Below are 57671 nucleotides of genomic sequence, written 5' to 3'. Positions count from 1 at the left end.
CGCTTCACCGGTGAGGTGCGGGCGATGGTCGGCGGCGCGGAGACGCAGTTCGCCGGGTTTAACCGCGCCATGCAGGCACGCCGCCAGGTCGGCTCGCTGGCGAAACCGGCCACCTACCTGACGGCGCTGGCGCAGCCGGACAAATACCGCCTTAACACCCTGCTGGCAGACCAGCCGCTGGCGCTGAAGCTCTCCAACGGCCAGACCTGGAAACCGCAGAACGACGATCACCAGTTCCGCGGCCAGATGCTGCTGGTGGATGCGCTGGCGCGTTCCATGAACGTGCCGACGGTCAACCTCGGCATGGCGGTCGGGCTGGATGAGATAACCAAAACGCTGGTGGCGCTGGGCGTGCCGGAAAACGTGCTGAACCCGGTGCCGTCAATGCTGCTCGGCGCGATTGCGCTGACGCCGATGGAAGTGGCGCAGGAGTTCCAGACCATCGCCAGCGGCGGCAACAAAGCGCCGCTGTCGGCGGTGCGCTCGGTGATCGCTGAAGATGGTTCGGTGCTCTACCAGAGCTTCCCGCAGGCGGAACGCGCCGTCCCGGCACAGGCCGCGTACCTGACGCTCTACGCGATGCAGCAGGTGGTTAACGAAGGGACGTCACGGGCGCTGGCGGTGAAATTCCCCAACCTGCACCTGGCGGCGAAAACCGGCACCTCCAACGACCTGCGTGACAGCTGGTTTGCCGGGGTGGACGGCGATCAGGTGGCGATCACCTGGGTCGGCCGCGACAATAACGGCCCGTCCAAACTCTGGGGCTCTACCGGTGCGATGGCGCTCTACAGCCGCTACCTGGCCAACGAAACGCCGCAGCCGCTGGACTTGCAGGCGCCGGAAGACATCACCGAAATGCGTGTGGATTCCGCGGGCAACTTCGTCTGTGGCGGCGGCCTGACCGGTGGGCTGACCGGCGGCGTGGTGCGCAGTATGCCGGTCTGGACCAGTGACCCGGACAGCCTCTGCCAGGCCAGCCTGGCGGCGCAGCAACAGCAGATGCAATTGCAACAGCAGCAGATGCAGCAGCAACAGCAACAGCAGCAAGCGCCGCAGGATGAGCAGAAAGAGGGCAACGGCATGGCCGGCTGGCTGAAAGAGATGTTCGGCCAGTAACGGACTGCGCCGTCACTGATAAACGGGTGTGATGCGTGATAACCACGCATCGCACCCTTTTTTTATCAGCCTTATCAATGACGGACGATGTGAGTTGATGATTGGCTGACGCGCCCGTGGCGTGGGTATTTCTGTCTGTGCGATTCCCAACAGCACAATAAGGAGTTCCCTATGCGCCCCTTTTTTCCCTGTACCCTCCTTGGCCTCGCCGCGCTGGTGCCGTTTCACAGCCAGGCACTCAACGGGCAGACCAACGTCGAGTGTGACTACAGCCATACCCTGCCGGACGATGCCATCATGATGCCGGGGATGCCCGGCATGGCGATGTCGCATGATTTCTTCGGCAACACCCATGCCAACGCCTACACCACCAATGAACAACTGTTGACGGATTTCTCCACCACCTGCAACAACAGTTCTGATCACTCCGCCTACTGGGCGCCGTCGCTGCGGCTGCCTGACGGCACGGTGGTACGCCCGGCGTACCAGAAAACCTACTACCAGGCGAGCCAGATAGAGAAGTACCCGATCCAGCCGTTCCCGGCCGGGCTGCAACTGCTGGCCGGCACCCACAACGGCACCAGCCCGAACAAGCTCGCGGTGGACTATTTCTGCCAGGGGCTGGGCTACTCGGACATTCCCAAAAGCAGCTGCCCCCCGCAGCCCAACGGCACGGTGCAGATGAACATTGCGCTGAAGTTCCCCAACTGCTGGGACGGCGTCAACCTTCACCCCGCCATCGGGGTAAAAAATGCCGATTATGCGGTAAATGATGTCTGCCCGGCGGCGTACCCGGTCAAGATCCCGATGGTGAACATGAACATCGCTTACCTGATCCCCAACTCGACGCCGATAGACATGACCAAAGTCGAGCTGTCGCTGGACCCGGTGATCGTGAACGGCAAGGTGGTTGAACAGTGGGGCTCTATCTACAGCGCCCACGGCGATTTTATGAATGGCTGGACGACGCAGGGCGCGGATTTTATGGCGAACCACTGCATGAACCTCGGCCTCTCCTGCGACACCAACATCCCGTTTGCCTACGAGATGGCGTTGCAGGACGTCACAATCAGCAACCTTGATCAGGCAGACAAAAATTTTGCCGGGGAAGAGACGCTGCACGTGCAGGATAACTGGCAGGGCACCCGCAGCCGGAACAAAGAGGAGATTGGGCTTATCCAGTTCACGATCCCGGCCTGGCCGCCGGAGCTGGATATCAATAACAACACGGAGTTCACGTATAAAATCCGGCTGTTTGGCGGCAATGTCTCTGATGCCAATGCCCGTACTATTTATCTTTACGGCACCACCAATGAATGGGACGAGCACACCACCACCTGGAACAGCCGCCCGGCCTGTAATGGCAATGCCGCCGGATCGCTGTATGCCAATAACAAACAGTCTTACCGTTATATTCCGGTGGATGCCGCCGTCAAAGAGGCGATTAAAAACAAACAAACCACGATCTCTTTCTGCATTGGCGGCGAACGTAAGGGCCATGCGTACGCCTTCAGTTCAGCCGAAAGCCCCAACCCGCCGATATTAATGTTGCAGGGATTTAAAAAATAATACGCACGCTATTTATTAATCGTGAAACCCGTAACCATAAAGTTACGGGTTTTTATTTATGTGCGACAAATAGGTTAATAAAAAATAGCCTCGTATTTCATGAGGCCATTTCTTCAGCATATCCGCCGGGGACACTCTATTTCTGCTTGAGTTTAAAATTTCATCCGAATATGATTCTGCCTTCATAATAATAATTCTCGTTTACATTCCTGTTTACCATCATCAGAGAAGCGACCATGCGCACACACTCAGGCACCATGATCCCGGCGGCCTTTCCTCTTGGGAAAGTGACCCTTGCCATTGCGGTTACGTTAGGCACGTTCGTATTACCCGCTACGGCGGCAGAGGGCGACCCGGCGCAAACGGGTGATACCATTACCGTCGTCGGCAGCGGGCCGGATGTGGCGCAGGAAAGCGCATGGGGGCCGGCCGCGACCGTGGCGGCCAAGCGGAGTGCTACCGGCACCAAAACCGATACACCGCTGGTGAAAACACCGCAGTCCGTCTCTGTCGTGACCAGTGACGAGCTGGAAATGCGCCAGCCGGACACGGTAAAAGAGGCGCTGAGCTACACGCCGGGCGTGTTCGCCAGCCGCGGCAGCTCCGACATTCTTGATGCGGTGTCCATCCGCGGCTTTACCAATACCAACACCAACCAGTACCTGGACGGCATTAAACTCCAGGGCGATAACTATTCCGAAGTGTCGATGGACCCGTACTTCCTTGAGCGGGTGGAAGTGCTGCGCGGCCCGTCCTCCGTGCTGTACGGCAAAAGCAACCCCGGCGGCCTGGTCTCTATGGTCAGCAAACGCCCGACCACCGAAACCCTGCGTGAAGTGCAGTTCTCGATGGGCACTGACAACCTCTACCAGACCGGGTTTGATTTCGGCGGCGCCATCGATGACAACGGCGTTTACAGCTACCGCCTGACCGGGCTGGCGCGCAGCCAGGATGCCCAGCAGGAGATGTCCCAGGAGAAGCGTTACGCCATCGCGCCGTCCTTTACCTGGCACCCGGATGACAACACCACCTTCACCTTCCTGAGCAACTTCCAGAACGATCCGGAAGCGGGCTACTACGGCTGGCTGCCGCTGCAAGGCACCGTGGTGCCGTACACCGATGCCAACGGCAACCAGCGCAAACTGCCGGTGAACTACACCGAAGGCGAGCAGGAGGACAAGTTCTCCCGCAACCAGAAGATGGTGGGTTACAGCGCCGAGCACGCGTTCAACGACACCTGGACGGTGCGCCAGAACCTGCGCTACACCATGCTGAGCACCCACTACATCGGCCACTACGGTAACGGCTATGTCGCCCCGGCGACCATCCAGCGTGCCTTTGTCGACTCCAGCGAGAAGCTGAGTAACTTCGACGTGGACACCCAGGCGCAGGCCAAATTCGGCACCGGCCAGGTTGACCACACCCTGCTGATGGGCGTGGACTACATGCGGATGCGTAACGACATCAACGCGGACTACGCGTCCACCAGCAGCATCAATATGACCGCACCGCAGTACGGCAATGATGACTACGATGTCTACTTCCGTTACAACATCCTGAACCGCCAGGAGCAGACCGGCCTCTACGTGCAGGATCAGGCAGAGTGGAACCACTGGCTGCTGACCCTGGGCGGCCGTTATGACTTCGCCAAAAGCACGGTGCTGACCCGCAGCAGCGGTGCCACCGACAAAGACCGCGATGAGCAGTTCACCTGGCGCGGCGGCCTGAACTACCTGTTCGACAACGGGATTTCGCCGTACTTCAGCTACAGCGAATCCTTTGAGCCGGTCAGCGGTGCCACCCAAAGCGGTAAATCGTTCGACCCGTCCCACGGCAAGCAGTATGAAGCCGGGGTGAAATATATCCCGCAAGACCAGCCGATCAGCCTGACGGCGGCGGTTTACCAGCTGACCAAAGACAACAACCTGACGGCCGACCCGACTAACAGCAGCTTCAGCGTGCAGTCCGGCGAAATCCGCTCACGCGGCATCGAGCTGGAAGCGAAAGCCGCAGTCAATGCCAACGTCAACCTGACGGCGTCTTACACCTTCACCGACGCGGAATACACCAAAGACACCAACCTGAAGGGCCAGCGCCCGGTGGAAGTGCCGCGTAACATGGCGTCGCTGTGGGCGGATTACACCTTCCATGAGACGGCGCTCAGCGGCCTGACCCTCGGCAGCGGTGTGCGCTATGTGGGCGCGACCAACACCATTGACGCCGCTAACCAGCAATACAACGTGGCGGCCTATACCCTGGTGGATGCCACCGTGAAATACGATCTGGCGCGCGTCGGCCTGCCGGGTTCCACGGTAGGGCTGAACATCAACAACCTGTTTGACCGCGAATATGTCTCCAGTTGCTACCGCGACTACGCCTGCTACTGGGGCAGCGATCGCCAGGTGGTGGCGACGGCCACCTTCCGCTTCTAACTAAAGGACAGCCTTGCGTTCATGATGAACCCGGTGCCGCCCTGACATATCACACTGACCTTCGGGCACGGCATGCCGTGCCCGTTTTCAAGACAGGGAATTATGCAGGATAACAACACTCACCCCGTCGGCGGCCCGTCCGCTGAAGCTCCCCATGCCACGCTGTGCCTGCAACAGGTCAGCTTCTCCGTTCCCGGCCGTACGCTGCTTGCCCCTCTGACGTTGACCTTTCCCCAGGGAAAATTCTGCGGCCTGATTGGCCACAACGGCTCGGGTAAATCCACCCTGCTGAAAATGCTCGGCCGTCACCAGCCGCCCTCCGGTGGCGCACTGCTGCTGAACGACAAACCGCTGGAAAACTGGGACAGCAAAGCGTTCGCGCGGGAAGTGGCCTATATGCCGCAGCAACTGCCGCCCGCCGAAGGGATGACGGTACAGGAGCTGGTGGCGATTGGCCGCTACCCGTGGCACGGCGCGCTGGGGCGTTTCCGCCATCATGACCGCGAGGCGGTAGACCGGGCAATTGCGCTGGTCGGCCTCAACGCGTTCGCCCACCGGCTGGTGGACAGCCTCTCCGGCGGCGAGCGCCAGCGCGCCTGGCTGGCGATGATGATGGCGCAGGAGACGCGCTGCCTGCTGCTGGATGAGCCGACTTCCGCGCTCGACATCGCGCATCAGGTCGAGGTGCTGGCGCTGATCAAACGGCTGACCGCCGAACGCGGGCTGACGGTGATCGCGGTACTGCATGACATCAACGTGGCGGCGCGCTACTGCGATCACCTGATCGCCCTGCGTGAAGGGCAGATGATCGCCGAAGGCAGCCCGCTGGACATCATGCAGGGGCCGGTGCTGGAGAAAATTTACGGTATCCCGATGGGCGTGCTGCCGCACCCCGGCGGCGGTGCCCCGGTGAGCTTTGTCTGCTGATGAAATGTAATCAACCTGACACCACCCGCCGCCGCCTGTTGCAGGCGATGGCGCTTTCGCCGCTGCTCCCGGCCTGGCCGTCACTGGCGGCCGCCCGGCCGGACCTCACCCGGATCGTGACGCTGGAGTGGTCGCCGACCGAGCTGCTGCTCGCGCTGGGTGTCGCGCCGCTGGGCGTGGCAGATGTCTACAACTACCGCCTGTGGGTGAAAGAACCGGCGCTGCCGCCAAACGTCGTGGACGTCGGCACCCGCACCGAGCCAAACCTGGAGATGCTGCAACAGTTGCGGCCGTCGCTGCTGATGCTCTCCGCCGGGTATGGTCCGTCACCGGAGGCGTTGCAACGCATTGCGCCGTCGATGGGCTTCGCCTTTTACGACGGCCAACAGCCGCCGCTGCAACTGGCGCGCCGTGCGTTGCACCAACTGGCGGAACGGCTCGATTTGCGGCCTGCCGCTGACCGCCACCTGGCGCAGTTTGATGCGCTGATGGCGCAGACGCGCGCGCAGCTGCCCGCCGCCGCCCGCCGGCCGGTACTGTTATTCTCATTCCTTGACGCCCGCCATGTGCTGGTGTTCGGCAAAGGCAGCCTGTTTATGAATGTTCTGGATGAACTGGGGATCCCCAATGCCTGGCCCGGCGAAACCAACTTCTGGGGCAGCGCCATCGTGGGGATTGAACAACTTGCCGCGGTGAAACCGGCCCATGCGCTCTGTTTTGACCACGGCGACCACCGCCTGCGTGATGAGATCACCGCCACGCCGCTCTGGCAGTCACTGCCGCTGGCGCGTGACGGCGTGGTCACTGAGATGCCGGCCATCTGGTTCTACGGCTCCACCTACTCGGCCATGCGCTTCTGCCGTATGTTGCCGCAGGTGCTGGGAGGCCGCCCATGAGCCGCCGTTTCCCTGCCGTGGCCCTGCTGACCTTCGGCCTGCTGATCGCGGCCTGCCTGGCGCTCAGCGGCTATAACCTGCGCTGGCAACTGCCGCTCCCGCTCTGGCCGGAGGGCTTCCTGCACCCGGATGTGGATGACGTCCGCCAGATGGTGTTCCATTACAGCCTGCTGCCGCGCATCGCGGTGGCGTTGCTGGCCGGGGCCGGGCTGGCGCTGGCCGGGGTGCTGTTCCAGCAGGTGCTGCGTAACCCGCTGGCGGAACCGGCGACGCTGGGCGTCTCCGCCGGGGCGCAGCTCGGGCTGGCAATCGTCACCCTGTGGCCGATGCCGGGCGGTACCCTGACGCAGCAATTCGCGGCGATGGCCGGGGCGCTGCTGGTCGGCGTGCTGGTGTTCGGCGTCGCCTGGGGCAAACGCATGTCGCCGGTGACGCTGATCCTCGCCGGGCTGGTGCTCAGCCTCTACTGCGGGGCGGTCAACGGCCTGCTGGCGCTGTTCAATTACGACCAGTTGCAGAGCCTGTTCCTCTGGAGCAGCGGCGCGCTCAACCAACAGGACTGGCATATCGCCGGTTTCCTGTGGCCGCGGCTGGTGCTGGCTTTGGTGCTGGCGCTGCTGCTGTTGCGGCCGATGACGCTGCTGGGGCTGGATGACGGCATCGCCCGTAACCTCGGGCTGGGGCTGTCTGCCGCGCGGCTCGGCGCGCTTGGCGTGGCGATTGTGCTCAGCGCGCAGATCGTCAATGCCGTCGGCGTGATCGGTTTTGTCGGGCTGTTCTCGCCGCTGCTGGCGACACTGCTCGGCGCCCGCCGCCTGGTGAGCCGTGTGCTGCTGGCCCCGCTGCTGGGGGCGCTGCTGCTGTGGCTGACCGACCAGATTATGCTGTGGCTCAGCCACGTCTGGCAGGATGTGCCGACCGGGGCCGCGACGGCGCTGGTGGGCGCGCCGCTGCTGTTATGGCTGCTGCCGCGCCTGCGCCACCGCGCCGCGCCGCCGCCGATGGCCCAGGGCGGCAGCGTGCCGGCAGAGCGCCACCACCTGTCGCGCTGGATAGCCGGCGGGCTGCTTTGCCTGCTGGCCGGGCTGTGGGTGGCGCTGGCCTTTGGCCGCGACATGAACGGCTGGGTCTGGGCGCACGGCGACCTCTTCACACAACTCCTGCCGTGGCGGATGCCGCGGGTGATGGCGGCACTGGCGGCCGGCGTGATGCTGGGCGCGGCAGGCACCCTGATGCAGAAGCTCACCGGCAACCCGATGGCCAGCCCGGAAGTGCTGGGCATCAGTTCCGGCGCGGCATTCGGCGTGGTGCTGATGCTGTTCCTGGTGCCGGGTGACGCGTTCGGCTGGCTGCTGCCGGCGGGCAGCCTCGGCGCAGCAGGGACGCTGCTGATCATTATGCTGGTGGCGGCGCGCGGCAATTTCTCCCCGGCGCGGATGCTGCTGGCAGGGATTGGCCTCAGCACCGCGTTCACCACGCTGATTACCCTGCTGATGGCGAGCGGCGACCCGCGCATGGGCCGCCTGCTGACCTGGATTTCCGGCTCGACCTACTCGGTGACGCCGGAGCAGGCGTGGCACAGCGCGCTGATGGGCGTGCTCCTGCTGGCGCTGGCACCGTTCTGCCGCCGCTGGCTGGTGATCCTGCCGCTCGGCAGTGCCACCTCGCGCTCGGTGGGGCTGGCGCTGGCCCCGACACGGCTGGTGATTTTGCTGCTGGCCGCGGTCATGACGGCAGTGGCGACGCTGACCATCGGGCCGTTGAGCTTCGTTGGGCTGATGGCGCCGCACATGGCGCGCATGATGGGCTTCCGACGGGCGCTGCCGCAACTGGTGATGGCTTCGCTGCTGGGCGGGATGCTGATGATGCTGGCGGACTGGGGCGGGCGGATGCTGCTGTTCCCGAACCAGATCCCGGCCGGGCTGCTGGCGACCTTTATCGGCGCGCCGTACTTTATCTACCTGCTGCGCAAGCAGGCCGCGTAGGGCAGGGTAGCCGGACAGCAGGACACAAAAACAAAAAGGGGCCAGATGGCCCCTTTTTTACAGGAGTGGCATTCAGAGCTGCGCGAAGCAGCGGCGCGCGGCATCAATGGTGCGCTGGATGTCTTCCTGGGTGTGCGCCAGGGACATAAACCCGGCCTCGAAGGCAGACGGTGCCAGGTAGACGCCCTCTTCCAGCATCAGGTGGAAGAAGCGTTTAAAGCGTTCCACGTCGCAGCCCATCACATCCTGATAGCAGGTGATGCGCTCCGCATCGGTGAAGAAGATGCCGAACATGCCGCCGACACGGTTCACCACCAGCGGGATGTTCTCCTCTTTTGCCGCTGCCAGCAGGCCGGTGGCGAGGTTTTCGGTGAGCTCGGTCAGCGTTTCATGGGTGCCCGGCTGGGCGATCTGCGTCAGGCAGGCGTAGCCGGCGGCCATCGCGATCGGGTTGCCGGAGAGCGTCCCGGCCTGGTATACCGGCCCGGTCGGTGCCAGTGCGGACATCACATCACTGCGGCCGCCAAACGCACCTACCGGCATCCCGCCGCCGATGATTTTGCCGAGGCAGGTGAGGTCAGGCACCACGCCGTAGTGCGCCTGCGCACCGGCCAGCGCCACCCGGAAGCCGGTCATCACTTCATCGATGATCAGCAGCGCGCCGAACTCATCACACAGCGCGCGCAGCCCCGGCAGGAACTCCGGCAGCGGCGGCACGCAGTTCATGTTACCGGCCACCGGCTCCACGATGATGCAGGCGATGTCGTCCGGGTACTGTTCGAACGCGGTGCGCACTGAGGCCAGATCGTTATAGGTGCAGGTCAGGGTGTGTTTGGCGAAATCAGCCGGGACGCCCGGCGAGTTCGGCTGGCCGAGGGTCAGCGCGCCGGAACCGGCTTTCACCAGCAGGTGGTCGGCATGGCCGTGGTAGCAGCCTTCAAACTTGATGATTTTGTCGCGGTGGGTGAAGCCGCGCGCCAGACGGATGGCGCTCATGGTCGCCTCGGTGCCGGAGTTCACCATCCGCACCATGTCCATGGTCGGCACCAGCTCAGTGACCAGCTCCGCCATGGTCACTTCCATTTCGGTAGGCGCGCCGAAGCTCAGGCCACGGGATGCGGCTTCAATCACCGCCTCGCGGATGGCGGCGTTATTGTGGCCGAGCACCATCGGCCCCCAGGAGCCGACATAATCGATATAGGCTTTGCCGTCGGCATCAAACAGGTAAGCCCCGTCCGCATGTTCGACGAACAGCGGCACGCCGCCGACGCCGGTAAAGGCACGTACCGGCGAGTTGACGCCGCCGGGGATCAGTTTCTGCGCCTTGGTGAACAGGCTTTCGGACTTGCTGTGTTGGCTCATGAATCGGCTCCTGAAAAGGTTCGCATCACAGGGATGCAGAGGATAACCCCGTTATTCTAGTGAAGTGGGGCGCGTTATGAAATCGTTGCCGGGCGGTGAACGGCCTCTGGCCGCGAGAAAAACGTGCCATTTTGTTGCAGGCGCGGCGCGGCAGGGTAGGATAACCGGCGCTGCTGTGTGGGACGTGCCGCCGCGGCGCGTTGTTTTCCTTAATCCTTATTGGAAGAATCCGGATGATAACCCAAGACCAGACCCGCCCGCTTTCCCCCCTCCGCCTGCGGCGCAGTGACCTGTTGCGGCACTTCCTGCGGCGTGACAAAACCCCGGTGGCTATCCTGGTGGTGGCGGCGCTGGTGGGCGGCGTGACCGGCCTGCTCGGCGTGGGGTTTGAGCGGGCGGTCGGCTGGGTGACGCAGCAACGGCTTGGTGCGCTGCAAACGGTGGCGGGGCAGGCGTGGCTGCTGTGGCCGCTGGCGTTTGTGCTCTCCGCCTTGCTGGCGATGGTCGGCTACCTGCTGGTGCGCCACTATGCGCCGGAAGCGGGCGGCTCCGGCATCCCGGAGATTGAGGGCGCGCTGGAGGAGCTGCGGCCGGTGCGCTGGTGGCGGGTGATCCCGGTGAAATTCATCGGCGGCATGGGCACGCTGGGGGCCGGGATGGTGCTGGGGCGCGAGGGGCCGACGGTGCAGATTGGCGGCAACGTCGGCAAAATGCTGGTGGATCTGTTCCGCCTGAAAAGTGCGGAGGCGCGCCACTCGCTGCTGGCCACCGGCGCGGCGGCCGGGCTGTCTGCCGCGTTCAACGCGCCGCTGGCCGGTATCCTGTTTATTATCGAGGAGATGCGGTTACAGTTCCGCTACAGCCTGATCTCCATTAAGGCCGTGTTCATCGGCGTTATCGCCTCCAGTGTGGTGTACCAGGCGTTCAACGGCAGCGCGACGGTGATTCAGATAGGCAAATTGCAGGCAGCGGCCATGAACACGCTGTGGCTCTATCTGCTGCTGGGGATGCTGTTCGGGCTGGTCGGTGTGGTGTTCAACGCGCTGATCTTCCGCACCCAGGATCTGTTCCTGCGGCTGCATGGCGGCCGGTTACGCAAGATCCTGCTGACAGGCGGGCTGCTGGGCGGGCTGTGCGGTGTGCTGGGGCTGGTGATGCCGGCGGCCGCGGGCGGCGGCTTTGGGCTGATTCCGCAGGCGGCGCTCGGGCACTACTCGCTGGGGATGCTGCTGGCCCTCTTTTTCAGCCGTATTGTCACCACGCTGCTCTGTTTCTGTTCCGGTGCGCCGGGGGGGATTTTCGCGCCAATGCTGGCGCTGGGCACGCTGGGCGGCACCGCGTTCGGCCTGGCCTGCGGTACGCTGTTCCCGCATTACGGCTTGCAGGCAGGCACCTTCGCCATTGCCGGGATGGGCGCGCTGTTCGCCGCCACGGTGCGCGCGCCGTTGACCGGCATCGTGCTGGTGCTGGAGATGACGGACAACTACCAGCTGATTCTGCCGATGATCATCACCTGCCTGGGCGCGACGCTGGTGGCGCAATTTCTCGGCGGCAAGCCCTTGTATTCCACCCTGCTGGCCCGCACGTTAGAACGTCAGGGTCGTGAACAGGCGGCGAACGCGCCGCACACGGCTGACAATCCTCAGGGAAACCGCCCCCCTGCGGCGAATACTTGAACAGACTACTCAGGTATTAGATAATCAGGGTATTATTCAGGCGGCTATTGGTGCACCCTGAAGTAAAACCGGTTGGAGTATAAAAATGAGTGATGACGTCGTAGCACTGCCCCTGCAATTTACTGAAGCAGCCGCACACAAAGTGAAAAACCTGATTGCGGACGAAGAGAATCCGAACCTGAAACTGCGGGTCTATATTACCGGCGGCGGTTGCAGCGGTTTCCAGTATGGCTTCACCTTTGACGATCAGATCAACGACGGTGACATGACCATTGAAAAAGCCGGCGTGGCGCTGGTGGTAGACCCGATGAGCCTGCAATACCTGGTGGGCGGCTCCGTGGACTACACCGAAGGGCTGGAAGGGTCGCGCTTTATCGTGACCAACCCGAATGCCAAAACCACCTGCGGGTGCGGGTCGTCCTTCAGTATCTGACGCAGCAAACGCCAGGCAGAAAAAAACCCGTGTGCCGGTGGCAGACGGGTTTTTTATTAGGATTATTTTTTTATTGCAGTGATAACACTGATTTTGGGTAAAACGCATAGCTGTGTGTAGTGTGGAACCCCGCCGCAGCCTCACCATTCAACGGTAATAAGCTGCGTCTGTTGTGCCACGTTGCCCGCCAGATGGGCCTCTTGGCTCAGTGCCTGGGTGCGGATAACCGGCTGATAGCGTGCATCGCTGCCGCATTCTGCCGTGGGTGTGGCGTTGGTCACGGTCACTGCGCACGTCGGCACAATCACCATGCGAACATTTATCACGCCCTGGGCACCCACGCCCTGACTTCCGATGGCCGCCGCCGGCAATACCCACAACGCAAACAGCGCGCTGAAAAGGTGTTGTCGCATAGGTCATGATCCTGGTGTTGAAAAGGTGCTCAACGCATCAGTTACCTTACTATCGGCACGGGACGGTGCCGGCTTTAGCCGATCTGGGCATCCCTCAAGTAAACCGGTTTACTGATGCATCGTTTTCTGCGCCGTCATGAGTCACAAAAAGGGAATCAGGAGGGCGACAGAAGGGGTATTGAGAAGCGAAACAGTGAAGGGCCGCTTCTCAATGCAAATGAATATAACAGAATCGATCAGTTTGGTGAATGCTTTTTAATCGATATCGGGTTAAATATCAGTTAAGCAAATAAGAACTGTTAATGGATAATTATCCGCCATTATTTTCCAGCACAAAGGTCGGCAGTTTCAGATGCCAGCGGATCGCCGCCAGCCGGATCACCAGCGTGATCGCCATGCCCAGCAGCGTCGCCTGCGACAGCGGCATCCCTAAGGCGTAAGCGACGGTATGCACAATGCCGCCGGCAATACAGGCCGTGGCGTAGATCTCGGTACGCAGGATCATCGGGATTTCGCGCGCCAGAATATCGCGGATAATGCCGCCACCTACGCCGGTGATCACCCCCATGCAGACCGCCACCAGCGGGCCGGTGCCGGCGGCCAGCGCCTTGTTGACGCCGATGCCGACAAACACCGCCAGCCCGACGGCGTCCAGCACCGGCAGCACCCATTTCGGCAGCCGCCGCGGCTGGCGCACCAGCCCGATGGTCAGCATACAGGTCACCATGGCCACCACCAGATCGGTCGGGTCACGCACCCAGAATACCGGGCCGTGGTCCAGCGCCATATCGCGGATGGTGCCGCCGCCAATCGCCGTGACCACGCCCAGCACCAACACGCCAAACGGGTCCATGCGCAATTTGCCCGCCAGCAAGACGCCGGAAATGGCAAACACCGCCGTGCCTAAAATATCCAGAATGTAGAGCAGCATATCAACGATCGTTCCGTGCCGGGGAAGGGGAGGCGGGCAGCGCCGCCAACTGCGGGCAGAGTTGCCGCGCGGCCAGCATAATACGCGGCCCGGCCCGGCTGAACCAGTCTGAATTAAGGGCGATCACCGGCACGTTTAACTGCGGCTGCCACCACGCCGCCACCGCCTGTTGCGCCGCGCGATCGCCGGGGGTGACAATCGCCGCCGGGCGGCGCATCAGCACCTGTTCGCGGCTCACCTGCGGCCACGGCACGCGGCTGTCAGCAAACAGGTTCTGCGCGCCGCAAAGCCGCAGCACTTCGCTTTGCAGCGTCTGCCCCGAGGCGGTGAACAGTGGCCGGGTGCCGAACTGCAACAGCACCGGCAGCGGCGCGGCGCGCGCATACTGCTGTTGTAAGGCATCGCGATCCGCGCGCAACTGTTGTGCCGCCTGGTGCGCGGTGTCCGGGGCGGCGCTGTAGCCCGCCAGCTGATCCAACGCTGCCGCCACCTGATCAATACTCTGCGGATCGAGGGTGATCACCGGCACCCCGAGCGCGCGCAGTTGATCCAGCGACCGCTGCGGGTTGCCGCCGCGCCACGCCAGCACCAGGTCCGGCTTCAGCGCCACGATCCGCTCCAGGTTGATCCCCTGCCAGTTGGCGACCCGCTCCAGCTTTTCTGCGGCGGGCGGGTAGTCAGCATACTCACTGGCGGCCACCATCTGCGGCCCCAGCCCGGCGGCATAGGCCAGCTCCGTGAGGTTCGGTGCCAGGGCGATGACCCGCTGGGCAGGCTGGGCTGCCGCCACACCCACGACAAAAAAAGGCACTGCCAACAGCAGTGCCTTCAGGGTACGCAACAGGTGCATCATCAGCCGCGCTGCGCCAGCGCCTGCACCATCGCATCCACCATGCGGGTGGATTGCTCGGCCGCCACCACCAGGAACTCCTCAAAGCTCAGGTGGGAAGCCTGGTCTGCCACGTCAGAAATGGCGCGCACCACCACAAACGGGGTGCCGAACAGGTGGCAGACATGGCCGACAGCCGCCGCTTCCATCTCCACCGCCGCCACCTGCGGGAAGGTGGCGCGGATACGGGCCAGCGGCTCGGCACCATTAATGAAGGCATCGCCGCTGCACACCAGCCCGCGCACGGCATTGAGGCCGAGGTCGCTGATGCAGCGTGCCGCCAGGTCGATCAGCGCGGCGTCTGCCGTGAATGCGGCCGGGCAACCGGCCATCTGGCCCGGTGCATAGCCAAAGGCGGTGACATCGGCGTCGTGGTAGCGCACTTCATCGGAGACCACAATGTCACCGACGTTCAGGGTGGCGGCCAGCCCACCGGCGGAACCGGTGTTGATCACCACGTCCGGGCGGCAGTGCTCCAGCAGCAGGGTGGTGCCCATCGCCGCGGAGACTTTACCAATCCCGGATTTCAGCAACGCCACCTCGACGCCGTGCAGCGTGCCGGTATAAATTTCACACCCGGCGCGTTGCAGGGTTTCACGGTTTTCAATCTTGTCGCGCAGCAGGGTGACTTCCTGCTCCATTGCGCCAATGATGCCAACTTTCATAGGGAGACTCGCAGATGAGGATGCGTGGCCCGCAGGTTGATGCGGACGGGCATGTTTATTAAAGACAACGTGTTTATAAAGACAACATGTTTATAAAGGCGACATGTTTATAAAGGCGAATAGTCTATCATGGCTACTGGCGAGCGCTAACGGTAATAGACTGCGACCGGCGGAGGATGCAGCATGTCGGAAATCGATTTCAGAAAAAAATTCAGCATAGAACGCCCTTTCAGCCCGCCGCGCGATGATCTGGCCGGGCTCGATGCCTATGACATTGTGCGCCAGTTTGAGAGCGATCGCGGGCGCATTATCAACTCTGCGGCCATCCGCCGCCTGCAACAGAAAACCCAGGTGTTCCCGCTGGAGCGCAACGCCGCGGTGCGCAGCCGCCTGACCCACTCGCTGGAGGTGCAGCAGGTGGGGCGGCATATTGCCAAGGAGATCCTGCACAAGCTCGGCCGGCAGGGGCAACTGGAGGCGCTCGGCCTGGCGGCGCTGCTGGCCCCGTTTGAGAGCGTGGTGGAGATGGCCTGCCTGATGCATGACATCGGCAACCCGCCTTTTGGCCACTTTGGCGAATCCGCGATCAATGACTGGTTCGGGCGGCGCATGGCGAGGAGGGATGCCGGGGAGCCGCTGCCGGAACAGGATGCGTGCCGGGTGCCGCTGCTGCAACTGCGCGCCGGGGAGGAGAAGCTGAACGCCCTGCGTTGCCGCATCCGCCACGATCTCAGCCATTTTGAAGGCAATGCGCAGGCGATCCGGCTGGTGTTCAACCTGTTGCGCCTCAACCTGACCCATACCCAGGTAGCCTGCATTTTGAAATATACCCGCCCGGCGTACTGGGCCGGGCCGGTGCCGCCGGCGTACAGCTACCTGATGAAAAAGCCGGGTTACTACCTGGCGGAGGAGCCGCTGATCGCCCAGTTGCGCGAAAAATTACAGCTCGGCGAATTCCAGCGCTTCCCGCTGACTTACATCATGGAGGCGGCCGACGACATCTCTTACTGTATCGCCGATCTGGAAGACGCGGTGGAGAAGAAAATTTTCACCGTTGAGCAGCTTTACCACCATCTGCAACAGGAGTGGGGCAGTGCGCAGCCCGGCGATCTGTTTGATCTGGTGGTAGGCACCGCCTATAAAAAAATGATGGCGGCGCAGAGTTACCGCCACCCGATCGACTATTTCTTTATGGAACTGCGGGTGCAGACGGTGAAACGGCTGGTGCCCCATGCGGCGCAACGCTTTATTGATAACCTGCCGCAGATTTACGAGGGCACGCTGAACCAGGCGTTGCTGGAGGATCAGAGCCAGGCCAACCGGCTGCTGGAGATCTTCAAGAATGTCGCGTTCCGGCGGGTGTTCAACCACCATGAGGTCGAGGAGCTGGAGTTGCAGGGCTACCGGGTGATCAGCGGGTTGCTGGACATTTACAGCCCGCTTCTGGAGATGCCGCCGGAGGATTTCCAGAAGCTTAATGAGCAGGATACCCACCGGCGCTACCCGATCGAGACGCGGTTGTTCCATAAGCTTTCCGGCAAATACCGGCTCGCCTACACCCAGGCGGTCAGCGACATCGCGACCTTACCGGCGGCCGAGCAGCCGATCTGGGAATACTACTTCCGCGCCCGGCTGATTCAGGATTACATCAGCGGCATGACCGATCTGCACGCCTATGATGAGTACCGGCGGCTGGCGGCGGCGGAGTAGGGCGGCAGGGCCGGGGGCCGCCGTCCGGGGGTGATGAGAAAATGGCCTTTTGTAAAGACATCGCACACTTTTTTACCATTGCTGAATCGACGCCGGTGAACTTAAGGTGATTTAGTACATCTTATTCAGCACGGCTACACCGTCAGTATTGTTCTTGTCGCATCAATAAATTAAAGAGATACAGACAAATGAAAAAATCATCTTTGTTCCTGAGCGCCCTGGCGCTAAGTATTGGAATGGCTCTTGGCCCGGTTTCGACGGCTAACGCGGCGGAAACCGCCTCCTCCAGCAGCGCCCAGCTGCCCAGCCTGGCCCCGATGCTGGAAAAAGTCATGCCTTCGGTGGTCAGCATTAACGTGGAAGGCAGCGCCGCCATCAATACCCCGCGCATGGGGCAGAACTTCCAGCAATTCTTCGGGGACAACTCGCCTTTCTGCCAGGACGGTTCCCCGTTCCAGCAATCCCCGCTGTGCCAGGGCGGTGGTGACGGCAGTGACGGCGGCAACGTTGCGCCACAGCCGAAACAGGCCTTCCAGGCACTCGGCTCCGGCGTGATCATCGACGCAGGCAAAGGTTATGTGGTGACGAACAACCACGTGGTCGACAACGCCACCAAAATCGTGGTGCAGCTCAACGACGGCCGTAAATTTGAGGCCAAAGTGATCGGCAAAGATCCGCGTTCTGACATCGCCCTGTTGCAGATCAAAGACGCGAAAAACCTGACCGCGGTGAAAATGGCGGATTCCGAATCCCTGCGCGTCGGTGACTACACCGTGGCGATCGGCAACCCATACGGCCTGGGTGAAACCGCCACCTCCGGTATCGTCTCCGCACTTGGCCGCAGCGGCCTGAACATCGAGAACTACGAGAACTTTATTCAGACCGACGCCGCGATCAACCGGGGTAACTCCGGCGGCGCGCTGGTGAACCTGAACGGTGAACTGATCGGTATTAACACCGCGATCCTGGCACCGGACGGCGGCAACATCGGCATCGGCTTCGCCATCCCAAGCAACATGGTGAAAAACCTGACCGCGCAGATGATCGAATTCGGCCAGGTGAAACGCGGCGAACTGGGCATTATGGGTACCGAACTGAACTCTGAGCTGGCGAAAGCGATGAAAGTCGACGCCCAGCGCGGGGCGTTCGTCAGCCAGGTGATGCCGAAGTCTGCCGCAGCCAAAGCCGGGATCAAGGCCGGGGATGTGATCCTGACCATGAACGGCAAAGCGATCTCCAGCTTCGCCGCGTTCCGGGCAGAGATCGGCACCCTGCCGATCGGCTCCAAACTGACGCTGGGCCTGCAACGTGACGGCAAACCGGTCACCGTTGAGGTCACGCTGGAGCAGAGCCAGCAGGCGCAGGTGGATTCCGGCACCATTTACACCGGCATTGAGGGGGCGGAGCTGAGCAACACCGACCTGAACGGCCACAAAGGGGTGAAAGTGGACAATGTGAAACCCGGCTCAGCCGCGGCGCGCATTGGCCTGAAAAAAGGCGACGTGATCCTGGGCGTCAACCAGCAGCCGGTGGCCAACCTCGGCGAGCTGCGCAAGATCCTCGACACCAAACCGTCGGTGCTGGCGCTGTCGATCCAGCGCGGCGACAGCTCACTCTATCTGTTGATGCAGTAATAGTCTCTTCTGCCGGGATCGCTTTCCCGGCAATACGCTGGAAGGCACGGGAAACCGTGCCTTTTTTTATGGCCGCGATCCGCCCGTTTCCGCCCCGGCCACTATTTTTACCACCCCTTCCAGGCCGGGCAGGCGTTCTTTCATTCTGTTGCGTTGCAAAAAATCTGTGATAGCTGCCACAGCTTTTGGGCATATCCCGGTGCTTTGTGCGTTTGCACAATGCAGGAGTAGGGCGCGCTCAGTATGCTGAGGAAGAGAGGGTCAACCGTCAGGCGGAGAAGGAAAGGAATGGCAGCATATCATCTGGATGCCAGACTGGCACAGGATATCGTGGCCCGTACCATGCGCATTATTGACAGCAATGTCAACGTGATGGATGGGCGCGGCAGGATTATCGGCAGCGGTGACCGTGAGCGGCTGGGGGAGTTGCACGAAGGGGCGCTGCTGGCGATCTCCCAGGGCCGGGTGGTGGACATCGATGACGCGGTGGCGCGCCATCTGCACGGCGTGCGGCCCGGTGTGAACCTGCCGTTGCGGCTCGACGGCGATATCGTCGGCGTCATCGGCCTGACCGGCAACCCCACCGATTTGCGCCAGTATGGGCAGTTGGTGGGGATGACCGCCGAAATGATGCTGGAGCAGGCGCGGCTGCTGCATATGCTGGCGCAGGACAGCCGCCTGCGTGAGGAGCTGGTGCTGAACCTGATCCGCGCGGAGAGCCTCTCCCCGGCGCTGGGCGAATGGGCGCAGCGGCTCGGCATCGATCTCAGCCTGCCGCGCGTGGTGGCGGTGGTGGAAGTGGACAGCGGCCAGTTGGGGGTGGACAGCGCGATGGCGGAGTTGCAGCAGCTACAGACGCTGCTCACCTCGCCGGAGCGTGACAACCTGATCGCCATTGTCTCGCTGACGGAAATGGTGGTGCTGAAACCGGCGCTCAATAACCACGGCCGCTGGGACGCCGACGCACACCGCACGCGCATTGATAACCTGCTGGCGCGGATGACGGAGCGCGGCCGTTTGCGCATCCGGCTGGCGCTGGGCAACTATTTTCCGGGGCCGGGCGGCATTGCCCGATCCTACCGTACCGCCCGCACCACCATGAGCGTCGGCAAACAGCGGATGCCCGATCAGCGCAGCTATTTTTACCAGGATCTGATGCTGCCGGTGCTGCTCGACAGCCTGCGCGGCGGCTGGCAGGCCAACGAGCTGGTGCGCCCGCTGGCGCGGCTGAAAACCATGGACAACAACGGCCTGTTGCGCCGCACATTGACCGCCTGGTTTGCCCATAATGTGCAGCCCACCGCCACCGCCAGGGCGCTCTATATCCACCGCAATACGCTGGAATACCGGCTGAACCGGATTTCAGAGCTGACCGGCCTTAACCTTGGGAATTTTGACGATCGTTTGCTGCTCTATGTGGCGCTGCAACTGGATGACGATCGTTAAACAACGGGGCGATCAGCCGCCCCGCAGGTGGATCTTCGCCGCATTGGTGACATTTTCAATCTCGTCCAGCAGCTCCAGCCACTCCGGCTCCAGCGCATGGAGGCTGACATTCTGCCGCAACTGGTGTTCCAGATAGCCACAGAGCTGCTTCAGGCGCGGCACGCCGCTGTAACTGCAACTGCCGTGCAGCTTGTGGATAAGCGCGAGGATCGCGTCGTCATTGGCCCCGTCAACGATCGCCTGCACCCGCTCGCTGACCTGCGGCAGGAAGTCGATCAGCATCTGTAACAGGTCGCCGGCCAGATCCTCTTTGTTGGCCGACTGGCGCAACGCCAGTGACCAGTCCAGCGAAGGCAGCGGCTCCCCGGACGCCGGGCTGACCATCGGCGGCGGCACGTCCGGCTCGGCGCTGGCCGGGGCGTGGTGGCGCGTCAGCACCCGTTTCAGCATCGCCTCATCAATCGGTTTTGCCAGATAATCGTCCATGCCGGCTTTCAGCAGGTGTTCACGTTCGCCGGAAAGCGAATGGGCCGTCACCGCGATGATCGGCGTGCGGGCATGGTGCGGCAACTGGTGAATCAGCTCGGCGGCGCGGATGCCGTCAATGTGCGGCATCTGAATGTCCATCAGGATCACATCCAGGTCCTGTTCGCGTGCCAGCGCCAGGGCATCCGCACCGCTTTCGCACAGCAGCGTGTGCTCGACCAGCTCCTCCAGCAGGGTGCCGATAAGTTTCAGGTTGGCCGGGTTGTCATCCACCGCCATCACCGTCAGCGGCAGGCGCGGCGGGCGGTGGGGCTTGTGGCCCAGCAGCCCGGCCTGGCTGTCATCCAGCAGCAGCGGCAGCAAACGCACGCTGGAGATAGGCTTGATCAGGCAGCCCTGGACCCCGAGCTTTTTCAGCGCTTCGGCGTCAATCTGCAACTGGGAAGGCACCGCCATAATGACGCGGTCTGCCAACGCCAGAATGCCCGGCATCCGCGTTTTGTACTCTTCGAGCATATGGCGTTTGTTCAGCGGCACGCCAATCAGCAGGATGTCAAAATGCTCCTCCGGCAGTTGCGCAAGCTGGGTGCCGTGCGTCACCTGCAACGGCGTGGTGGCCAGAATTTCCAGCGTGGCCTTGGCGGCCGCGTCGTTGGCTTCGATATAGGCCAGGCGTTTGCCCTGGAGCGCGTCCATCGGCTGGGCGCTCGGCAGGAAATGATCGTTGAGTTCAATATTGATGTGGAACCAGAAGGTCGAGCCGCGGTTGAGCTGGCTGTAGAAGCTGATGTCGCCGCCCATCTCCTTGACCAGCTTCTGGGTGATCACCAGCCCCAGCCCGGTGCCGCCGTGGCGGCGCGAAATGCTGGCGTCCGCCTGGCGGAATGCCTGGAACAGCTGCGACTGCTGGCGCTCGGAAATGCCGATGCCGGTATCGTGGATCTGCACCTCCAGCTCCGCTTTCATGTTGTCGTGCGAGCGCAGCTCCACATTGATGTCGATATTGCCGCTTTCGGTGAATTTCACGGCGTTGCCGAGCAGGTTGGTGACCACCTGTTGCAGGCGCAGCGGGTCGCCGATGACCTGTTCCGGCACGTTGTTCTGCACATTCAGCGTCAGCTCCAGCCCCTTCTCATGGGCGGTATGCGCCAGCAACACCACCACTTCATCCAGGGTTTCCCGCAGGGCGAACGGGATATGCTCCAGCACCAGTTTGCCCGCCTCCAGCTTGGAGAAGTCGAGCACGTCATTGATGATGGTCAGCAGGTTGTTGGCGGAGCGCTCAATGGTTTGCAGGTAGTCGCTCTGGGTCGGCGTCAGCGGGGTTTTCAGCGTCTGGCGGGTAAAGCCGATCACGCCGTTAAGCGGGGTGCGCAGCTCGTGGGACATATTCGCCAGGAATTCCGACTTGATGCGCGCCGCCTCCTGCGCCCGCTTCTTCGCCAGATCCAGCTCAACGTTCTGGATCTCCATCTGCTCCAGCGTTTCGCGCAGGTCAGAGGTCGCCTGGTCGATGTTCTGCTGCATCTCCTCATGGTAGGCGGTCAGTGACATCGCCATCGAGTTGATGCCGTTTTTCAGCATGTCCAGCTCGCCGAGCATATAGCCCTCCACCCGGCTGTCGAGCTGGCCGCGGCGGATGCGGTCCACGGTATTCACCATGTTGCGGATAGGCCCGGTGACGTCACGCATCAGCCGGTAGGCGAACAGGATGGCGATGCAGAGGCTCAGCACCAGCAGCAGGGTTGCCACAAACACCTCTTTGTATTGCTGGAGGCGCACGGAATTGAGGTCAAGCTCAATGGCGATGTAGCCGAGGTTGTCGGGTTTCAGCGCCGGGATGCTGTCGGTTTCATCCGGGGCGTTCTCTTCCGAGGTGATAGGCGTACGCAGGATCAGCTCATTGCCGTAGCGGCTCAGCATCAGCTCGGTGGGCATCGGCTCACCCTGGCTGATTTGCAGCTGGCTGTAGTTGCGGTGGTAATTGGAGGTGACGAACAGCCGGTTATCGCGGTCAAACACCGTGATGGATCGCACAATATCGGAATGGCGGCGGTGCAGCAGGCTCACCAGCTGGCGCACCGACTCGCGGTGGTGGAAGGTCATGCCGTATTCACTGGCGATCGCCAGCGGCTCAATGATGCTGGCACCGGAATCCACCAGCTGATCCTGCAATTCGTTGTAGCGGTGCACCACAAAAAATGTGCTGAGCAACAGGCCGATCAACAATGTGGGGGCCAGGATTAACACCATCATCCGGGCGCGAAGGCTATATTTGGTCATGAGATTCCACTGTGGGAGAATTGGCCGCAGAACCGCGTGGTCAACATCAGTGACCCCGGCAACAAGCCCTGATTCTACCTTGCAAAGCGCCGTGTGACGACCCGGCAAAACCCGCGTTGCAGGCAGACGCGGCGCGGGCGTGGAAGGTATTGCCACGCTGGTGGCGAATGGGCAATATAATGCACCTATAAATTCACTGAATATTTCCCGGTTTTTACCGGGGCCGGCGCGGCACAAGGAATCACAGGGTGCCGCCCGGCGCGCGGGCAGGGGGTGGTGCCTCATCACGCCAAACTTTCCCCGCCGTGAAGTGTCTATCTGTGCTGTAGCCGCCCGCTGGGGCGGGACACCAGGTTTGCTGGAAACAGGCAATCCGCCGGCAGAGGCGAAAAGGCCGGGCATCCGGCACTGAGGGTCTGTTTATCAACCGGTCTGCGCGAGCGGACAAGTAGGGAGTCGATATGGTTGCGGTAAGAAGTGCGCATTTGAATACGGCGGGCGAATTTGCGCTGGATGCGTGGATCGAAAGTTTAGGCTTGTCCAGCCCCCAGTCAGGTGAGCGTCTGGCCGAAACCTGGCGATATTGCGAACAGCAAACCCAGGGCCACCCGCAGGCGTCGCTGCTGTTATGGCGCGGCCTGGAGATGGTGGAGATCCTGTCGACCCTCAGCATGGACAACGACAGTATGCGCGCCGCGCTGCTGTTCCCGCTGGTCAATGAGGGCATCGTTGACGAAGCGACCCTGACCGCCGCGTTCGGCCAGGGCATCACCTCGCTGGTGCACGGCGTGATCGACATGGATGCCATCCGCCAGCTGAAAGCCACGCAAAATGATTCGATGGCCTCAGAGCAGGTCGATAACGTGCGCCGGATGCTGCTGGCGATGGTGGAAGATTTCCGCTGCGTGGTGCTGAAACTGGCAGAGCGCATCGCCCACCTGCGTGAAGTCAAAGACGCGCCGGAAGATGAGCGCGTGCTGGCGGCCAAAGAGTGTACCAATATCTATGCGCCGCTCGCCAACCGCCTCGGTATCGGCCAGCTGAAGTGGGAGCTGGAGGATTTCTGCTTCCGCTACCTGCACCCGGACGAATACAAACGCATCGCCAAACTGCTGCATGAACGCCGCATCGACCGCGAGCAGTACATCGACGATTTCGTCGGGAACCTGCGCCGGGCCATGCAGGGTGAAAACATCAAAGCGGATATCTACGGCCGGCCGAAACACATCTACAGCATCTGGCGCAAAATGCAGAAAAAATCGCTCGCGTTCGATGAGCTGTTTGATGTGCGCGCCGTGCGGATCGTGGTGGATCGCCTGCAGGATTGCTATGCGGCGCTGGGGATCGTGCATACCCACTACCGCCACCTGCCGGATGAGTTTGATGATTACGTCGCCAACCCGAAACCCAACGGCTACCAGTCGATCCATACCGTGGTGCTCGGCCCGCGCGGCCTGCCGCTGGAGATCCAGATCCGTACCCGGCAGATGCACGAAGACGCCGAACTTGGCGTGGCCGCGCACTGGAAATATAAAGAGGGCGCACCGGTGGTGGGCGCCCGTACCGGCTACGAGGAGCGCATCGCCTGGCTGCGTAAGCTGATTGCCTGGCAGGAAGAGATGGCGGACTCCGGCGAAATGCTCGACGAAGTGCGCAGCCAGGTATTCGACGACCGGGTCTACGTCTTTACGCCGAAAGGCGACGTGGTCGACCTGCCGACCGGCTCCACGCCGCTCGATTTCGCCTACCACATCCACAGCGATGTCGGGCACCGCTGCATCGGGGCGAAAATCGGCGGGCGCATTGTGCCGTTCACCTATCAGTTACAGATGGGCGACCAGATTGAGATCATCACCCAGAAGCACCCGAACCCCAGCCGTGACTGGCTGAACCCGAACCTCGGCTACATCACCACCAGCCGCGGCCGGTCGAAGGTGCAGAACTGGTTCCGCAAACTCGATCGCGATAAAAATATCATTGCCGGGCGGCAGATCCTGGATGATGAGCTGGCACGGCTCGGCATCAGCCTGAAAGAGGCGGAGAAGGTGCTGATCCCGCGTTATAACGTCAACTCGCTGGACGAAGTGCTGGCCGCGATTGGCGGCGGCGACATCCGCCTTAACCAGATGGTGAACTTCCTCCAGTCGCAGCTGAACAAGCCCACGGCCGAGGAGCTGGACCGCGAAGCGCTGCGCCAGCTGACGCAGAAAAGCGCGCCGTCACACCAGCGCACCGCCAATAAAGACAACGGCCGCGTGGTGGTGGAGGGCGTCGGTAACCTGATGCACCACATCGCGCGCTGCTGCCAGCCGATTCCGGGCGACGAGATCGTCGGCTTTATCACCCAGGGGCGCGGCATCTCGATCCACCGCGCTGACTGTGACCAATTGGCCGATCTGCGCTCCCATGCGCCCGAACGGCTGGTGGACGCGGTCTGGGGCGAAAGCTACTCCAGCGGCTATTCGCTGGTGGTGCGTGTCACCGCCAACGATCGCAGCGGCCTGCTGCGTGACATCACCACCATTCTGGCGAATGAGAAGGTGAACGTGCTGGGCGTTGCCAGCCGCAGCGACACCAAAGAGCAGCTCGCCACCATCGACATGGAGATTGAGATTTACAACCTCCAGGTGCTGGGCCGGGTGATCGCCAAGCTGAACCAGTTGCCGGATGTGCTTGAGGCGCGGCGGCTGCACGGCAGCTGATCCCCTTTACAGCGGCCCGGTTCTCCGGGCCGTCTGCATTTTTTCCCGGAACCGTGCCGGTTCCGCTGACCATTGAGACGTACCATGACTGAACACTCCCCGCTTGACCGCCTGCTCACCATCATGAAAACCCTGCGCGACCCGCAACAGGGCTGCCCGTGGGACCGTGAACAGACCTTTGACACCATCGCGCCGTACACCCTGGAAGAGACGTACGAAGTGCTGGACGCGATTACGCGCCGCGACTACACCGACCTGCGGGATGAGCTGGGCGACCTGCTGTTCCAGGTGGTGTTCCATGCCCAGATGGGCAGCGAGCAGGGGCTGTTTACCTTTGATGATGTCTGCAACGCCATCAGCGACAAACTGACACGCCGCCACCCGCATGTGTTTGGTGAGACGGGTGGGGAGCAAAACGGTGAGGCGGCCGGCGGGCATCCGGCGCCGTCGGCGGCGCGCTGGGAAGGGCTGAAAGCCCAGGAGCGGGCGGAAAAGGCGCTGCACTCCGCGATGGATGACATCCCGGAGGCACTGCCGGCGCTGATGCGGGCGCATAAAATCCAGAAACGCTGTGCTGCGGTGGGCTTCGACTGGGAGACGCTGGGGCCGGTGGTGGACAAAGTGCATGAAGAGATCGATGAGGTCATGCACGAGGCGCAACAGGCGGTTATCGATCAGGATAAATTGGGTGAGGAGATCGGTGACTTATTGTTTGCTACCGTCAATTTGTCGCGTCACCTCGGCCATAAGGCAGAAAATGCCCTGCAAGCCGCCAACCGCAAATTTGCCCGCCGCTTCCGCGCGGTGGAAACGATTATCCGGGCGCAGGGGCTGACGCCGGAACAGGCGACGCTGGAACAGATGGAAGCCGCCTGGCAGCAGGTGAAGCGCGATGAAACGGCCGGTGCAGCCGGCAAGAAAAGTGCCGGGTAAGGCGGTATAACCGGGTGAAAAGGGTGCGGAAAAAGATGCGGCAGCGTGCTTTCCGTACCCAGAGCCATAAAACGAGCAATTGTGGCATCCCCAAGGTTCCGGTATACTACTTTCCCGTCCTGGTTCTTCCATCGTCTTTAAACCTAAACTCTCAGGTTCAGCATGACAACTAATTATATTTTTGTGACCGGCGGGGTCGTCTCCTCTCTGGGTAAAGGCATTGCCGCAGCCTCCCTGGCGGCTATTCTTGAAGCCCGTGGCCTCAACGTTACCATCATGAAACTGGACCCGTACATCAACGTGGACCCGGGCACCATGAGCCCGACGCAGCATGGTGAGGTTTTCGTCACCGAAGACGGCGCAGAAACTGACCTCGATTTGGGTCACTACGAACGTTTCATCCGTACCAAAATGTCCCGCCGCAACAACTTCACCACCGGCCGCATCTACTCCGATGTGCTGCGCAAAGAGCGCCGTGGTGACTATCTGGGCGCGACCATCCAGGTTATCCCGCACATCACCAATGCCATCAAAGAGCGCATCATCGAAGGCGGCGAAGGCCACGATGTGGTGCTGGTTGAAATCGGCGGCACCGTAGGTGACATCGAGTCCCTGCCGTTCCTGGAGGCGATCCGCCAGATGGCGGTAGACGTGGGCCGTGAACACACCCTCTACATGCACCTGACGCTGGTGCCGTACATGGCGGCGGCCGGTGAGGTGAAAACCAAGCCGACCCAGCACTCGGTGAAAGAACTGCTCTCCATCGGTATCCAGCCGGATGTGCTGATCTGCCGCTCCGACCGTGCGGTGCCTGCCAACGAACGTGCGAAAATCGCCCTGTTCTGTAACGTGCCGGAAAAAGCGGTTATCTCCTTAAAAGACGTTGATTCAATTTATAAAATCCCGGCGCTATTGAAATCACAGGGCCTGGACGATTATATTTGTAAACGATTCAGCTTAAACGCGCCGGAAGCGAACCTGGCCGAGTGGGAACAGGTTATCTATGAAGAGGCCAACCCAGGCGGTGAAGTGACCATCGGGATGATCGGCAAATACGTCGAACTGCCGGATGCGTACAAGTCAGTGATTGAGGCGCTGAAACATGGCGGCCTGAAAAATCGCCTGACGGTTAACATCAAGCTGATTGACTCGCAGGACGTCGAAACCCGCGGTGAAGAGGTGCTGAAAGACCTCGACGCGATCCTGATCCCAGGTGGCTTTGGCTACCGTGGTGTGGAAGGGAAGGTGTTCGCCGCCCGTTATGCGCGTGAAAACAACATTCCTTATCTGGGCATTTGCCTGGGTATGCAGGTGGCACTGATGGAGTTCGCCCGCCACGTGGCCGGCATGGACAACGCAAACTCCACAGAATTTGTGCCAGACTGTAAGTACCCGGTGGTCGCATTGATCACTGAATGGCGCGATGAAAACGGCAACGTTGAAGTGCGCGATGAGAAGAGTGATTTGGGCGGGACCATGCGTGTGGGTGGGCAGCAGTGCCACCTGACCGAAGGCAGTCTGGTCCGGCAGATGTATGGCGAACCGACCATCGTAGAACGTCATCGTCACCGTTATGAAGTCAACAACATGTTGTTGAAGCAGATCGAAGCGGCGGGTTTGCGTGTTGCCGGTCTCTCTGCAGACAAGCAGTTGGTGGAAATTATTGAGATCCCGAACCACCCGTGGTTCGTGGCGTGTCAGTTCCACCCGGAATTTACGTCAACGCCGCGTGATGGTCACCCGTTGTTTGCAGGCTTCGTCAAGGCTGCCGGTGAGTATCAGAAGCGTCAGGTAAAATAAAATATCGATGAGCAGTGCGCACCCCGGTGCGCACTGTTTGTCTGGAGTTTTAGTTTAACTTGTACTGAGGAAAACCTAATGTCCAAAATCGTTAAAGTCATCGGTCGCGAAATCATCGACTCCCGTGGTAACCCGACGGTAGAAGCTGAAGTGCATCTGGAAGGTGGTTTCGTTGGTCTGGCGGCGGCACCATCAGGTGCGTCTACCGGTTCCCGTGAAGCACTGGAACTGCGTGACGGTGACAAATCCCGTTTCCTGGGTAAAGGCGTGACCAAAGCCGTTGACGCGGTAAACGGCCCGATTGCACAAGCTGTGACCGGTAAAGATGCGAAAGACCAGGCGAACATCGATAAGATCATGATCGAGCTGGACGGCACCGAGAACAAATCCCAGTTCGGCGCCAACGCCATTCTGGCGGTTTCTCTGGCGGCCGCTAAAGCCGCTGCAGCAGCAAAAGGTATGCCGCTGTACGAGCACATTGCTGAACTGAACGGCACCCCAGGCAAATTCTCCATGCCGCTGCCGATGATGAACATCATCAACGGTGGTGAGCACGCTGACAACAACGTCGACATCCAGGAATTCATGATTCAGCCGGTTGGCGCGAAAACCGTGAAAGAAGCCATCCGTATGGGTTCTGAAGTTTTCCATAACCTGGCCAAAGTGCTGAAATCCAAAGGCATGAGCACCGCGGTAGGCGACGAAGGCGGCTACGCGCCAAACCTGGGTTCCAACGCCGAAGCTCTGGCTGTTATCGCTGAAGCGGTAAAAGCGGCCGGTTACGAGCTGGGCAAAGACATCACCCTGGCGATGGACTGCGCAGCGTCTGAGTTCTACAAAGACGGCAAATACGTGCTGGCCGGCGAAGGCAATAAAGCCTTCACCTCTGAAGAGTTCACCCACTTCCTGGAAGACCTGACCAAACAGTACCCGATCGTCTCCATCGAAGATGGCCTGGACGAATCTGACTGGGACGGTTTCGCGTACCAGACCAAAGTGCTGGGCGACAAAATCCAGCTGGTGGGTGACGACCTGTTCGTGACCAACACCAAGATCCTGAAAGAAGGGATCGAAAAAGGCATCGCTAACTCCATCCTGATCAAATTCAACCAGATCGGTTCCCTGACCGAAACCCTGGCTGCTATCAAGATGGCAAAAGACGCCGGTTACACCGCGGTCATCTCTCACCGTTCCGGTGAAACCGAAGACGCCACCATTGCTGACCTGGCAGTGGGTACCGCAGCAGGCCAGATCAAAACCGGTTCTATGAGCCGTTCTGACCGCGTTGCCAAGTACAACCAACTGATCCGTATCGAAGAAGCGCTGGGCAACCGTGCGCCGTTCAACGGTCTGAAAGAAGTGAAAGGCCAGTAATTACTGCGCCGGAAGCTTCTGATAAAACCCGCTTCGGCGGGTTTTTTTATGGGCGTTTTCCGGCGCGGTAACGGCCCGACACAGTTAAGGTTGCGCTATATTTGGTCAGAGCAGCGTTATCTGCCATAATCACGCCCCTTCAAAACCATTACTAATGAGAATGTCATGCAGTACCCGATTAATGAGATGTTCCAGACCCTGCAAGGGGAAGGCTATTTTACCGGCGTGCCGGCCATTTTTATTCGCCTGCAAGGATGCCCGGTAGGGTGCAGCTGGTGCGACACCAAACACACCTGGGACAAATTGGCCGATCGGGAAGTCGCGCTGGATGAGATTCTGGTCAAGACCACAGAAACGGATGCCTGGGGCGCGGCCAGTACCGAAGACCTGCTGGCGGTGATTGAGCGTAACGGCTATACCGCGCGCCATATTGTGATCACCGGCGGTGAGCCATGCATCCACGATCTCGGCCCGCTGACGCTGCTGATGGAAAAAAGCGGCTTCACCTGCCAGATCGAAACCAGCGGCACCCATGAGGTACGCTGTTCGCCGAACACCTGGGTGACGGTGTCGCCGAAGGTGAACATGCGCGGCGGCATGGAAGTGCTGGATCAGGCGCTGAAACGTGCCGATGAGATCAAACACCCGGTGGCGCGTGAGCGTGACATCGAGGCGCTGGACGCCCTGCTGGCCAGGCTGCACGACGATAAATACCGTGTGGTGGCGCTGCAACCGATCAGCCAGAAAGAGGACGCGACCCGCCTCTGCATTGAAACCTGTATCGCCCGCAACTGGCGATTATCGATGCAGACGCACAAATACCTCAATATCGCCTGATCCTGCTGTTATCTCTAAAACGAACCCGCTCCGGCGGGTTTTTTATGGCCTGGTTTAAGGCACCTCACAACTCATCATAATCCTCACTACGCCGCTATGGCGCCTGCAACGATTACTATACTTAACCATTAACCAGCCGGTTCAGCGTTTATCGCGCTTTGCCGTGCACGGGCATTCTATAAGGGGACATCTCTCTGAGACCTGCGTGGGGGTTCACCATGAGCAAGAACATTGTGTTTTGTGCGGACGGGACCTGGAACGGGATTGCCAACGATGACAATGATGATAATGAGTTTGAATGCAGTAATGTGCTCAAACTGTTTAAAAGCCTGAAAGGTGTGCCGGAATCCTTGAACCATTTTCAGCCTGACGAGCAGGAAAAAGTGTTTACTGAAAACGGGCAGGTGAAACAGGTCGCGAAATATATTCATGGCGTCGGTGACAGCAATAACTGGCTGATTAAAAACCTGGAGGGCGTGTTCGGCAGCGGCACTATCCAGCGCATTGTCCGGGGCTATACCTTTATCAGCCGCCACTATCGCCCCGGCGACAAGATATTTATCATCGGTTTCAGCCGGGGGGCCTACACCGCACGGGCGCTGGCGGGCATGATCACCTCCCAGGGGCTGCTGGATGCAGAGAAACTGAATCTGGCTGACGAGAGTGAAGCGCATAAAGCGCAGGCTTACCGCTGGGGCACCGCCGTCTGGGCGGATTTCCGCCGTGACGCAAAAGCAGATGATTCCTGGCAGGCAAAATTAGTCGCTTTTAAAAATACGCTGCTGGGCCGGACGTCCGAGCCGGTTGACCCGCATTCAATGATCTTTTTTGTGCCGGTTGAGATGGTGGCGGTATGGGACACCGTCGGGGCGCTGGGTATTCCACGTTATAACGATAAAGACGAACGGATCGATTTATTCCGCTTTGCTGATACCAGCCTGCACAAAAATGTGAAATTGGGCCGCCATGCCATTTCGCTCGACGAACAGCGCGTTGATTTTACCCCGGTATTATGGGACGCCCGCCAGGGCATCCAGCAGGTATTATTCCCCGGCGCCCATTCAGACGTCGGCGGCGGTTACCCGGAAAAAGAGAGCGGCCTGTCAAATGGGGCCTATCACTGGATGCATGAAGAGTTAGCGGAAGCAGGGGTATTATTGAACCCGCACCCTTACCAAAGCGATCACCGCGCGCTGTGCCATTGCCCGTGGTTTGATAAAACGATCTATGAAACCACTGAGCGCCGGTTAATGTCGCCGCTTAAAAAAAGCCTGCCCTATCTTTTTGACGGGAATTACACGCTGGCTGTCCATGAATCCGTGCGTAAACGGTGCGCCGAAGAGCAGGTTTCTATTCAGGACCCGAAAACCGGGCAGATTACCCGCATCCCTTATCGCACCCGGTATCTGGAGAGCTTTATGGATGACCCGGACGTCATGATTGTCCCGATGAAATAGCGGGGTACGGCAGGGTAAAAGAGCGCCGCAGCATGAACCACCGGGCGGTGGTTCATGCCGACAGCGTTACTCGCCTTTGTAGATGCAGCCGGCGGTGCAGGTTTCTTTCACCAGCACGGCGCTCAGGATCGGCAGTTGCGGCTTCAGCTCATCCCAAATCCATTTTGCCAGCACTTCGCTGGTCGGGTTCTCCAGGCCGGGGATGTCATTCAGGTAGAAGTGATCCAGACGTTCCCAGGTCGGCTTGAACAGCGCCTTAAGTTCGGAAAAGTCCATCACCCAACCGGTATGCGGGTCAACTTCGCCGGTGATCTCCAGGCGTACCATAAAGGAGTGGCCGTGCAGCCGGCCGCATTTATGGCCTTCCGGAACGTGGGGAAGCCGGTGGGCGGCTTCAAATTGAAAATCTTTAAACAGCGTGGTTACCATTGCTACCGTCTCATTGCCTCAAAAACCGGCGAATACTACCGGAAAGCCGCCCCCCACGCCATGAAATCTCATCCCCTCCGGCACCCCGCTGAAAACTTTTTTTCCGCGCCCGGCCGGGCCTGCTCTGTTGCCTTTTCAATGCCTTAGGGAGGGAGTGACAGTAAAAACTGAACGAATTCAACGTTATGAAAAGCCGCATTTACCACTTTTTCCGGTAACAGCCATCACTAAATCAGCTTAGGCATTTTAGTTATTTGTTATGTCCATCGCTTATTTAAGTGTTGCCAGGCCACTGGGTAACCTTACAAACTCTCTACTTTCTCTCTTTTTCCTCGTCTCACCCGACGTGACGAAACAGACACAGGCTTACGCACAGGAACCGGTACTGCAATGACGACTCAGGCACCACCCACTTCGCTGCTCCCGCTTACGCCCGAGCAACTGGCACGCTTGCAAGGCGCAATCGGTGAATTTTCACCGACCCAGATGGCCTGGCTCTCCGGCTATTTCTGGGGCATGGTCAACCAGCAACCGGGCGCTACCGTGCCTGCTGCCCCGGCCGCCCCGGCTGCCAGCAGCATCACGCTGATTTCGGCGTCCCAAACCGGCAATGCCCGGCGCCTGGCGGAGCAACTGCGTGATGACCTGCTGGCGGCCAAACTGACCGTGAACCTGGTCAACGCCGGTGACTACAAATTCAAGCAGATTGCCCAGGAAAAACTGCTGGTGATGGTGGCCTCCACCCAGGGTGAAGGCGAACCGGCAGAAGAGGCGGTGGCGCTGCATAAGTTCCTGTTCTCCAAGAAAGCCCCGAAACTCACCGATACCGCCTTTGCGGTGTTTGGCCTCGGCGATACCTCTTATGAGCATTTCTGCCAGGCGGGCAAAGATTTTGACAGCAAGCTGGCCGAGTTGGGCGGTGAGCGCCTGCTCGACCGCGTAGACGCCGATGTGGAGTATCAGGCGCAGGCGGAGCAGTGGCGTAAGCAGGTGGTAGAGGTGCTGAAAGCGCGCGCCCCGGCGCAGCCTGCCGCCACCTTACAGGCCGCCCAGAGCGGCACCGTGAATGAAGTGGATTCCAGCCCTTACACCAAAGAGCAGCCGCTGGCCGCCACGCTGCTGCTGAACCAGAAAATCACCGGCCGCAACTCGGATAAAGATGTGCGCCATATTGAGATCGACCTCGGCGACTCCGGCCTGCGTTATCAGGCCGGGGATGCGCTGGGCGTCTGGTTCGACAACGATCCGGCGCTGGTGGATGAACTGCTGGGCCTGCTGTGGCTCAAGGGCGATGAGAGCGTCACCCTCGACGGCAAACCGCTGACGCTGCGCGAGGCGCTGATCCACCACTATGAGCTGACGCAGAACACCCCGGTGATCGTCAGCAACTACGCTGCGCTGGCGCGCAATGAGCAGCTGACCGAGCTGCTCACTGACAAGGCGCGTTTGCAGCAGTATGCGCAGACCACGCCGATTGTGGACATGGTGCGCCAGGCACCGATGGAGCTGAACGCCGAGCAGCTGACCGGCCTGCTGCGCCCGCTGACGCCGCGCCTCTACTCCATCGCCTCATCCCCGGCGGAGAATGAGGGCGAAGTGCATATCACCGTGGGCGCGGTGCGCTACGAGATTGACGGCCGCCCCCGTACCGGCGGCGCGTCCGGCTATCTGGCTGACCGGCTGGAAGAGGAGGGCGAAGTGCGGGTGTTCATCGAGCACAACGACAACTTCCGCCTGCCCGCTGACCCGGATGCCCCGGTGATCATGATCGGCCCCGGCACCGGTATCGCGCCGTTCCGCGCCTTTATGCAACAGCGTGACAACGACGGTGCCGGCGGCAAAAACTGGCTGTTCTTCGGCAACCCGCACTTCACCGAGGATTTCCTCTATCAGGTGGAGTGGCAGCGTTACGTCAAAGATGGCCTGCTGACCCATATCGACCTGGCCTGGTCACGCGATCAGGCCAACAAAGTCTACGTACAGGACAAACTGCGCGAGAAGGGCGCAGAAGTGTGGCAGTGGATCCAGGAAGGCGCGCACATCTATGTCTGTGGCGATGCCAACCGGATGGCCAAAGATGTGGATCGGGCACTGGTGGAACTGGTGGCAGAACACGGTGCAATGGACGCCGAGTCAGCCGATGAATTTTTAAGTGAGCTGCGCCTTGCGCGCCGTTATCAGCGAGATGTGTACTAATGAGCGATAAACACCCCGGCCCTCTGGTTGTGGAAGGCAAACTCAGCGATGCCGAGCGCATGAAGCGCGAGAGCAACTACCTGCGCGGCACCATTAAAGAAGACCTGAACGACGGCCTGACCGGCGGTTTCAACGGCGATAACTTCCTGTTGATCCGTTTCCACGGCATGTACCAGCAGGATGACCGCGACATCCGCGCTGAGCGCGCCGCGCAGAAACTGGAGCCGCGCCACGCAATGATGCTGCGTTGCCGCCTGCCGGGCGGCGTGATGACGCCGGAGCAGTGGCTGGGCATCGACAAATTCGCCGCCGACAGCACGCTCTACGGCAGCATCCGTATTACCAACCGCCAGACGTTCCAGTTCCACGGCATCCTGAAGCCGAACGTGAAGCCGGTACACCAGTTGCTGAACAAGCTGGGGCTGGACGCGCTGGCCACCGCCAATGACGTGAACCGTAACGTGCTCTGCACCTCCAACCCGGTGGAGTCGGAGCTGCATCAGGAGGCGTACCAGTGGGCGAAGAAAATTTCCGAGCACCTGCTGCCGCGCACCCGTGCCTACGCCGAAGTCTGGCTGGATCAGGAGAAGGTTGAAACCACCGATGAGGAGCCGATCCTCGGTGCGACCTACCTGCCGCGTAAATTCAAAACCACGGTGGTGATCCCACCGCAGAACGATGTCGACCTGCACGCCAATGACCTGAACTTTGTGGCCATCGCAGACAACGGCAAACTGATTGGCTTCAACGTGCTGGTGGGCGGCGGGCTTTCCATCGCCCACGGCGACAAGAAAACCTATGCACGCACCGCCAGCGAACTGGGCTTTATCCCGCTGGAAAATACCCTGGCGGTGGCGGAAGCGGTGGTCACGACCCAGCGCGACTGGGGTAACCGTACCGACCGTAAAAACGCCAAGACCAAATACACCCTGGAGCGCGTCGGCGTTGACACCTTCAAGGCAGAAGTAGAAAAGCGGGCCGGCATCGCCTTTGCCCCGGTTCGCCCGTATGCCTTCACCGGCCGCGGCGACCGCATCGGCTGGGTGAAAGGCATCGACAACCAGTGGCACCTGACGCTGTTTATTGAGAACGGCCGCATCCTGGACTATCCGGGCCGCCCGCTGAAAACCGGCCTGGCGGAGATTGCGAAAATCCACAAAGGGGATTTCCGCCTCACCGCCAACCAGAACCTGATTGTGGCCGGTGTGCCGGAACAGGAAAAAGCGCGTATTGAAGCGCTGGCGCGCGACCACGGCCTGATCGATGACCAGCTCACCGAACAGCGCAAAAACTCGATGGCCTGCGTCTCCTACCCGACCTGCCCGCTGGCGATGGCCGAAGCCGAACGCTTCCTGCCGGAATTCGTCACGCAGGTGGAGGAGATCATGTACCGCCACGGCGTCGGCAATGAGCATATCGTGTTGCGCGTGACCGGCTGCCCGAACGGCTGCGGCCGGGCATTGCTGGCGGAAATCGGGCTGGTGGGCAAGGCGCTCAACCGCTACAACCTGCACCTGGGCGGCAACCTGGCCGGCACCCGCATCCCGCGGATGTACCGTGAGAACATCAGTTCAGAAGAGATCCTGACGATTATTGATGAACTGGTCGGGCGCTGGGCAACGGAACGCACGCCGGGCGAAGGCTTCGGTGACTTTACTGTCCGTACCGGCATCATCCGCCCGGTGCTGGACCCGGCCCGTGATTTCTGGGAGTGAGCCTGCGCTCCCCCAACCATGCCTATTTATGCTGAGGAGCACTGATGTCCCACTTTAATCTGGCAGAACTGAACGCCTTGCCGAAATCCGGCCAGGCACTGGCATTGGCAGAAACCAACGCCGCGCTGGAGGCACTGAGCGCCGAACAGCGCGTGGCCTGGGCGCTGGAGCACCTGCCGGGGGAGTTTGTGCTCTCCTCCAGCTTCGGTATTCAGGCGGCGGTCTGTTTGCATCTGGTGACGCGCCAGCGCCCGGATATTCCGGTTATCCTGACTGATACCGGCTACCTGTTCCCGGAGACGTACCAGTTCATCGACGCGCTCACGGAGCAACTCGGCCTGAACCTGAAAGTCTACCGGGCTGAGCACTCGCCTGCCTGGCAGGAGGCGCGCTACGGCAAACTCTGGGAGCAGGGCGTGGAAGGGATTGAGCGCTATAACCAGATTAATAAAGTCGAGCCGATGAACCGGGCGATGGAAACGCTGGGCGCTGGCACCTGGTTCGCCGGGTTGCGCCGTGAGCAGTCCGGCAGCCGCGCGCACCTGCCGGTGCTGGCGGTACAGCGCGGGGTGTTCAAGGTGCTGCCGATCATCGACTGGGATAACCGGCAGGTGCACCAGTACCTGAAACAGCATGGCCTGAGCTACCACCCGCTGTGGGATCAGGGCTACCTTTCGGTGGGCGATACCCATACCACCAAAAAGTGGGAGCCGGGCATGAAAGAGGAAGAGACCCGTTTCTTCGGCCTGAAACGCGAGTGCGGCCTGCACGAGTGATCCCCCTGATGTGAAAAAAGCGCGGCGTTGTGATGATGCCGCGCTTTTTTATTGCCGTGTTATTGCCCCGGCCGCCACGGCATTTCCCGCCTCGCGGGGTTTCCCTATATTCCATAAAGGAACTAATCATTCCATTTCGTCATTTCATAAGGCGGAAGGGCACGCCGTATAGTCACGTTATCAATTTTTTAGCTAAGTAAAGGCTGTTGTGGACTATCTCCCCCTTTTTGCCGACCTGAAACAGCGTCCGGTCCTGGTCGTGGGTGGCGGTGAAGTCGCCTCGCGCAAAATCGATTTGCTGCTGCGCGCCGGTGCAGACGTGCAGATAGTGGCACAGGCACTTCACCCCGAACTCCAGCATCGCTATGAACAACACCAGGTAACCTGGCTGGCAGAGGCCTTTGAGCCTGCCCAGCTTGATAACGTGTTTCTGGTGATCGCCGCGACCGATGACAACGTGCTGAATGCCACGGTGTTCGACGAAGCCGATCGCCGCCGGGTGCTGGCGAACGTGGTGGATGACCAGCCGAAGTGCTCCTTTATCTTTCCGTCGATTGTTGACCGCTCGCCGCTGGTGGTGGCGATCTCTTCCAGCGGCAAAGCCCCGGTGCTGGCGCGCCTGCTGCGTGAGAAACTGGAAGCCTTGCTGCCTGCCAGCCTCGGCACCATGGCGGAGATCGCCGGCAACTGGCGCGGCCGGGTGAAAGACCAGCTGCGCTCAATGACGGAACGCCGCCGCTTCTGGGAAAAAGCCTTCAGCGGGCGCTTTGCCGCGCTGGTGGAGAGCGGCCAGCCGGAACAGGCGGAGCAGGCGCTGCACGACACCCTGACCCAGCACCAGAAAGAGGGCGGGCAGGTGACGCTGGTGGGCGCGGGGCCGGGCGATGCCGGGCTGCTGACGCTGCGCGGCCTGCAGGTGATGCAACAGGCTGACGTGGTGCTGTATGACCACCTGGTCAGCGATGAAATTCTCGATCTGGTGCGCCGCGACGCCGATCGCATCTGCGTCGGCAAACGTGCCGGGGCGCATTCCGTGGCGCAGGAAGAGACGAACCGCCTGCTGGTGGAGCTGGCGCTGAAGGGCAAACGGGTGGTGCGGCTCAAAGGCGGCGACCCGTTTATCTTCGGGCGCGGCGGTGAGGAGTTACAGGCGGCGAAAGCAGCCGGTATTCCGTTCCAGGTGGTGCCGGGCGTCACGGCTGCCGCCGGGGCCACCGCCTATGCCGGTATCCCGCTGACCCACCGTGACCATGCGCAGAGCGTACTGTTTATTACCGGCCACTGCCGCCCGGACGGCGACGCCTTTGACTGGGCGACGCTGGCCCGCAGCCGCCAGACGCTGGCGATTTATATGGGCACCGTCAAAGCGGCGGAAATCAGCGCACAGCTGATCGCCCACGGCCGCGCCGCCGACACCCCGGCAGCGGTGATTGGCCGCGGCACCCGTGCCGACCAGCAGGTGCTGACCGGCACCCTGGCGCAACTCGATATTCTGGCTCAACAGGCACCGACACCGGCGCTGCTGGTGATTGGCGAAGTGGTTTCACTCCATTCGCAACTCGCCTGGTTTGGGCATCAACCGCAGGCAGACGGCTTCCAACGCCCGTCCGTCGTGAATTTGGCTTAAGGATCTGTTATGGACGAAAAACGACTCACACATTTGCGGCAACTGGAGGCGGAGAGCATCCATATCATCCGTGAGGTCGCCGCTGAATTCGGTAACCCGGTGATGCTCTACTCCATCGGGAAAGACTCGTCGGTGATGCTGCACCTGGCGCGCAAAGCCTTCTACCCCGGCACGCTGCCGTTCCCGCTGCTGCATGTGGACACCGGCTGGAAATTCCGCGAAATGTACGACTTCCGCGACCGCACCGCCAAAAATTATGGCTGCGAGCTGCTGGTGCACAAAAACCCGGAAGGGGTGGCGATGGGCATTAACCCGTTCGTCCACGGCAGCGCCAAACACACCGACATCATGAAAACCGAAGGGCTGAAGCAGGCGCTGAACAAATACGGCTTTGATGCCGCGTTCGGCGGCGCCCGCCGTGATGAGGAAAAATCGCGCGCCAAGGAGCGTATCTACTCCTTCCGTGACCGCTTCCACCGCTGGGACCCGAAAAACCAGCGCCCGGAGCTGTGGCATAACTACAACGGCCAGATCAACAAAGGGGAGAGCATCCGCGTCTTCCCGCTGTCGAACTGGACGGAGCTGGACATCTGGCAATATATCTACCTTGAAAATATTGAGATTGTGCCGCTCTACCTGGCCGCGCCGCGCCCGGTGCTTGAGCGCGACGGCATGTTGCTGATGGTGGACGATGACCGTATCGACCTGCAACCGGGCGAAGTGATTGAGCAGAAGATGGTGCGCTTCCGTACCCTCGGCTGCTGGCCGCTGACCGGCGCGGTGGAATCCGGGGCGCAAACGCTGCCGGAGATCATCGAGGAGATGCTGGTCTCCACCACCAGTGAGCGCCAGGGGCGCGCCATCGACCGCGATCAGGCCGGGTCGATGGAATTGAAAAAGCGTCAGGGATATTTCTAAGGAGCCGCCAGATGAATAATGCAATTGCACAACAGATCGCCGAACAGGGTGGCGTCGAAGGCTACCTGAAGAGCCAGCAGCACAAAAGCCTGCTGCGTTTCCTGACCTGCGGCAGTGTCGATGACGGCAAATCCACGCTGATTGGCCGCCTGCTGCATGACACCCGCCAGATCTATGAAGACCAGCTCTCTTCGCTGCACAACGACAGCAAACGCCACGGCACCCAGGGCGAGAAACTCGATCTGGCGCTGCTGGTGGACGGCCTCCAGGCGGAGCGCGAGCAGGGCATCACCATTGATGTGGCTTACCGCTACTTCTCCACTGAGAAGCGCAAATTTATCATCGCCGACACGCCGGGGCATGAGCAGTACACCCGCAACATGGCGACCGGTGCCTCGACCTGTGACCTGGCGATTTTGCTGATCGACGCCCGTAAAGGGGTGCTGGACCAGACCCGCCGCCACAGCTTTATCGCCACGCTGCTGGGCATCCGTCACCTGGTGGTGGCGGTGAACAAAATGGACCTGGTGGACTACAGCGAAACCGTCTACGAGCAGTTCAAGCAGGATTACCTCGATTTCGCCCAGCAACTGCCGGCCGATCTCGACATCAAATTTGTGCCGATGTCCGCCCTGGAAGGGGACAACGTCGCAACCCAGAGCAGCAAAATGGGCTGGTACACCGGCCCGACGCTGCTGGAGATGCTGGAGACCGTCAACGTCATCAACATCAGTGAGCAACAGCCGCTGCGTTTCCCGGTGCAGTATGTCAACCGCCCGAACCTCGACTTCCGCGGTTACGCCGGCACGCTGGCGGCCGGTGTGGTGCGCGTCGGCCAACGGGTGAAAGTGCTGCCGTCCGGCGTCGAGTCCACGGTGGCGCGCATTGTCACCTTTGACGGTGATTTGCAGGAAGCCTGGGCCGGTGAGGCGATCACGCTGGTGCTGAAAGATGAGATCGACATCAGCCGTGGTGACCTGCTGGTGGATGCGGCCGATAGCCTGAAGCCGGTGCACCATGCGCTGGTGGACGTGGTGTGGATGGCCGAGCAGCCGCTGGTGCCGGGGCAGAGTTACGACATCAAAATTGCCGGGAAGAAATCCCGTGCGCGGGTGGAGAACATCCAGTATCAGGTGGAGATTAACTCCCTGACCCAGCGCGTGGTGGAAAACCTGCCGCTGAACGGCATCGGGCTGGTGGAGCTGACCTTTGATGAGCCGCTGATGCTGGACAACTACCAGGCCAACGCGGTGACCGGCGGCATGATCTTTATCGATCGCCTGACCAACGTCACCGTGGGCGCAGGCATGGTGCGCGAAGCGCTGGACACCGTGTTTGAAGAGCCGGGCGCCTTCAGCGCGTTCGAGCTGGAGTTGAACGCGCTGGTGCGCCGCCACTTCCCGCACTGGGGTGCGCGTGATTTGCTGGGTGGTAAATAAACGTGTCTGAACGCGATGAAAACATCGTCTGGCACCCGCACGCCATTGCGCGTGCGGACCGCGAGGCGCTGCACCGCCACCAGGGCGCGGTGCTGTGGTTTACCGGGCTGTCCGGCTCCGGCAAGTCCACGGTGGCCGGGGCGCTGGAGCAGGCGCTGCACGCCCACGGGGTCAGCACCTATCTGCTGGACGGCGACAATGTCCGCCACGGGCTGTGCCGCGATCTGGGCTTTTCCGACGATGACCGGCGCGAAAATATCCGCCGGGTCGGCGAAGTCGCCAAACTGATGGTGGACGCCGGGCTGGTGGTGCTCACCGCCTTTATTTCACCGCACCGGGCCGAACGGCAGATGGTGCGTGATCTGCTCGGCGACCGCTTTATCGAGGTGTTTGTCGACACGCCATTGGAATTGTGCGAAGCCCGTGATCCCAAAGGGTTATACAAAAAAGCGCGGGCAGGGGAGCTGAAAAACTTCACCGGCATTGACTCGGTTTACGAAGCCCCTGAGGCTCCGGATATCCACTTGAAAGGTGAACAATTAGTAACAAATTTGGTCGAGCAAATGTTAGACGTTCTGCGTCGCCGCGTTATTATCGAACCCTGAACCGGCTGCGGAAACGCGTGTAAAAACGTGCTGCCGCACTGAGACCACAGGGATCACCGTATGCAGAATATCAGCCCCTATTCCACTGCCGGCCGCCCGGCCACTGAGCCGTCGCGGCCCCTGCGTCCGGCGGCTGACCGGCGTGAGGGTGAGGAGCCGTCTTACTCTTTTCTGGGCGGCTGCTCGGGGTTTATCTTCTATTGGCTGGCGTTTGCCATTCCCTTTGTGGTGTATGGCGCAAACACGCTGTTTTTCCTGATTTATACCTGGCCCTTTTTCCTGACGCTGATGCCGGTGTCAGTACTGGTCGGCATCGCCGTCAGTATGTTGCTGCGCGGCCATGTGCTGCTGACGCTGCTGATCAGCGGCGCAATGGTTGTCTGCCTGTTCTGGATGGTGTTCTCCTTTCTGACCGGCTGGTAAGCCCGGCCGCCTTTCTGCCCTGTTTTCCCCTTTTTTCTGCCGGCCTGCCGCCGGGGGAGCCTGTTATCCCGGTATACTTCGTTGCCTAATCGCCCGGCCAATGCATTGCGCATGTGGAGTCGGACGTAAAGTTATGGGATGATTGCCGGGTTTTTCAGGGGGCGGGCATGGGTAAATTAACGCTGCTGTTATTGGTTTTACTTGGCTGGCTCCAGTATTCGCTGTGGCTGGGCAAGAATGGTATTCACGATTATATCCGGGTGGATGATGACGTTGCGGTCCAGAAGGCCAACAACGCCAAGCTGAAATCACGGAACGATCAGCTTTTTGCTGAAATAGATGATTTGAATGGCGGTCAGGAAGCGATCGAGGAGCGCGCGCGCAACGAACTCGGGATGATTAAACCGGGCGAAACCTTCTACCGGCTGGTGCCTGACCAATCCAAACGCAGCGCAACCACTGCGTCTGCTCAAAACAACGCACACTAATCAGATGAACAACGCAGGTTCCCTTCCAGAGATCATTGCCGTTGTGCCGGCCGCCGGAATCGGCAGCCGTATGCAGGCACAATGCCCGAAGCAGTACCTCACCATCGGCCACCAGACCCTGATTGAACATGCCATCACGGCGTTGCTGCGCCACCCGCGCATCAACCGCGTGATTGTGGCCGTCAGCCCACAGGACACGCATTTCAGGCAATTGCCGATTGCCGCTGACCGCCGGATTAACGTAGTGTCAGGCGGTTCAGAGCGTGCTGACTCGGTGCTGGCCGGCCTTGAATGCGCCGGTGACGCGCAGTGGGTGCTGGTGCATGACGCCGCGCGCCCCTGCCTGCATCAGGACGATCTGGCGCGCCTGCTGGCGATCACCGCGACCAGCAAGGTCGGCGGCATTCTGGCCGCCCCGGTGCGGGATACCATGAAGCGGGCCGAGGCGGGCGTGGCGGCGGTGGCGCACACCGTTGACCGCCAGAACCTGTGGCATGCCCTGACGCCGCAGCTCTTTCCGCTGGCGCTGCTGAAAGCGTGCCTCAGCCGGGCGCTGCGCGAAGGGGCAACCATCACGGACGAAGCGTCGGCACTGGAGTATTGCGGTTACCATCCGCAACTGGTGACCGGGCGCGCTGACAATATCAAAGTGACGCAGCCGGAAGATTTGGCGCTGGCGGCATTTTATTTATCTCATTTTTCAACACAGGAGAGCGCATGATGCGTATCGGTCACGGATTTGATGTACATAAATTTGGTGGAGAAGGTCCGTTGGTGATCGGTGGCGTGCGCATTCCGTACCCGCAAGGGCTGCTGGCGCACTCCGACGGTGACGTGGCGCTGCATGCGGCCACCGATGCACTGCTGGGTGCTGCGGCGCTGGGCGACATCGGCAAACTCTTCCCGGATACCGACCCGGCGTACAAAGGCGCAGACAGCCGCGCCCTGTTGCGTGAGGCTTACCGCCGCATTCAGGCCAAAGGCTACCGCCTCGGTAACCTCGACATCACCCTGATTGCGCAGGCGCCGAAAATGGCTCCGCACATTCCGCAGATGCGGGTCAATCTGGCCGAAGATTTGCAGTGCCATATGGATGACGTCAACGTGAAGGCGACCACCACTGAGCAGCTCGGTTTTACCGGACGTGGCGAAGGCATTGCCTGTGCCGCCGTCGCCCTGCTGATTAAGGCCTGATGTGATGGACATGACTACGCTGACCTGGCTGCATGGCGAGCCGCGCTCCGGCGGCCTGCTGAAAGCCAACCCGGAAGATTTCCAGGTACGCGAAGATCTGGGCTTTGAGCCGGATGGCGAAGGCGAACACCTGCTGGTGCGTATCCGTAAAAACGGCTGCAATACCCAGTTTGTTGCCGATGCGCTGGCGCGTTTTGCCGGTATCCCGGCCCGTGCCGTGAGCTATGCCGGGCTGAAAGATCGCCATGCAGTCACCGAACAGTGGTTCTGCCTGCATCTGCCCGGCAAAGAATCGCCCGATCTCGCGGCGTTCCAGCTGGAAGGGTGCGAGGTGCTGGCCAGCGCCCGCCAGCGCCGTAAGCTGCGCATCGGCGCGCTGAAGGGCAACGCCTTTACGCTGATTCTGCGTCAGGTCACTGACCGGGCAGACGTCGAGCAGCGGCTGGCACGCATTGCTGAGCAGGGCGTGCCGAACTACTTCGGCGTGCAGCGTTTTGGGCATGGCGGCAATAATCTGGTGCAGGCGGCGCGCTGGGCGCGTGATGAGATCCGCGTGAAAGAGCGCAGCAAGCGCAGTTTTTACCTGTCGGCCAGCCGCAGCGCCCTGTTTAACCTGATCGCCGCGGAGCGTCTGGCGCAGGGGCTGCACCGCACTGTGCTGGCGGGCGATGCCCTGCAACTCAGCGGGCGCGGCAGCTGGTTTGTCGCGAAAGAGGACGAACTGGAGACGCTCCAGGCGCGCCTCGACGCGGGTGAACTGCAAATCACCGCCCCATTGCCGGGCGACGGTGACCTCGGCACCCAGGCCGCCGCAGAGGCGCTGGAGCTGGCCTGCCTGGCCGATCAGGGCGATCTGCTGGGCTTAGTGAAGCGTGAGCGGGTTGAGCCGGCGCGGCGCGCGCTGTTGCTCTACCCGCAACAGATGCAGTGGAACTGGTGGGATGACGTCACGCTTGAACTGAATTTCTGGCTGCCGGCCGGCAGCTTCGCCACCAGTGTGGTACGTGAAATCCTGCGGCAGGGCAACGATAATGCGGATCTTACTGAGTAATGATGATGGCGTCAGCGCGCCGGGGATTCAGACCCTGGCCGCTGCGCTCAGGGAGTTTGCGGAGGTGCAGGTGGTGGCACCCGACCGCAACCGCAGCGGGGCGTCGAACGCACTGACGCTGGATGCCCCGTTGCGCACCCTGGCGCTGCCCAACGGCGATATCGCCGTACAGCAGGGCACGCCGACCGATTGCGTCTATCTGGGCGTTAACCAGCTGATGCGGCCGCGGCCGGATATCGTGGTCTCCGGGATTAATGCCGGGGCGAACCTGGGGGATGATGTGATCTACTCCGGGACTGTCGCCGCGGCCACCGAAGGGCGTCATCTTGGTTATCCGGCGCTGGCGGTGTCACTGGACGGGCACCGGCATTATGACACGGCGGCCGCGGTAACCTGTGCGATCCTGCGGGCATTGCAGCGCGAACCGCTGCGAACCGGCAAGATCCTGAACATCAACGTCCCGGATTTGCCGCTGTCCGCCATCAAAGGCATCAAGGTCACCCGTTGCGGCAGCCGCCACCCGGCTGACCAGGTGATTCACCAGCAGGACCCACGCGGGCAGGATTTATGGTGGATCGGCCCGCCCGGCGCAAAATTTGATTACGCGCCGGGCACCGATTTTGCCGCACTTGAAGAGGGATATGTTTCCGTCACACCGCTTCAGGTCGATTTAACGGCCTACGCGGCACAGGATGTCGTGGAGAGATGGTTAACCAACGCCGAGGTCAACGGGGAATGGTGAACAGTCGTATGCGAATCCTGCTGGACCAGCTCCGCCAGCAGGGCATTCAGGAGGAGCGGTTGCTGCAGGCCATCGAGGCAGTGCCGCGGGAGCGTTTCGTGGATGAGGCGTTTGAGCACAGCGCCTATGACAACACCGCTTTGCCGATTGGCTCCGGCCAGACGATCTCACAGCCTTATGTGGTCGCGCGGATGACGGCGCTGTTGCAGCTGTCACCCGGTTCACGGGTGCTGGAGATCGGCACCGGCTCCGGCTACCAGACAGCGATTCTGGCGCATCTGGTTGACCATGTCTGCTCGGTGGAACGCATCAAAGGATTGCAGTGGCAGGCTAAACGCCGGTTTAAGCAACTGGATTTGCACAATATCTCGACCCGCCACGGCGACGGCTGGCTCGGCTGGCCGGCCCGTGCGCCGTTTGACGCCATCATTGTGACCGCCGCGCCGCCTGAAGTGCCGCAGGCGCTGCTGGAACAGCTCGATGAGGGCGGCATTCTGGTGCTGCCGGTTGGCGAGCACGCCCAACTTCTGCAACGCATCCAACGCAAAAACAACGAATTCAAGGTCGAAACCATTGAGGCGGTGCGCTTTGTGCCGCTGGTGAAAGGGGATTTGGCCTGATTCGTTGCCGCCGCCTTATGCCGCCGGGGTTTCTGCCCGGCCGGCAAGAGTAAATTCCGTGTCACTCTCCTATGGTGCTGCACCGGCGATGTTGATAGCATCCGTGGCAGCGTTTTTCTCTCTTGCTGCCTGCAATCCGTAGGGGCAAGGGAACCTTACCTCGCGCAGGGCGGGAAAGTTGCCTTTTTGCGGCGGATTGATAAGGTTTTTTGGATAGTTCACTGATATTGCTGTTATGGGGGAATGATGAGCACGGGAAGCCCAGTTATTACATTGCGTCGTATTGCGGCATGTACAGTAGTGAGTTTATGGTTGGCCGGCTGTTCCAACAACGCCACCACCTCCGCCCCTATCTCTGACGTCAGCGGCGGTGGCGGCAGCCGGGGCGGTATGATGAATACCCCGTCAGCACAAGGCGGCGGGCAGACCGCGCCGGGCGGGCGGATTGTTTATAATCGCAGCTATAATTCCATTCCCAAAGGCAGCTACACCGGCAGCACCTACACGGTAAAACGTGGTGACACCCTGTTTTATATCGCCTGGATAACAGGCAATGACTTCCGTGATCTTGCGGCGCGCAACAGCATTTCTGCCCCTTATAGCTTAAATGTTGGGCAAACGATCCAGATCAATAACGTATCGTCCGGAGCCAGTACCGGCGGGGCTTTAGTGGCCTCTGACGCCACCCGTAATGGGGTACCGAAACCCCCTTCCAGCACACAGATCCAAAGCGCAACGGTTGATTCTCGTCCAACTACCGCGTATTCTGCTAGTTCTGGTAAACAGAATGTAGGTAAGATGTTGCCTTCATCGGGCGCGGTAGTTGCTACGACCGCACCTGTTACCGCACCGAGCACCACCGTCAGCAGTACAGCGAATACCGGCACGCCGGTAAGCAGCTGGAGATGGCCTACTGACGGTAAGATTATCGATAGCTTCTCAGCATCTGAGGGAGGCAATAAGGGGATCGATATCGCCGGTTCGCGCGGCCAGTCCATCGTTGCTACCGCCAGTGGGCGTGTAGTGTATGCAGGGAATGCGCTTCGCGGTTACGGTAATCTGATCATCATTAAACACAATGATGATTACCTGAGCGCCTATGCACATAACGACACAATGCTGGTCCGGGAACAACAAGAAGTGCAGGCGGGTCAAAAAATCGCGACCATGGGTAGCACCGGAACCAGTTCAGTAAGATTACATTTTGAAATTCGTTACAAGGGGAAATCCGTAAACCCGCTGCGTTATCTTCCGCAGCGATAAATTGGGCAGAATCCTTGTATTCTGCCTCGGGATCACGGGTAGGAGCAGCTTATGAGCCAAAGTACGCTGAAAGTTAACGAGTTACATGATGACGCGGATTTCGACGAGAACGGCGGTGAGAACTTTGACGAGAAAGCGCTCGTTGAAGAGCCTGTTGATAACGAGGCTTCTGAGGAAGAACTGTTATCACAAGCTGTGAGCCAACGAGTGCTGGATGCAACTCAACTGTATCTCGGAGAAATTGGTTATTCGCCTCTTCTGACCGCAGAGGAAGAGGTTTACTTCGCGCGGCGTGCATTGCGCGGTGACGTGCCGTCCCGCCGCCGGATGATTGAAAGTAACTTACGTTTGGTAGTGAAGATCGCCCGCCGTTACAGCAACCGTGGTCTGGCACTGTTGGATCTGATCGAGGAAGGTAACCTTGGCCTGATCCGTGCCGTTGAGAAATTTGACCCGGAGCGCGGCTTCCGATTTTCTACCTATGCAACCTGGTGGATCCGCCAGACCATTGAACGGGCGATCATGAATCAAACCCGTACTATTCGTCTGCCGATCCACATCGTGAAAGAACTGAACGTTTATCTGCGTACTGCGCGTGAACTTTCTCACAAGTTGGATCATGAACCGAGTGCGGAAGAGATTGCCGAGCAACTCGACAAACCGGTTGATGATGTAAGCCGTATGTTGCGCCTGAATGAGCGCATCACGTCGGTAGATACGCCACTGGGTGGCGACTCAGAGAAAGCGCTGCTGGATATTCTGGCAGACGAGAAAGACAACGGTCCGGAAGACACCACGCAAGACGATGATATGAAACAAAGCATCGTTAAATGGCTGTTCGAACTGAACGCCAAACAGCGTGAAGTGTTGGCGCGTCGTTTCGGCCTCTTGGGCTACGAAGCTGCCACACTGGAAGATGTGGGCCGTGAAATTGGTCTGACTCGTGAACGTGTTCGTCAGATTCAGGTTGAAGGTCTGCGCCGCCTGCGTGAAATTCTGCAGGGTCAGGGGCTGAGCATTGAGGCACTTTTCCGCGAATAAGCGGGCTGCCCATATGCTCTGGAAAAGCCGTGAATCATTAACCTGCTCAGGAAGTTAATGATTCATTGAAGGAAGTACCTTAAAAACGGTGGGCCTTGCCCACCGTTTTTTTATGCCTGAAAGACAGGGCCTGAAAGTCAGGGATAGGCCGGATCAGATCCCTGGCGATCCTGAGGATCGTGGCCCGCAGGCAGGCGCTTCGCACAGCCTGCGCAAACGATCCGGCTCCGGATCGCTCACTGCCTTACTGACTTACTCTACGTCTACACCATATTCTTCAGGCGGTAGATCCACTCCAGTGCCTGACGTGGGGAGAGGGTGTCCGGGTCCAGCGCTTCCAGCGCCTCGACGGCCGGTGAGGTTTCCTCACTCAGTAACGTCAGCTGCGCGCTGTCGACATGGCTGCCCGCTGCCTGATTGGAAAGGCTTTCCAGCTCACGCAGCTTCTGCCGGGCGCGTTTAATCACATCACGCGGCACGCCGGCCAGCGAGGCCACCGCCAGACCATAACTTTTACTGGCCGCGCCCTCCTGGACATTGTGCATAAACGCGATGGTGTCACCGTGCTCTACCGCATCCAGATGGATGTTCACCACACCTTCCATTTTTTCCGGCAGGGTGGTCAGCTCAAAGTAGTGGGTGGCAAACAGCGTCATCGCTTTGATGCGGCTGGCGAGGTTTTCCGCACAGGCCCAGGCCAGAGAGAGGCCGTCGTAAGTGGACGTCCCGCGGCCGACCTCATCCATCAGCACCAGGCTGTTTTCGGTGGCGTTGTGCAGGATGTTGGCGGTTTCGGTCATCTCTACCATGAAAGTAGAGCGGCCTGACGCCAGATCGTCCGCTGCACCCACGCGGGTGAAAATGCGGTCCACCGGGCCGATGATGGCGCCCTCTGCCGGCACAAAACTGCCGATGTGCGCCATCAGCACAATCAACGCCGCCTGACGCATGTAGGTACTTTTACCGCCCATATTGGGGCCGGTGATGATCAGCATCCGCCGTGCCGGGGACAACGCCAGCGGGTTGGCGATAAACGGATCTTTCAGTACCTGTTCAACCACCGGGTGCCGCCCGCCGGTAATGCGGATGCCGGGCTGATCGCTCAGCGTCGGGCAGGTATAGTTCAGGGTGTCGGCCCGCTCGGCAAGGTTGCTCAGCACATCCAGCTCTGCCAGGGCCGCCGCACTCTGTTGCAGCTCGGGCAGATGCGGCAGCAGCAGGTCAAACAGCTCATCATAGAGCGACTTCTCCAGCGCCAGCGCTTTGCCTTTCGACGTCAGCACCTTGTCTTCATACTCTTTCAGCTCTGGAATGATGTAGCGTTCGGCGTTTTTCAGCGTCTGGCGGCGCACGTAGTGCATCGGCACCAGGTGGCTCTGGCCGCGGCTGACCTGGATAAAGTAACCATGCACGCCGTTGAAGCCGACTTTCAGAGTATCGAGGCCCAGCTTCTCACGTTCACGGATTTCCAGACGATCCAGGTAATCCGTGGCACCGTCAGCCAGGGCGCGCCACTCATCCAGCTCGGCATGGTAACCCGGCGCAATCACGCCGCCGTCACGCACCAGCACCGGCGGGGACTCGATAATGGCTCTCTCCAGCAGCGCCAGAAGCTCACTGAATTCACCGGTCTGGGCCAGCAGGGCAGGCAGGTGCCCGCCGGTCAGCGGCGTCAGAATTTCACGAATCGCCGGTAACTGCTGCATGGCATGGCGCATCCGTGCCAGATCGCGCGGGCGGGCGCTGCGCAGGGCCAGCCGCGCCAGGATACGTTCCAGGTCACCCACCTGCCGCAGCAATGGCTGCAGATCGTCCACCAGAGGTTGCAGCGCGGCGATGCTCTGCTGGCGCTGCATCAGCAACGTCTGGTTACGGCTTGGCATATGCAGCCAGCGTTTCAGCATCCGGCTGCCCATTGGCGTTACGCAACAATCCAGAATCGCCGACAGGGTGTTTTCCGTGCCGCCCGCCAGATTCTGCGTGATTTCCAGGTTGCGGCGGGTGGCGGCGTCCATGATGATGCCGTCCTGCTGGCGCTCCATCGTGAGGCCACGGATGTGGGGCAGGGCAGTACGCTGGGTATCTTTCACATACTGCAACAGGCAGCCGGCCGCGCGCAGCGCCTGGGGTGCCTGTTCCACCCCAAAGCCGGTCAGGTCACGGGTGCCGAATTGCAGGTTCAGCTGCTGGCGGGCGGTGTCGAGTTCGAACTCCCACTCCGGGCGGCGGCGCAGGCCACGGCGTTGTTCAATCAGCGCCATCTCCGGGAAACTTTCCGGATAGAGCAATTCGGCCGGGTTGGTGCGCTGCAATTCAGCGGCCATGGTTTCATTATCCGCGGGTTCCACTACCTGGAAACGGCCGGAGCTGATGTCGAGCGTGGCATACCCAAACCCCCGGCTGTCACGCCAGATGGCGGCCAGCAGGTTATCCTGACGCTCTTTCAGCAGCGCCTCATCACTGACGGTGCCGGGGGTGACAATCCGGACGACTTTACGCTCGACCGGGCCTTTGCTGGCCGCCGGATCGCCAATCTGTTCACACAGGGCGACCGACTCACCTAATTGCACCAGCTTCGCCAGATAGTTTTCAACCGCGTGATGCGGCACGCCCGCCATTGGGATCGGCTCGCCGGCAGACTGGCCGCGCTTGGTCAGGGAGATATCCAGCAACTGGGATGCGCGCCTGGCATCGTCATAGAACAGCTCGTAGAAATCCCCCATCCGGTAAAACAACAGGATCTCAGGATGATCGGCCTTGAGACGCAGATACTGCTGCATCATTGGCGTGTGGTCTGCGTAAGCGTTATTTTCCATAGTTTTTCACGGTAATGTAGTTTTTCACGGCAATCTGATTTTCACTGCAATAAGGTTGGGCCAGGCTGCCGGGCACTTCCGCAGCCTGAGAATGGAAGGCGCGTACACCGCCGGCCTTGCTCAGAATAGGCGTGATGTTAACAGGTGGCCCAGGGGTTGAAAACGCATCCGCATCAATCACCGGCCTTTTTGTCCGGTCCTTCGGCGCGTCTCGCAAAATAGTGCAGGATCGCTCATGCTTCCCTTGAGAAGTGCTAACATTGGACCCACTTACCTTCTTCACAGACGGGATATGTGATGAGTGAAAAAAACCTGCATGCGCTGAGCGTGCGCCTCGGCGAGCGCCTTCAGGCGGCGTCAGCCTGGGTAACCTGTGCAGAGTCCTGCACCGGTGGGCTGGTGGCCAAGTCCATTACGGATATTGCCGGCAGTTCCGCCTGGTTTGATCGTGGCTTTGTGACGTACAGCAACGCGGCCAAGCATGAGATGCTGGGGGTGGCGGAATCCACGTTACAGGCGCATGGCGCGGTCAGTGAGCCAGTGGTGCGGGAAATGGCATTCGGTGCCCTGAAAGCGGCGGGCGCAGACTACGCTGTGTCCATCAGCGGGATCGCCGGGCCGGGCGGCGGCACGGATGCCAAGCCGGTCGGTACCGTGTGGTTCGGCATAGCCGCGGAAGATGGCCGGATGATGGCGGTAAAGCAGTGCTTTTCCGGTGACCGTGAGGCGGTAAGAATGCAAGCCGCTGTTTTCGCGCTGCAAACCCTACTTGATGAATTTCTGGAAAAATAAGCTTGTGGTACTGTATGCGTATACAGTATAATTCATCTCGTTTTCCAGTATACCAAATTACAATCAGTGACAGCCCAGGGGTGACCTACCGCTGTCCGTAGAGGAGTCAACATGGCTATTGATGAGAATAAGCAAAAGGCGTTAGCTGCAGCACTGGGCCAGATTGAAAAACAATTCGGCAAAGGCTCCATCATGCGCCTCGGTGAAGATCGCTCTATGGACGTGGAAACGATCTCTACCGGTTCTCTGTCGCTTGATATTGCGCTGGGTGCGGGTGGTTTACCGATGGGCCGTATCGTTGAGATTTATGGCCCGGAATCTTCCGGTAAAACCACGCTGACCCTGCAGGTCATCGCAGCGGCACAGCGTGAAGGCAAAACCTGTGCCTTCATCGATGCTGAGCACGCGCTGGACCCGGTCTACGCTAAGAAACTGGGCGTAGACATTGATAACCTGCTCTGCTCCCAGCCGGACACCGGCGAGCAGGCCCTTGAGATCTGTGATGCGCTGACCCGTTCCGGCGCGGTTGACGTCATCATCGTTGACTCCGTGGCAGCCCTGACGCCCAAAGCAGAAATCGAAGGCGAAATCGGTGATTCGCATATGGGTCTGGCCGCCCGTATGATGAGCCAGGCGATGCGTAAGCTGGCCGGTAACCTGAAGCAGGCCAACACCCTGCTGATTTTCATCAACCAGATCCGTATGAAGATTGGTGTGATGTTCGGTAACCCGGAAACCACCACCGGGGGTAACGCCCTGAAGTTCTATGCCTCTGTGCGTCTCGATATCCGCCGTATCGGTGCGATTAAAGAGGGCGACGTGGTCGTGGGCAGCGAAACCCGCGTGAAAGTGGTCAAGAACAAAGTTGCTGCGCCGTTCAAGCAGGCTGAGTTCCAGATCATGTATGGCGAAGGCATCAACATCAACGGCGAGCTGATTGACCTGGGCGTGAAACACAAACTGGTCGAGAAAGCCGGTGCCTGGTACAGCTACAACGGCGACAAGATCGGTCAGGGTAAGGCAAATGCCTGTAACTACCTGAAAGAGAACCCGGCTGTTGCAGCTGAACTGGACAAGAAACTGCGTGAGCTGTTGCTGACCAACAATGGTGAAAATGCCGCTACCGCGACAGAAAACCTTGATGATGACAGCGCAGAGATGAGCGAAGAGTTTTAATCGATTCTTTCTGAGCTGAACCAGCCAGAGTGTGCAAACACTCTGGCTGTTTTTTTATGTGCATGGCCAGCCCGGTACACGATGTGCCCGGCCGCCCCGCGATTTTGAAGGAGAGTGCTGATGAGCCATGATCCCTCCCAACCTGGGCGCTCTGAGAAAGAGCAGCTCAATACCCTGCTGGCCAGGGCAATGCGCCTGCTTGCCCAGCGCGATCACAGCGAGACGGAACTGCGCCGTAAGCTGGAAACCCCACCGGTCATGGCACCGCGCCGCAACGCCTCTTTCTCGCGCCGCCCCCCACACCGTACTGATGACGACGCTGAGACTCCCCCAGCACCGGTTTATGCACCGCCACCGGCAGAAGAGATTGACCCACAGTTGGTTGAAAAAATTATCCTGTATTGCCTGGAGCACCACTATCTGGACGATGCCCGTTTTACGCAAAGCTATATCAACAGCCGCAGCCGTAAAGGGTATGGCCCTCAGCGCATCCGCTCAGAGCTTACGCAGAAAGGTGTGGCAAAAGAGGTGATTAATACCGGCTTTGAGGAGACGGAAGTGGACTGGTGCCGGCAGGCGCGCGATCTGGCGGAGCGCAAGTTTGGCGAACAGTTGCCGACAGAGTGGAAAGAAAAGGCCAAAGTGCAGCGCTTTCTGCAATACCGGGGCTTTTTTCAGGAAGAGATACAGTCAATTTATCGCGATTTTGATGAATGAGCGCATACTGGATTTTACTTCCCACTGAAGAAATTTTATCTTATTCCCACTTTTTGTTCGTAAGCAGTACGCCGGCATCAGGATGCTGAGCATACTGCTTACGGGCTGTTCTTTTAGCCTGATTCCGGGACATTTATGAGCAAGAGCACCGCTGAGATCCGTCAAGCGTTTCTCGATTTTTTCCAGAGCAAGGGACACCAGGTTGTATCAAGCAGCTCTTTGGTTCCCAATAACGATCCGACATTGCTGTTTACCAATGCCGGGATGAACCAATTCAAGGATGTTTTCCTTGGCCTGGACAAGCGTGCCTATTCACGCGCCACGACCTCACAGCGTTGCGTCCGTGCGGGCGGTAAGCACAATGACCTCGAAAACGTCGGGTATACCGCGCGCCACCATACTTTCTTTGAAATGCTGGGTAACTTCAGCTTCGGCGACTATTTCAAGCATGATGCTATCCAGTATGCCTGGGAGCTGCTGACCAGTGAAAACTGGTTTGCCCTGCCGAAAGAGAAGCTGTGGGTGACCGTGTATGAAACCGATGATGAAGCCTATGACATCTGGCTGAAAGAGATTGGGGTGCCGCAGGAGCGCATTATCCGCATCGGTGACAATAAAGGCAAACCTTACGCCTCTGACAACTTCTGGCAGATGGGCGATACCGGCCCGTGCGGCCCGTGCACCGAGATCTTCTTCGATCACGGCGATCACATCGCCGGTGGCCCGCCGGGCAGCCCGGACGAAGATGGCGATCGCTATATCGAGATCTGGAACGTGGTGTTTATGCAGTTCAACCGTCAGGCTGACGGCACCATGCAACCGCTGCCGAAGCCGTCTGTGGACACCGGCATGGGTCTGGAGCGTATTGCCGCCGTTCTGCAGCATGTGAACTCCAACTACGAGATCGATCTGTTCAAAAAACTGATTGGTGCCGTGGCTAACGTCACCGGCGCGACCGATCTGGACAACAAATCCCTGCGCGTTATTGCTGACCACATCCGCTCTTGTGCCTTCCTGATCTCTGATGGTGTGATCCCGTCTAATGAGAACCGCGGCTATGTGCTGCGCCGTATCATTCGCCGGGCGATCCGTCACGGCAATATGCTGGGCGCGAAAGAGACCTTCTTCTATAAGCTGGTGGCCCCTCTGATTGAGGTGATGGGCCCGGCTGCGGAAGAGTTGCAACGCCAGCAGGCACTGGTTGAACAGGTGCTGAAAACTGAAGAAGAGCAGTTCGCCCGCACGCTGGAGCGTGGCCTGGCACTGCTGGATGATGTGCTGGCTAACCTGAAAGGCGACACGCTTGACGGTGAAACCGCATTCCGCCTCTATGACACCTATGGCTTCCCGCTGGATCTGACCGCCGATGTCTGCCGCGAACGTAACCTGAAGGTGGATGAAGAGGGCTTCAACCAGGCGATGGAACAGCAGCGCCGCCGTGCGCGTGAGTCGAGCGGCTTTGGTGCTGACTATAACAGCCTGATCCGTGTGGATGGCAGCACGCAGTTCCTGGGCTATGACCAGCTCGACCTGTCGGCGAAAGTGATCGCACTGTATCGTGACGGTCAGCCGGTAGACAGCATTAACGCCGGTGACAACGCCGTTGTGGTGCTGGATGAGACGCCATTCTACGCCGAGTCCGGCGGCCAGGTCGGTGACAAAGGCCAGTTGCGCACGGCAGCGGCCCAGTTCGATGTGATTGATACCCAGAAGTATGGCCAGGCTACCGGCCATCAGGGCGTGCTCAGCCAGGGTACCCTGCGGGTTAATGACGCCGTCGATGCGCAGGTTGATGTCGCGCGCCGTAACCGTATTCGTCTGAACCACTCCGCGACCCACCTGCTGCACGCAGCGTTGCGTCAGGTACTGGGTGACCATGTGGCGCAGAAAGGCTCGCTGGTTAATGATAAATACCTGCGCTTTGACTTCTCCCATTTTGAAGCGATGAAGCCTGCCGAGATCCGTGCGGTAGAAGATATCGTTAACGCCCAGATTCGTCGTAACCTGCCGGTTGAAACCAACATTATGGCGTTGGAAGAAGCGAAAGCAGCAGGGGCCATGGCACTGTTTGGTGAGAAGTATGAAGACAATGTGCGCGTATTGCGTATGGGTGACTTCTCCACAGAGCTTTGTGGTGGCACACACGCCAGCCGCACCGGTGACATCGGCCTGTTCCGCATTCAGAGCGAATCCGGCACGGCAGCGGGTATCCGTCGTATTGAGGCGGTGACAGGGGAGGGGGCGATTGCCACACTCCACCAGGAAACTGACCTGCTGCAAAGTATTTCCCATCTGGTGAAAGGGGATGCCAACAGCGTCTCTGACAAGATCCGTGGCCTGATCGAGCGTTCACGCCAGCTGGAGAAAGAGTTGCAGCAACTGAAAGACCAGCAGGCTGCTCAGGAAAGCGCATCGCTCTCTTCACGGGCGAAGCAGGTAAAAGGCACGCCGTTGCTGGTCAGTCAGTTGGATAACGTCGAGCCGAAAATGCTCCGCACGATGGTCGATGATCTCAAAAACCAGCTGGGTTCTGCCATTATCGTATTGGCGACCACGGCGGAAGGGAAAGTCAGCCTGATTGCCGGGGTGACCAAAGACCTGACTGACCGCGTCAAAGCCGGTGAGCTGATCGGCCATATTGCCCAGCAGGTAGGGGGCAAAGGCGGCGGCCGCCCTGATATGGCGCAGGCGGGCGGCAGTGATGTTTCCGCTCTGCCGGGGGCGCTGGAAAGCGTCACAGCGTGGGTCGAAGATAAATTATAAGTTTGAAATAATTCAAACGTATTGATACGCCATAACGCCTTGTGCGCTATGGCGTTTTTTGTTTCAGGCCGCGGCGGCGCGGCGCGGCAGATGCCACAAGACTGCCGAATTCGGCTAAACTGAAAAGAGTTAACGTTGATCCTATGATTACCTTACAGTTAATGTAAGTGGCATAGTTTACGTTTTCACAGTATATGATGGATAATGGCGGGGAAACTGAGAGACCCGACTCTTACAATCTTTCAAGGAGCAAAGAATGCTTATTCTGACTCGTCGAGTTGGTGAAACCCTCATGATTGGCGATGAGGTGACTGTCACTGTATTAGGGGTGAAAGGTAACCAGGTACGTATTGGTGTCAACGCCCCGAAAGAGGTTTCTGTCCATCGCGAAGAAATCTACCAACGCATTCAAGCTGAAAAGTCCCAGCAAACGACCTACTAAATTGACCGGCGTCTCGCGGGAAGCGAGGCGCCAATCATCTTTTTGTTCTCTTTCCCTCTCTTCGCACGCTTTTCTTCACGCTTTTTCTTATCGCCCCCTACATGATATTTCTGCGTCATCCGGCTTTTTGCGTTGATAAAAAAACCATTTTGGCGTCAAACTACCCATATTGCGCGTGAATTGTTCAAACGTGCATGAGATGAAAAAAAAGGGTTTGACTTATAAACGCGGGAAAGTAATATGTGCGCCACGCAGCGACGATGAGCTTTCAGAAAGTTAATCAGAGCACTCGCAAGAGGCGTAAGGTGAGGTGGCCGAGAGGCTGAAGGCGCTCCCCTGCTAAGGGAGTATGCGGTCAAAAGCTGCATCGAGGGTTCGAATCCCTCCCTCACCGCCATTTAAATGCATCCATAGCTCAGCTGGATAGAGTACTCGGCTACGAACCGAGCGGTCGGAGGTTCGAATCCTCCTGGATGCACCAT

General features: G+C 60.0%; 47 protein-coding genes and 2 tRNA genes (1 of these 49 running past the window's edge). 40 read left to right on the top strand and 9 right to left on the bottom strand.

What is annotated here, in order from left to right; genetic code table 11:
- The 6 genes from mrcB to fhuB form a co-directional block, all read left to right on the top strand.
- Nucleotides 1-1116, top strand: partial view of a bifunctional glycosyl transferase/transpeptidase gene (mrcB, locus tag CYR52_RS13720; RefSeq protein ID WP_101828776.1) — the 3' end only. It extends 1461 nt beyond the left edge of the window; only the last 1116 of its 2577 coding nucleotides appear in the window; its start codon lies beyond the left edge, outside the window; the stop codon is at nucleotides 1114-1116.
- Between the two features lie 171 nt (nucleotides 1117-1287).
- On the top strand, nucleotides 1288-2685 hold the full coding sequence (locus CYR52_RS13715) for a CBM96 family carbohydrate-binding protein (protein ID WP_101828775.1): 1398 nt from the start codon (nucleotides 1288-1290) through the stop codon (nucleotides 2683-2685).
- A 236-nt stretch (nucleotides 2686-2921) separates the two neighbouring features.
- Nucleotides 2922-5117, top strand: coding sequence for a ferrichrome porin FhuA (gene fhuA / locus CYR52_RS13710; protein WP_241522417.1), 2196 nt, complete (start codon nucleotides 2922-2924; stop codon nucleotides 5115-5117).
- A gap of 102 nt (nucleotides 5118-5219) precedes the next feature.
- Complete coding sequence (fhuC, locus tag CYR52_RS13705; protein ID WP_079205238.1) at nucleotides 5220-6044, top strand: Fe3+-hydroxamate ABC transporter ATP-binding protein FhuC; 825 nt, start codon at nucleotides 5220-5222, stop codon at nucleotides 6042-6044.
- Complete coding sequence (gene fhuD / locus CYR52_RS13700; RefSeq protein ID WP_072928931.1) at nucleotides 6044-6940, top strand: Fe(3+)-hydroxamate ABC transporter substrate-binding protein FhuD; 897 nt, start codon at nucleotides 6044-6046, stop codon at nucleotides 6938-6940. Before fhuC ends, fhuD begins: the two co-directional genes overlap by 1 nt.
- The gene (gene fhuB, locus CYR52_RS13695; protein ID WP_101828774.1) at nucleotides 6937-8925 is read left to right on the top strand and encodes a Fe(3+)-hydroxamate ABC transporter permease FhuB; all 1989 of its coding nucleotides are present in this window, start codon (nucleotides 6937-6939) and stop codon (nucleotides 8923-8925) included. The genes fhuD and fhuB overlap by 4 nt, the downstream gene beginning before the upstream one ends.
- A gap of 72 nt (nucleotides 8926-8997) precedes the next feature.
- Here the strand turns inward: fhuB and hemL are convergent, their stop codons facing one another.
- Nucleotides 8998-10287 (bottom strand): glutamate-1-semialdehyde 2,1-aminomutase, encoded by a 1290-nt coding sequence (gene hemL / locus CYR52_RS13690; protein WP_072928935.1) that lies wholly within the window; start codon nucleotides 10285-10287, stop codon nucleotides 8998-9000.
- Between the two features lie 233 nt (nucleotides 10288-10520).
- Between hemL and clcA the strand changes: the two genes are divergently transcribed.
- Both clcA and erpA read left to right on the top strand, forming a co-directional pair.
- Complete coding sequence (gene clcA, locus CYR52_RS13685) at nucleotides 10521-11963, top strand: H(+)/Cl(-) exchange transporter ClcA (RefSeq protein WP_072928936.1); 1443 nt, start codon at nucleotides 10521-10523, stop codon at nucleotides 11961-11963.
- An 85-nt stretch (nucleotides 11964-12048) separates the two neighbouring features.
- Entirely contained in the window at nucleotides 12049-12396 is a 348-nt protein-coding gene (erpA, locus tag CYR52_RS13680; RefSeq protein ID WP_072928938.1) for an iron-sulfur cluster insertion protein ErpA, read from the top strand.
- Between the two features lie 140 nt (nucleotides 12397-12536).
- Here erpA and CYR52_RS13675 read toward each other — a convergent pair whose 3' ends face one another.
- The 4 genes from CYR52_RS13675 to mtnN form a co-directional block, all read right to left on the bottom strand.
- Nucleotides 12537-12809 (bottom strand): hypothetical protein, encoded by a 273-nt coding sequence (locus CYR52_RS13675; protein WP_072928940.1) that lies wholly within the window; start codon nucleotides 12807-12809, stop codon nucleotides 12537-12539.
- A gap of 310 nt (nucleotides 12810-13119) precedes the next feature.
- Entirely contained in the window at nucleotides 13120-13740 is a 621-nt protein-coding gene (locus CYR52_RS13670; RefSeq protein ID WP_072928942.1) for a TRIC cation channel family protein, read from the bottom strand.
- Nucleotide 13741: 1 nt separating this feature from the next.
- Complete coding sequence (gene btuF / locus CYR52_RS13665; RefSeq protein WP_072928944.1) at nucleotides 13742-14593, bottom strand: vitamin B12 ABC transporter substrate-binding protein BtuF; 852 nt, start codon at nucleotides 14591-14593, stop codon at nucleotides 13742-13744.
- Nucleotides 14593-15294, bottom strand: coding sequence for a 5'-methylthioadenosine/S-adenosylhomocysteine nucleosidase (mtnN, locus tag CYR52_RS13660; protein ID WP_101828773.1), 702 nt, complete (start codon nucleotides 15292-15294; stop codon nucleotides 14593-14595). Before mtnN ends, btuF begins: the two co-directional genes overlap by 1 nt.
- A 183-nt stretch (nucleotides 15295-15477) precedes the next feature.
- Between mtnN and dgt the strand changes: the two genes are divergently transcribed.
- The 3 genes from dgt to CYR52_RS13645 all read left to right on the top strand — a co-directional run bounded on the left by dgt (nucleotide 15478) and on the right by CYR52_RS13645 (nucleotide 20084).
- Nucleotides 15478-17004, top strand: a complete 1527-nt coding sequence (gene dgt, locus CYR52_RS13655) for a dGTPase (protein ID WP_072928949.1) — start codon at nucleotides 15478-15480, stop codon at nucleotides 17002-17004.
- Between the two features lie 188 nt (nucleotides 17005-17192).
- Nucleotides 17193-18638: a serine endoprotease DegP gene (gene degP, locus CYR52_RS13650; protein WP_072928951.1), complete on the top strand. Its 1446-nt coding sequence runs from the start codon at nucleotides 17193-17195 to the stop codon at nucleotides 18636-18638.
- Nucleotides 18639-18926: 288 nt separating this feature from the next.
- Nucleotides 18927-20084, top strand: a complete 1158-nt coding sequence (locus CYR52_RS13645; RefSeq protein WP_072928953.1) for a CdaR family transcriptional regulator — start codon at nucleotides 18927-18929, stop codon at nucleotides 20082-20084.
- A 12-nt stretch (nucleotides 20085-20096) separates the two neighbouring features.
- On the opposite strand, the gene barA is transcribed toward CYR52_RS13645, so the two are convergent.
- Nucleotides 20097-22853, bottom strand: coding sequence for a two-component sensor histidine kinase BarA (barA, locus tag CYR52_RS13640; protein ID WP_101828772.1), 2757 nt, complete (start codon nucleotides 22851-22853; stop codon nucleotides 20097-20099).
- Between the two features lie 461 nt (nucleotides 22854-23314).
- Here barA and relA point away from each other — a divergent pair, with 461 nt between their 5' ends.
- The 6 genes from relA (at nucleotide 23315) to CYR52_RS13605 (ending at nucleotide 31956) form a co-directional block, all read left to right on the top strand.
- Entirely contained in the window at nucleotides 23315-25555 is a 2241-nt protein-coding gene (gene relA, locus CYR52_RS13630; RefSeq protein ID WP_072928955.1) for a GTP diphosphokinase, read from the top strand.
- 84 nt (nucleotides 25556-25639) lie between these two features.
- Nucleotides 25640-26488 carry a nucleoside triphosphate pyrophosphohydrolase gene (mazG, locus tag CYR52_RS13625; protein ID WP_101828771.1) on the top strand — a complete coding sequence of 283 codons (849 nt, stop codon included), beginning with the start codon at nucleotides 25640-25642 and terminating at the stop codon, nucleotides 26486-26488.
- Nucleotides 26489-26650: 162 nt separating this feature from the next.
- The gene (gene pyrG / locus CYR52_RS13620) at nucleotides 26651-28288 is read left to right on the top strand and encodes a glutamine hydrolyzing CTP synthase (protein ID WP_101828770.1); all 1638 of its coding nucleotides are present in this window, start codon (nucleotides 26651-26653) and stop codon (nucleotides 28286-28288) included.
- Between the two features lie 78 nt (nucleotides 28289-28366).
- Nucleotides 28367-29662: a phosphopyruvate hydratase gene (gene eno, locus CYR52_RS13615; RefSeq protein WP_072928962.1), complete on the top strand. Its 1296-nt coding sequence runs from the start codon at nucleotides 28367-28369 to the stop codon at nucleotides 29660-29662.
- A gap of 165 nt (nucleotides 29663-29827) precedes the next feature.
- On the top strand, nucleotides 29828-30499 hold the full coding sequence (gene queE, locus CYR52_RS13610) for a 7-carboxy-7-deazaguanine synthase QueE (protein ID WP_101828769.1): 672 nt from the start codon (nucleotides 29828-29830) through the stop codon (nucleotides 30497-30499).
- 218 nt (nucleotides 30500-30717) lie between these two features.
- On the top strand, nucleotides 30718-31956 hold the full coding sequence (locus tag CYR52_RS13605; RefSeq protein ID WP_072928966.1) for a DUF2235 domain-containing protein: 1239 nt from the start codon (nucleotides 30718-30720) through the stop codon (nucleotides 31954-31956).
- A gap of 66 nt (nucleotides 31957-32022) precedes the next feature.
- Here the strand turns inward: CYR52_RS13605 and queD are convergent, their stop codons facing one another.
- Nucleotides 32023-32385: a 6-carboxytetrahydropterin synthase QueD gene (queD, locus tag CYR52_RS13600; protein ID WP_072928968.1), complete on the bottom strand. Its 363-nt coding sequence runs from the start codon at nucleotides 32383-32385 to the stop codon at nucleotides 32023-32025.
- Between the two features lie 390 nt (nucleotides 32386-32775).
- On the opposite strand from queD, the gene cysJ reads away from it, so the two are divergent.
- The 16 genes from cysJ (at nucleotide 32776) to rpoS (ending at nucleotide 48483) form a co-directional block, all read left to right on the top strand.
- Complete coding sequence (gene cysJ / locus CYR52_RS13595) at nucleotides 32776-34581, top strand: NADPH-dependent assimilatory sulfite reductase flavoprotein subunit (protein ID WP_101828768.1); 1806 nt, start codon at nucleotides 32776-32778, stop codon at nucleotides 34579-34581.
- Nucleotides 34581-36296 carry an assimilatory sulfite reductase (NADPH) hemoprotein subunit gene (gene cysI / locus CYR52_RS13590; RefSeq protein ID WP_072928972.1) on the top strand — a complete coding sequence of 572 codons (1716 nt, stop codon included), beginning with the start codon at nucleotides 34581-34583 and terminating at the stop codon, nucleotides 36294-36296. Before cysJ ends, cysI begins: the two co-directional genes overlap by 1 nt.
- A 44-nt stretch (nucleotides 36297-36340) precedes the next feature.
- A complete protein-coding gene (locus CYR52_RS13585) occupies nucleotides 36341-37072 on the top strand; it encodes a phosphoadenylyl-sulfate reductase (RefSeq protein WP_101828767.1) in 732 nt (243 codons plus the stop codon).
- A 208-nt stretch (nucleotides 37073-37280) separates the two neighbouring features.
- Complete coding sequence (cysG, locus tag CYR52_RS13580) at nucleotides 37281-38699, top strand: siroheme synthase CysG (protein ID WP_072928976.1); 1419 nt, start codon at nucleotides 37281-37283, stop codon at nucleotides 38697-38699.
- Between the two features lie 9 nt (nucleotides 38700-38708).
- Nucleotides 38709-39617 (top strand): sulfate adenylyltransferase subunit CysD, encoded by a 909-nt coding sequence (cysD, locus tag CYR52_RS13575; protein WP_072928978.1) that lies wholly within the window; start codon nucleotides 38709-38711, stop codon nucleotides 39615-39617.
- 11 nt (nucleotides 39618-39628) lie between these two features.
- Nucleotides 39629-41056, top strand: coding sequence for a sulfate adenylyltransferase subunit CysN (gene cysN, locus CYR52_RS13570; protein ID WP_101828766.1), 1428 nt, complete (start codon nucleotides 39629-39631; stop codon nucleotides 41054-41056).
- 2 nt (nucleotides 41057-41058) lie between these two features.
- Nucleotides 41059-41661: an adenylyl-sulfate kinase gene (gene cysC, locus CYR52_RS13565; RefSeq protein ID WP_241521501.1), complete on the top strand. Its 603-nt coding sequence runs from the start codon at nucleotides 41059-41061 to the stop codon at nucleotides 41659-41661.
- A gap of 60 nt (nucleotides 41662-41721) precedes the next feature.
- Nucleotides 41722-42084, top strand: coding sequence for a DUF3561 family protein (locus tag CYR52_RS13560; RefSeq protein ID WP_079205239.1), 363 nt, complete (start codon nucleotides 41722-41724; stop codon nucleotides 42082-42084).
- 167 nt (nucleotides 42085-42251) lie between these two features.
- A complete protein-coding gene (gene ftsB, locus CYR52_RS13555) occupies nucleotides 42252-42572 on the top strand; it encodes a cell division protein FtsB (RefSeq protein ID WP_072928984.1) in 321 nt (106 codons plus the stop codon).
- 4 nt (nucleotides 42573-42576) lie between these two features.
- Nucleotides 42577-43293 carry a 2-C-methyl-D-erythritol 4-phosphate cytidylyltransferase gene (gene ispD / locus CYR52_RS13550; protein WP_101828764.1) on the top strand — a complete coding sequence of 239 codons (717 nt, stop codon included), beginning with the start codon at nucleotides 42577-42579 and terminating at the stop codon, nucleotides 43291-43293.
- Nucleotides 43293-43766 carry a 2-C-methyl-D-erythritol 2,4-cyclodiphosphate synthase gene (gene ispF / locus CYR52_RS13545; RefSeq protein ID WP_072929117.1) on the top strand — a complete coding sequence of 158 codons (474 nt, stop codon included), beginning with the start codon at nucleotides 43293-43295 and terminating at the stop codon, nucleotides 43764-43766. The genes ispD and ispF overlap by 1 nt, the downstream gene beginning before the upstream one ends.
- A gap of 4 nt (nucleotides 43767-43770) precedes the next feature.
- A complete protein-coding gene (gene truD / locus CYR52_RS13540; protein ID WP_072928988.1) occupies nucleotides 43771-44817 on the top strand; it encodes a tRNA pseudouridine(13) synthase TruD in 1047 nt (348 codons plus the stop codon).
- The gene (gene surE / locus CYR52_RS13535) at nucleotides 44798-45559 is read left to right on the top strand and encodes a 5'/3'-nucleotidase SurE (protein WP_072928990.1); all 762 of its coding nucleotides are present in this window, start codon (nucleotides 44798-44800) and stop codon (nucleotides 45557-45559) included. The genes truD and surE overlap by 20 nt, the downstream gene beginning before the upstream one ends.
- Nucleotides 45553-46179: a protein-L-isoaspartate(D-aspartate) O-methyltransferase gene (locus tag CYR52_RS13530; protein ID WP_072928992.1), complete on the top strand. Its 627-nt coding sequence runs from the start codon at nucleotides 45553-45555 to the stop codon at nucleotides 46177-46179. Before surE ends, CYR52_RS13530 begins: the two co-directional genes overlap by 7 nt.
- A 246-nt stretch (nucleotides 46180-46425) precedes the next feature.
- On the top strand, nucleotides 46426-47442 hold the full coding sequence (gene nlpD / locus CYR52_RS13525) for a murein hydrolase activator NlpD (RefSeq protein WP_072928994.1): 1017 nt from the start codon (nucleotides 46426-46428) through the stop codon (nucleotides 47440-47442).
- A 51-nt stretch (nucleotides 47443-47493) separates the two neighbouring features.
- Nucleotides 47494-48483: an RNA polymerase sigma factor RpoS gene (gene rpoS, locus CYR52_RS13520; protein WP_072928996.1), complete on the top strand. Its 990-nt coding sequence runs from the start codon at nucleotides 47494-47496 to the stop codon at nucleotides 48481-48483.
- A 263-nt stretch (nucleotides 48484-48746) separates the two neighbouring features.
- On the opposite strand, the gene mutS is transcribed toward rpoS, so the two are convergent.
- Together mutS and CYR52_RS13510 are read right to left on the bottom strand one after the other, a co-directional pair.
- Nucleotides 48747-51299: a DNA mismatch repair protein MutS gene (mutS, locus tag CYR52_RS13515; protein WP_101828763.1), complete on the bottom strand. Its 2553-nt coding sequence runs from the start codon at nucleotides 51297-51299 to the stop codon at nucleotides 48747-48749.
- Nucleotides 51289-51480 (bottom strand): hypothetical protein, encoded by a 192-nt coding sequence (locus CYR52_RS13510; protein ID WP_072929000.1) that lies wholly within the window; start codon nucleotides 51478-51480, stop codon nucleotides 51289-51291. The genes mutS and CYR52_RS13510 overlap by 11 nt, the downstream gene beginning before the upstream one ends.
- A gap of 116 nt (nucleotides 51481-51596) precedes the next feature.
- Here CYR52_RS13510 and pncC point away from each other — a divergent pair, with 116 nt between their 5' ends.
- The 7 genes from pncC (at nucleotide 51597) to CYR52_RS13475 (ending at nucleotide 57670) form a co-directional block, all read left to right on the top strand.
- The gene (gene pncC / locus CYR52_RS13505) at nucleotides 51597-52091 is read left to right on the top strand and encodes a nicotinamide-nucleotide amidase (RefSeq protein ID WP_072929002.1); all 495 of its coding nucleotides are present in this window, start codon (nucleotides 51597-51599) and stop codon (nucleotides 52089-52091) included.
- A 111-nt stretch (nucleotides 52092-52202) separates the two neighbouring features.
- Entirely contained in the window at nucleotides 52203-53267 is a 1065-nt protein-coding gene (recA, locus tag CYR52_RS13500; RefSeq protein ID WP_072929004.1) for a recombinase RecA, read from the top strand.
- Nucleotides 53268-53387: 120 nt separating this feature from the next.
- Entirely contained in the window at nucleotides 53388-53984 is a 597-nt protein-coding gene (gene recX / locus CYR52_RS13495) for a recombination regulator RecX (RefSeq protein WP_072929006.1), read from the top strand.
- A 135-nt stretch (nucleotides 53985-54119) separates the two neighbouring features.
- A complete protein-coding gene (gene alaS, locus CYR52_RS13490; RefSeq protein WP_072929008.1) occupies nucleotides 54120-56747 on the top strand; it encodes an alanine--tRNA ligase in 2628 nt (875 codons plus the stop codon).
- A 256-nt stretch (nucleotides 56748-57003) separates the two neighbouring features.
- Nucleotides 57004-57189 carry a carbon storage regulator CsrA gene (csrA, locus tag CYR52_RS13485; protein ID WP_004091602.1) on the top strand — a complete coding sequence of 62 codons (186 nt, stop codon included), beginning with the start codon at nucleotides 57004-57006 and terminating at the stop codon, nucleotides 57187-57189.
- Nucleotides 57190-57493: 304 nt separating this feature from the next.
- Nucleotides 57494-57586, top strand: a tRNA-Ser gene (locus tag CYR52_RS13480).
- A gap of 7 nt (nucleotides 57587-57593) precedes the next feature.
- Nucleotides 57594-57670, top strand: a tRNA-Arg gene (locus CYR52_RS13475).
- The last annotated feature ends 1 nt before the right edge of the window (nucleotide 57671 follow it).

Origin of the sequence: Chimaeribacter arupi, assembly GCF_002858805.1 — a bacterium.
Lineage (GTDB): Bacteria > Pseudomonadota > Gammaproteobacteria > Enterobacterales > Enterobacteriaceae > Chimaeribacter > Chimaeribacter arupi.
This window is presented reverse-complemented; position numbering and strand designations above follow the sequence as displayed.

Excerpts from the sequence above, each read along its gene's own strand:
- cysI (WP_072928972.1), top strand. The coding sequence starts at position 34,581 with ATGAGCGATAAACACCCCGGCCCTCTGGTTGTGGAAGGCAAACTCAGC.
- recA (WP_072929004.1), top strand. The coding sequence starts at position 52,203 with ATGGCTATTGATGAGAATAAGCAAAAGGCGTTAGCTGCAGCACTGGGC.
- fhuB (WP_101828774.1), top strand. The coding sequence starts at position 6,937 with ATGAGCCGCCGTTTCCCTGCCGTGGCCCTGCTGACCTTCGGCCTGCTG.
- csrA (WP_004091602.1), top strand. The coding sequence starts at position 57,004 with ATGCTTATTCTGACTCGTCGAGTTGGTGAAACCCTCATGATTGGCGAT.
- recX (WP_072929006.1), top strand. The coding sequence starts at position 53,388 with ATGAGCCATGATCCCTCCCAACCTGGGCGCTCTGAGAAAGAGCAGCTC.
- ftsB (WP_072928984.1), top strand. The coding sequence starts at position 42,252 with ATGGGTAAATTAACGCTGCTGTTATTGGTTTTACTTGGCTGGCTCCAG.
- truD (WP_072928988.1), top strand. The coding sequence starts at position 43,771 with ATGGACATGACTACGCTGACCTGGCTGCATGGCGAGCCGCGCTCCGGC.
- fhuC (WP_079205238.1), top strand. The coding sequence starts at position 5,220 with ATGCAGGATAACAACACTCACCCCGTCGGCGGCCCGTCCGCTGAAGCT.
- CYR52_RS13560 (WP_079205239.1), top strand. The coding sequence starts at position 41,722 with ATGCAGAATATCAGCCCCTATTCCACTGCCGGCCGCCCGGCCACTGAG.
- erpA (WP_072928938.1), top strand. The coding sequence starts at position 12,049 with ATGAGTGATGACGTCGTAGCACTGCCCCTGCAATTTACTGAAGCAGCC.
- relA (WP_072928955.1), top strand. The coding sequence starts at position 23,315 with ATGGTTGCGGTAAGAAGTGCGCATTTGAATACGGCGGGCGAATTTGCG.
- CYR52_RS13670 (WP_072928942.1), bottom strand. The coding sequence starts at position 13,740 with ATGCTGCTCTACATTCTGGATATTTTAGGCACGGCGGTGTTTGCCATT.
- barA (WP_101828772.1), bottom strand. The coding sequence starts at position 22,853 with ATGACCAAATATAGCCTTCGCGCCCGGATGATGGTGTTAATCCTGGCC.
- fhuD (WP_072928931.1), top strand. The coding sequence starts at position 6,044 with ATGAAATGTAATCAACCTGACACCACCCGCCGCCGCCTGTTGCAGGCG.
- eno (WP_072928962.1), top strand. The coding sequence starts at position 28,367 with ATGTCCAAAATCGTTAAAGTCATCGGTCGCGAAATCATCGACTCCCGT.
- mazG (WP_101828771.1), top strand. The coding sequence starts at position 25,640 with ATGACTGAACACTCCCCGCTTGACCGCCTGCTCACCATCATGAAAACC.
- surE (WP_072928990.1), top strand. The coding sequence starts at position 44,798 with ATGCGGATCTTACTGAGTAATGATGATGGCGTCAGCGCGCCGGGGATT.
- dgt (WP_072928949.1), top strand. The coding sequence starts at position 15,478 with ATGTCGGAAATCGATTTCAGAAAAAAATTCAGCATAGAACGCCCTTTC.
- ispF (WP_072929117.1), top strand. The coding sequence starts at position 43,293 with ATGCGTATCGGTCACGGATTTGATGTACATAAATTTGGTGGAGAAGGT.
- CYR52_RS13675 (WP_072928940.1), bottom strand. The coding sequence starts at position 12,809 with ATGCGACAACACCTTTTCAGCGCGCTGTTTGCGTTGTGGGTATTGCCG.
- CYR52_RS13645 (WP_072928953.1), top strand. The coding sequence starts at position 18,927 with ATGGCAGCATATCATCTGGATGCCAGACTGGCACAGGATATCGTGGCC.
- btuF (WP_072928944.1), bottom strand. The coding sequence starts at position 14,593 with ATGATGCACCTGTTGCGTACCCTGAAGGCACTGCTGTTGGCAGTGCCT.
- cysN (WP_101828766.1), top strand. The coding sequence starts at position 39,629 with ATGAATAATGCAATTGCACAACAGATCGCCGAACAGGGTGGCGTCGAA.
- clcA (WP_072928936.1), top strand. The coding sequence starts at position 10,521 with ATGATAACCCAAGACCAGACCCGCCCGCTTTCCCCCCTCCGCCTGCGG.
- pncC (WP_072929002.1), top strand. The coding sequence starts at position 51,597 with ATGAGTGAAAAAAACCTGCATGCGCTGAGCGTGCGCCTCGGCGAGCGC.
- CYR52_RS13605 (WP_072928966.1), top strand. The coding sequence starts at position 30,718 with ATGAGCAAGAACATTGTGTTTTGTGCGGACGGGACCTGGAACGGGATT.
- rpoS (WP_072928996.1), top strand. The coding sequence starts at position 47,494 with ATGAGCCAAAGTACGCTGAAAGTTAACGAGTTACATGATGACGCGGAT.
- ispD (WP_101828764.1), top strand. The coding sequence starts at position 42,577 with ATGAACAACGCAGGTTCCCTTCCAGAGATCATTGCCGTTGTGCCGGCC.
- queD (WP_072928968.1), bottom strand. The coding sequence starts at position 32,385 with ATGGTAACCACGCTGTTTAAAGATTTTCAATTTGAAGCCGCCCACCGG.
- cysD (WP_072928978.1), top strand. The coding sequence starts at position 38,709 with ATGGACGAAAAACGACTCACACATTTGCGGCAACTGGAGGCGGAGAGC.
- CYR52_RS13715 (WP_101828775.1), top strand. The coding sequence starts at position 1,288 with ATGCGCCCCTTTTTTCCCTGTACCCTCCTTGGCCTCGCCGCGCTGGTG.
- CYR52_RS13585 (WP_101828767.1), top strand. The coding sequence starts at position 36,341 with ATGTCCCACTTTAATCTGGCAGAACTGAACGCCTTGCCGAAATCCGGC.
- hemL (WP_072928935.1), bottom strand. The coding sequence starts at position 10,287 with ATGAGCCAACACAGCAAGTCCGAAAGCCTGTTCACCAAGGCGCAGAAA.
- nlpD (WP_072928994.1), top strand. The coding sequence starts at position 46,426 with ATGAGCACGGGAAGCCCAGTTATTACATTGCGTCGTATTGCGGCATGT.
- queE (WP_101828769.1), top strand. The coding sequence starts at position 29,828 with ATGCAGTACCCGATTAATGAGATGTTCCAGACCCTGCAAGGGGAAGGC.
- mtnN (WP_101828773.1), bottom strand. The coding sequence starts at position 15,294 with ATGAAAGTTGGCATCATTGGCGCAATGGAGCAGGAAGTCACCCTGCTG.
- cysJ (WP_101828768.1), top strand. The coding sequence starts at position 32,776 with ATGACGACTCAGGCACCACCCACTTCGCTGCTCCCGCTTACGCCCGAG.
- fhuA (WP_241522417.1), top strand. The coding sequence starts at position 2,922 with ATGCGCACACACTCAGGCACCATGATCCCGGCGGCCTTTCCTCTTGGG.
- alaS (WP_072929008.1), top strand. The coding sequence starts at position 54,120 with ATGAGCAAGAGCACCGCTGAGATCCGTCAAGCGTTTCTCGATTTTTTC.
- CYR52_RS13530 (WP_072928992.1), top strand. The coding sequence starts at position 45,553 with ATGGTGAACAGTCGTATGCGAATCCTGCTGGACCAGCTCCGCCAGCAG.
- mutS (WP_101828763.1), bottom strand. The coding sequence starts at position 51,299 with ATGGAAAATAACGCTTACGCAGACCACACGCCAATGATGCAGCAGTAT.
- degP (WP_072928951.1), top strand. The coding sequence starts at position 17,193 with ATGAAAAAATCATCTTTGTTCCTGAGCGCCCTGGCGCTAAGTATTGGA.
- pyrG (WP_101828770.1), top strand. The coding sequence starts at position 26,651 with ATGACAACTAATTATATTTTTGTGACCGGCGGGGTCGTCTCCTCTCTG.